The organism is Acidobacteriota bacterium, assembly GCA_020853395.1.
In the GTDB taxonomy this organism is placed as follows: domain Bacteria; phylum Acidobacteriota; class Vicinamibacteria; order Vicinamibacterales; family SCN-69-37; genus JADYYY01.
Genome location: JADYYY010000010.1, coordinates 1 through 57671 on the forward strand (window position 1 = coordinate 1; position 57671 = coordinate 57671).

General features: G+C 70.9%; 52 protein-coding genes and 1 pseudogene (1 of these 53 running past the window's edge). 27 read left to right on the plus strand and 26 right to left on the minus strand.

The features are described from left to right. Positions 1–1211: transcription termination factor Rho (rho, locus tag IT184_08650; GenBank protein ID MCC7008871.1), on the minus strand; the 1211-nt coding region annotated here is incomplete at its 3' end. A 127-nt stretch (positions 1212–1338) separates the two neighbouring features. Further along, positions 1339–1707, minus strand: a complete 369-nt coding sequence (locus IT184_08655) for a CoA-binding protein (GenBank protein MCC7008872.1) — start codon at positions 1705–1707, stop codon at positions 1339–1341. A gap of 162 nt (positions 1708–1869) precedes the next feature. Here IT184_08655 and IT184_08660 point away from each other — a divergent pair, with 162 nt between their 5' ends. Genes IT184_08660 through IT184_08675 form a run of 4 tightly spaced genes read left to right on the plus strand, consistent with a single transcriptional unit; the run spans position 1870 to position 6509 of the window. Further along, the gene (locus tag IT184_08660; protein ID MCC7008873.1) at positions 1870–2436 is read left to right on the plus strand and encodes a hypothetical protein; all 567 of its coding nucleotides are present in this window, start codon (positions 1870–1872) and stop codon (positions 2434–2436) included. After that, positions 2437–2982, plus strand: a complete 546-nt coding sequence (locus IT184_08665) for a prepilin-type N-terminal cleavage/methylation domain-containing protein (protein MCC7008874.1) — start codon at positions 2437–2439, stop codon at positions 2980–2982. It begins immediately after the preceding gene. Continuing rightward, on the plus strand, positions 2975–3991 hold the full coding sequence (locus IT184_08670) for a hypothetical protein (protein ID MCC7008875.1): 1017 nt from the start codon (positions 2975–2977) through the stop codon (positions 3989–3991). The genes IT184_08665 and IT184_08670 overlap by 8 nt, the downstream gene beginning before the upstream one ends. 25 nt (positions 3992–4016) lie before the next feature. Further along, on the plus strand, positions 4017–6509 hold the full coding sequence (locus IT184_08675; protein MCC7008876.1) for a pilus assembly PilX N-terminal domain-containing protein: 2493 nt from the start codon (positions 4017–4019) through the stop codon (positions 6507–6509). Here the strand turns inward: IT184_08675 and IT184_08680 are convergent. The 6 genes from IT184_08680 to IT184_08705 are packed head-to-tail and all read right to left on the minus strand — an operon-like array spanning position 6496 to position 12729. Further along, positions 6496–7902 carry an FAD-binding protein gene (locus tag IT184_08680; protein ID MCC7008877.1) on the minus strand — a complete coding sequence of 469 codons (1407 nt, stop codon included), beginning with the start codon at positions 7900–7902 and terminating at the stop codon, positions 6496–6498. The two genes, IT184_08675 and IT184_08680, sit on opposite strands and share 14 nt — an antisense overlap. 53 nt (positions 7903–7955) lie before the next feature. After that, positions 7956–8474, minus strand: coding sequence for a pantetheine-phosphate adenylyltransferase (coaD, locus tag IT184_08685; GenBank protein ID MCC7008878.1), 519 nt, complete (start codon positions 8472–8474; stop codon positions 7956–7958). Beyond that, positions 8471–9052: a 16S rRNA (guanine(966)-N(2))-methyltransferase RsmD gene (gene rsmD / locus IT184_08690; protein ID MCC7008879.1), complete on the minus strand. Its 582-nt coding sequence runs from the start codon at positions 9050–9052 to the stop codon at positions 8471–8473. Before rsmD ends, coaD begins: the two co-directional genes overlap by 4 nt. Position 9053: 1 nt before the next feature. Then, positions 9054–11150, minus strand: a complete 2097-nt coding sequence (gene recG / locus IT184_08695) for an ATP-dependent DNA helicase RecG (protein MCC7008880.1) — start codon at positions 11148–11150, stop codon at positions 9054–9056. 24 nt (positions 11151–11174) lie between these two features. Further along, complete coding sequence (locus IT184_08700; protein MCC7008881.1) at positions 11175–11780, minus strand: hypothetical protein; 606 nt, start codon at positions 11778–11780, stop codon at positions 11175–11177. Between the two features lie 40 nt (positions 11781–11820). Continuing rightward, positions 11821–12729 (minus strand): carbohydrate kinase family protein, encoded by a 909-nt coding sequence (locus IT184_08705; protein MCC7008882.1) that lies wholly within the window; start codon positions 12727–12729, stop codon positions 11821–11823. A gap of 150 nt (positions 12730–12879) precedes the next feature. Here IT184_08705 and lexA point away from each other — a divergent pair, with 150 nt between their 5' ends. The 9 genes from lexA to IT184_08750 all read left to right on the plus strand — a co-directional run bounded on the left by lexA (position 12880) and on the right by IT184_08750 (position 22247). After that, entirely contained in the window at positions 12880–13485 is a 606-nt protein-coding gene (gene lexA, locus IT184_08710; protein ID MCC7008883.1) for a transcriptional repressor LexA, read from the plus strand. Positions 13486–13488: 3 nt separating this feature from the next. Continuing rightward, positions 13489–13812 (plus strand): DUF3467 domain-containing protein, encoded by a 324-nt coding sequence (locus IT184_08715; GenBank protein ID MCC7008884.1) that lies wholly within the window; start codon positions 13489–13491, stop codon positions 13810–13812. An 11-nt stretch (positions 13813–13823) separates the two neighbouring features. Continuing rightward, positions 13824–14531 carry an endonuclease III gene (gene nth, locus IT184_08720; GenBank protein MCC7008885.1) on the plus strand — a complete coding sequence of 236 codons (708 nt, stop codon included), beginning with the start codon at positions 13824–13826 and terminating at the stop codon, positions 14529–14531. After that, a complete protein-coding gene (locus IT184_08725) occupies positions 14528–14926 on the plus strand; it encodes a metallopeptidase family protein (protein MCC7008886.1) in 399 nt (132 codons plus the stop codon). Before nth ends, IT184_08725 begins: the two co-directional genes overlap by 4 nt. Continuing rightward, entirely contained in the window at positions 14919–15776 is an 858-nt protein-coding gene (gene rsmA / locus IT184_08730; GenBank protein MCC7008887.1) for a ribosomal RNA small subunit methyltransferase A, read from the plus strand. Before IT184_08725 ends, rsmA begins: the two co-directional genes overlap by 8 nt. Positions 15777–15935: 159 nt before the next feature. After that, complete coding sequence (locus IT184_08735; GenBank protein MCC7008888.1) at positions 15936–17609, plus strand: ribonuclease J; 1674 nt, start codon at positions 15936–15938, stop codon at positions 17607–17609. Positions 17610–18083: 474 nt separating this feature from the next. Further along, a complete protein-coding gene (locus IT184_08740; GenBank protein MCC7008889.1) occupies positions 18084–19937 on the plus strand; it encodes a DNA translocase FtsK in 1854 nt (617 codons plus the stop codon). Positions 19938–19939: 2 nt separating this feature from the next. Then, the gene (locus IT184_08745; protein ID MCC7008890.1) at positions 19940–21865 is read left to right on the plus strand and encodes an N-acetylmuramoyl-L-alanine amidase; all 1926 of its coding nucleotides are present in this window, start codon (positions 19940–19942) and stop codon (positions 21863–21865) included. Positions 21866–22001: 136 nt separating this feature from the next. After that, positions 22002–22247: a hypothetical protein gene (locus IT184_08750; protein MCC7008891.1), complete on the plus strand. Its 246-nt coding sequence runs from the start codon at positions 22002–22004 to the stop codon at positions 22245–22247. On the opposite strand, the gene IT184_08755 is transcribed toward IT184_08750, so the two are convergent. The 12 genes from IT184_08755 to IT184_08810 all read right to left on the minus strand — a co-directional run bounded on the left by IT184_08755 (position 22216) and on the right by IT184_08810 (position 35041). Further along, complete coding sequence (locus tag IT184_08755) at positions 22216–23766, minus strand: leucyl aminopeptidase (GenBank protein MCC7008892.1); 1551 nt, start codon at positions 23764–23766, stop codon at positions 22216–22218. The genes IT184_08750 and IT184_08755 overlap by 32 nt on opposite strands. Positions 23767–23868: 102 nt before the next feature. Continuing rightward, positions 23869–24279 (minus strand): M67 family metallopeptidase, encoded by a 411-nt coding sequence (locus tag IT184_08760; protein MCC7008893.1) that lies wholly within the window; start codon positions 24277–24279, stop codon positions 23869–23871. Then, positions 24276–26213 carry an acetoacetate--CoA ligase gene (locus IT184_08765; protein MCC7008894.1) on the minus strand — a complete coding sequence of 646 codons (1938 nt, stop codon included), beginning with the start codon at positions 26211–26213 and terminating at the stop codon, positions 24276–24278. Before IT184_08765 ends, IT184_08760 begins: the two co-directional genes overlap by 4 nt. Positions 26214–26224: 11 nt before the next feature. Then, positions 26225–27082: a prephenate dehydrogenase/arogenate dehydrogenase family protein gene (locus IT184_08770; protein ID MCC7008895.1), complete on the minus strand. Its 858-nt coding sequence runs from the start codon at positions 27080–27082 to the stop codon at positions 26225–26227. Then, on the minus strand, positions 27075–27866 hold the full coding sequence (locus IT184_08775; GenBank protein ID MCC7008896.1) for a tryptophan synthase subunit alpha: 792 nt from the start codon (positions 27864–27866) through the stop codon (positions 27075–27077). Before IT184_08775 ends, IT184_08770 begins: the two co-directional genes overlap by 8 nt. Continuing rightward, entirely contained in the window at positions 27863–29227 is a 1365-nt protein-coding gene (trpB, locus tag IT184_08780; GenBank protein MCC7008897.1) for a tryptophan synthase subunit beta, read from the minus strand. Before trpB ends, IT184_08775 begins: the two co-directional genes overlap by 4 nt. After that, a complete protein-coding gene (locus IT184_08785) occupies positions 29116–29760 on the minus strand; it encodes a phosphoribosylanthranilate isomerase (GenBank protein MCC7008898.1) in 645 nt (214 codons plus the stop codon). Before IT184_08785 ends, trpB begins: the two co-directional genes overlap by 112 nt. Then, positions 29757–30554 carry an indole-3-glycerol phosphate synthase TrpC gene (gene trpC / locus IT184_08790; GenBank protein ID MCC7008899.1) on the minus strand — a complete coding sequence of 266 codons (798 nt, stop codon included), beginning with the start codon at positions 30552–30554 and terminating at the stop codon, positions 29757–29759. Before trpC ends, IT184_08785 begins: the two co-directional genes overlap by 4 nt. After that, complete coding sequence (gene trpD / locus IT184_08795; GenBank protein MCC7008900.1) at positions 30551–31561, minus strand: anthranilate phosphoribosyltransferase; 1011 nt, start codon at positions 31559–31561, stop codon at positions 30551–30553. Before trpD ends, trpC begins: the two co-directional genes overlap by 4 nt. Further along, positions 31558–32130 carry an aminodeoxychorismate/anthranilate synthase component II gene (locus tag IT184_08800; protein MCC7008901.1) on the minus strand — a complete coding sequence of 191 codons (573 nt, stop codon included), beginning with the start codon at positions 32128–32130 and terminating at the stop codon, positions 31558–31560. The genes trpD and IT184_08800 overlap by 4 nt, the downstream gene beginning before the upstream one ends. Then, on the minus strand, positions 32130–33599 hold the full coding sequence (gene trpE, locus IT184_08805) for an anthranilate synthase component I (GenBank protein MCC7008902.1): 1470 nt from the start codon (positions 33597–33599) through the stop codon (positions 32130–32132). The genes IT184_08800 and trpE overlap by 1 nt, the downstream gene beginning before the upstream one ends. Next, positions 33596–35041 (minus strand): type I 3-dehydroquinate dehydratase, encoded by a 1446-nt coding sequence (locus tag IT184_08810; protein ID MCC7008903.1) that lies wholly within the window; start codon positions 35039–35041, stop codon positions 33596–33598. Before IT184_08810 ends, trpE begins: the two co-directional genes overlap by 4 nt. A gap of 308 nt (positions 35042–35349) precedes the next feature. Between IT184_08810 and IT184_08815 the strand changes: the two genes are divergently transcribed. Together IT184_08815 and IT184_08820 are read left to right on the plus strand one after the other, a co-directional pair. After that, complete coding sequence (locus IT184_08815; protein ID MCC7008904.1) at positions 35350–37167, plus strand: hypothetical protein; 1818 nt, start codon at positions 35350–35352, stop codon at positions 37165–37167. Between the two features lie 34 nt (positions 37168–37201). After that, on the plus strand, positions 37202–39325 hold the full coding sequence (locus IT184_08820; GenBank protein ID MCC7008905.1) for a hypothetical protein: 2124 nt from the start codon (positions 37202–37204) through the stop codon (positions 39323–39325). A 684-nt stretch (positions 39326–40009) separates the two neighbouring features. Here the strand turns inward: IT184_08820 and IT184_08825 are convergent. Both IT184_08825 and IT184_08830 read right to left on the minus strand, forming a co-directional pair. Then, positions 40010–40126, minus strand: a pseudogene (locus IT184_08825) (zf-HC2 domain-containing protein). Beyond that, entirely contained in the window at positions 40123–40740 is a 618-nt protein-coding gene (locus tag IT184_08830; GenBank protein ID MCC7008906.1) for a sigma-70 family RNA polymerase sigma factor, read from the minus strand. The pseudogene IT184_08825 and the gene IT184_08830 overlap by 4 nt, the downstream one beginning before the upstream one ends. A 124-nt stretch (positions 40741–40864) precedes the next feature. Here IT184_08830 and IT184_08835 point away from each other — a divergent pair, with 124 nt between their 5' ends. Further along, positions 40865–42250, plus strand: a complete 1386-nt coding sequence (locus IT184_08835; protein MCC7008907.1) for a tetratricopeptide repeat protein — start codon at positions 40865–40867, stop codon at positions 42248–42250. Here the strand turns inward: IT184_08835 and IT184_08840 are convergent. From IT184_08840 to IT184_08850, 3 genes are read right to left on the minus strand one after another with little or no spacing between them, the layout of a single operon-like run. Then, on the minus strand, positions 42243–43037 hold the full coding sequence (locus IT184_08840) for an ABC transporter permease (protein ID MCC7008908.1): 795 nt from the start codon (positions 43035–43037) through the stop codon (positions 42243–42245). The genes IT184_08835 and IT184_08840 overlap by 8 nt on opposite strands. After that, positions 43034–43954, minus strand: coding sequence for an ABC transporter permease (locus tag IT184_08845; GenBank protein ID MCC7008909.1), 921 nt, complete (start codon positions 43952–43954; stop codon positions 43034–43036). The genes IT184_08840 and IT184_08845 overlap by 4 nt, the downstream gene beginning before the upstream one ends. Before the next feature lie 29 nt (positions 43955–43983). Continuing rightward, positions 43984–46965 (minus strand): sigma 54-interacting transcriptional regulator, encoded by a 2982-nt coding sequence (locus IT184_08850; GenBank protein MCC7008910.1) that lies wholly within the window; start codon positions 46963–46965, stop codon positions 43984–43986. A 29-nt stretch (positions 46966–46994) separates the two neighbouring features. Between IT184_08850 and aroC the strand changes: the two genes are divergently transcribed. Genes aroC through bamD form a run of 9 tightly spaced genes read left to right on the plus strand, consistent with a single transcriptional unit; the run spans position 46995 to position 54710 of the window. Next, positions 46995–48215 (plus strand): chorismate synthase, encoded by a 1221-nt coding sequence (gene aroC, locus IT184_08855; protein MCC7008911.1) that lies wholly within the window; start codon positions 46995–46997, stop codon positions 48213–48215. Continuing rightward, complete coding sequence (gene def, locus IT184_08860; protein MCC7008912.1) at positions 48216–48725, plus strand: peptide deformylase; 510 nt, start codon at positions 48216–48218, stop codon at positions 48723–48725. After that, positions 48722–49678 (plus strand): methionyl-tRNA formyltransferase, encoded by a 957-nt coding sequence (locus IT184_08865; protein MCC7008913.1) that lies wholly within the window; start codon positions 48722–48724, stop codon positions 49676–49678. The genes def and IT184_08865 overlap by 4 nt, the downstream gene beginning before the upstream one ends. Continuing rightward, on the plus strand, positions 49678–51057 hold the full coding sequence (locus IT184_08870) for a hypothetical protein (protein MCC7008914.1): 1380 nt from the start codon (positions 49678–49680) through the stop codon (positions 51055–51057). Before IT184_08865 ends, IT184_08870 begins: the two co-directional genes overlap by 1 nt. A 52-nt stretch (positions 51058–51109) precedes the next feature. Next, positions 51110–51850: a PASTA domain-containing protein gene (locus IT184_08875; protein ID MCC7008915.1), complete on the plus strand. Its 741-nt coding sequence runs from the start codon at positions 51110–51112 to the stop codon at positions 51848–51850. Next, positions 51847–52509: a ribulose-phosphate 3-epimerase gene (locus IT184_08880; GenBank protein MCC7008916.1), complete on the plus strand. Its 663-nt coding sequence runs from the start codon at positions 51847–51849 to the stop codon at positions 52507–52509. Before IT184_08875 ends, IT184_08880 begins: the two co-directional genes overlap by 4 nt. A gap of 55 nt (positions 52510–52564) precedes the next feature. Next, a complete protein-coding gene (locus IT184_08885) occupies positions 52565–52909 on the plus strand; it encodes an acyl-CoA thioesterase (GenBank protein ID MCC7008917.1) in 345 nt (114 codons plus the stop codon). Further along, positions 52906–53853 (plus strand): NAD-dependent epimerase/dehydratase family protein, encoded by a 948-nt coding sequence (locus IT184_08890; GenBank protein MCC7008918.1) that lies wholly within the window; start codon positions 52906–52908, stop codon positions 53851–53853. The genes IT184_08885 and IT184_08890 overlap by 4 nt, the downstream gene beginning before the upstream one ends. 14 nt (positions 53854–53867) lie before the next feature. After that, a complete protein-coding gene (gene bamD, locus IT184_08895; protein ID MCC7008919.1) occupies positions 53868–54710 on the plus strand; it encodes an outer membrane protein assembly factor BamD in 843 nt (280 codons plus the stop codon). On the opposite strand, the gene pgsA is transcribed toward bamD, so the two are convergent. Then, on the minus strand, positions 54637–55251 hold the full coding sequence (gene pgsA / locus IT184_08900; GenBank protein ID MCC7008920.1) for a CDP-diacylglycerol--glycerol-3-phosphate 3-phosphatidyltransferase: 615 nt from the start codon (positions 55249–55251) through the stop codon (positions 54637–54639). The genes bamD and pgsA overlap by 74 nt on opposite strands. 69 nt (positions 55252–55320) lie before the next feature. On the opposite strand from pgsA, the gene IT184_08905 reads away from it, so the two are divergent. Both IT184_08905 and IT184_08910 read left to right on the plus strand, forming a co-directional pair. Further along, positions 55321–56379, plus strand: a complete 1059-nt coding sequence (locus tag IT184_08905) for an NDP-sugar synthase (protein MCC7008921.1) — start codon at positions 55321–55323, stop codon at positions 56377–56379. 46 nt (positions 56380–56425) lie between these two features. After that, on the plus strand, positions 56426–57671 hold the 5' portion of the coding sequence (locus IT184_08910; protein MCC7008922.1) for a phosphomannomutase/phosphoglucomutase. Its footprint extends 110 nt past the window's final position; 1246 of the gene's 1356 nt are visible here — the first part of the coding sequence; its start codon is at positions 56426–56428; its stop codon lies beyond the right edge, outside the window.

The following is a 57671-nucleotide window of genomic DNA, read 5'->3' on the forward strand; positions in this document are numbered from 1 at the left end:
ACCAGCTTGCGATCCAGGTGGATCTCCATGTTGCCGGTGCCCTTGAACTCCTCGAAGATCACGTCGTCCATGCGCGAGCCGGTGTCGATGAGCGCGGTGGACATGATCGTGATCGAGCCACCCTCTTCGATGTTGCGCGCCGCGCCGAAGAACCGCTTCGGCTTCTGGAGCGCGTTCGAGTCGAGACCGCCCGAGAGGACCTTGCCGGACGGCGGGGCGACGGTGTTGTACGCGCGCGCGAGCCGGGTGATCGAGTCGAGCAGGATGACGACGTCCTTCTTGTGCTCGACGAGGCGCTTGGCTTTCTCGATCACCATCTCGGCCACCTGCACGTGGCGCTGCGCGGGCTCGTCGAACGTGGACGAGATCACTTCCCCGCGCACCGACCGCTGCATGTCGGTGACCTCCTCCGGCCGCTCGTCGATGAGCAGCACGATGAGGTAGACCTCCGGGTGATTGGTCGTGATCGACTGCGCGATGTTCTGCAGCAGCATCGTCTTGCCGGTGCGCGGCGGCGCGACGATGAGGCCGCGCTGGCCCTTGCCGATCGGCGTCATCAGGTCCATCACGCGCGCCGACAGGTTCTCGGGCGTCGTCTCGAGACGGAGCCGCTCCTGCGGGTAGAGCGGCGTGAGGTTCTCGAAGAAGAGCTTGTTGCGCGCCTGATCGGGCGACTCGAAGTTGACCGCCTCGACCTTGATGAGCGCGAAGTAGCGCTCGCCGTCCTTGGGCGGCCGCACCTGGCCGGAGACGGTGTCGCCCGTCTGCAGGTCGAACTTGCGAATCTGTGACGGCGAGACGTAGATGTCGTCGGGCCCCGGCAGGTAGTTGTAGTCGGGCGCGCGCAGGAAGCCGAACCCGTCGGGCAGCACCTCGAGCACGCCCTCCGAGAACATGAACCCGCTCAGCTCGGTCTGGGCCTTGAGGATCTGGAAGATCAGATCCTGCTTGCGCATGCCCGTCGCGCCTGCGACGTTCAAGTCCTTGGCGACCTGCGTGAGCTTCTGGATGCTCATGTCTTTCAGGTCGTTGATGTTGAGCGTGGCCTTCTGCGGGCGCCCCCCCTCCTGTTGCGGTTGGGGCTGCGAGGCGGGCGCCGCGCTGGCGGTCTCGCCAGCGTCTGAGGCAGTGCCGGTGTCCTGCGGGATTTCAGCGACGGTCGCGTCGACGACAGGCTGACGCCCTGACGAGCGTTTCTGATGAGTGGCCATAGCGGTTGGAACGGAACAAGTTGAGTTGGTGTCGGGAGACGGAACTGAGATACGCGCATCCGGAGAGGAACGCGCCAGTGGTCGACCCGGAGTATACCACGCGGTCGAGGGGCGTCAACGCCCGCCCTCAGTACGCGTCGGGAACCTGTCCGATGCCCAGAATGGAACAGGCCACGATCGGCTCGAGGCCGAGCTGCCTGGCCCGGGCGACGAGGTCCGGGCTCTCCGCGCCGGGGTTCAACCACACGACGCGGATGCCCTTCGCCGCGAGTTGTTCGAGCACGGCGCCGCCCGCCTGGGGCGGCACGTACATGGTGGCTTCGTCGATCGGGCCGGGGTACTCGAGCACGCTCGCATACGCGCGCTCGCCTTCGATCGACGACGCGTGCGGGTTGATCGGCACGACGGTGTAGCCACGGTCGCGAAACGCCCGCACGGCCTTGTTGCCGAACTTCAACCGGTCGTTCGACGCGCCGATGACGGCAATCGTAGGCATGCGCCAGTGTACCGCGCCCGGCGTCGGGCACGGAGTCGTAACGCGCCGTGCAGAACTGAGATCCCGACCTCGGTGCCGGCGCCAGCACGCGTGTCGAACCATCTCGTTCTGGTGAGTCGCCGGCAACCCGCACGGGCACGTCGCTTGCACGTTGCCGCAGCCATGACACGCGCCTGCCGGGCAGCGAGCGGCGACGACGGATTCAGCGCCACGGAAGTGCTGGTCGTCGCGGCCATGGCGATCACGCTCACGGTGTGGACGACCGCGGTGTTCGGATCGACCGCGGCGACCGTGCAGGGCGATGCCGACATGCAGGTCGTCCACGGACAGGTGAAGTTCGCGAGGGAGACGGCGATCAACCAGCGACGGCTCGTCGAGGTCCGCTTCACGAGCCCGAACCTGATCGAGGTGATCCGCCACAACCTTCCCAACGGGACGACGGTGATCTCGTCGGCGTACCTCGAACATCACGCGCAGTTCACGGTGTTCGACGGCGTGCCCGACAGCCCGGACGGATTCGGGCGCACCACGCCGATCGACTTCGGCGGCTCGGCTGCCGTGATGTTCACGGCCGAAGGCACCTTCGTCGACGAAGACGGCCAGCCCGTCAACGGCACGGTGTTCCTCGGGCAGCCGTCGAGGCCGTTGACCGCCCGCGCCGTGACGGTCTTCGGGCCGACCGCGATGATCCGAACCTACCGCTGGAACGGCGCGGCCTGGAGCCGGTAGATGACGCGACGAGCGCGCCCCGGCGCTGACGCCGGCTTCACGCTGATCGAAGTGCTCGTCGCCATGGTGCTGACGAGCATCGGCGTGCTCGCGCTCATGGCCGCCACCACCTTGATGGCTCGCAAGATCACGGGCTCGCAGGAGCAGTTCATCGCCAGTCAGCGGGCGTCCGAAGCGATCGAGAGCGTGTTCAAAGCCCGGGACAACCGCGTGCTCACGTGGGCGCAGATCCGCAACCGCGTCGGCGAGTCCGGCGCCGATGGCGGCATCTTCTTCGACGGCCCGCGCGACGTGCGCGATCCCGGCGCCGACGGCCTCGTCAACACCACCGATGACGGCGACCTGGCGACCGTGGTGAAGCCCGGCCCCGATGCCCTGCTCGGCACGGCCGACGACATCACGACGCCACTGTTCGGGTTCACCCGCGAGATCGAGATCCGCAACCTCGGGCCGTCGCTCCGGCGCGTCCGCGTCATCGTCCGCTATCGCACGGCCGCAGGCCCGGGCCAGTACGTCCTGACGACCTTCCTGTCTTCCTATGCCTGAGCGCGACGCTGGATTCACCGTCCCGGAAGTGCTGATCGCGTCGCTGCTGAGCATGTTGGTGCTCGGCGCCTCGCTGGCCTCGTTCAACAACGCGATGACCCTGGCCGACACCTCCCGGATCGTGTCGGAGACCAACCAGGGCCTGCAGGCCGCCATCAGCGTGATGACCCGCGACTTCATCCAGACCGGCCAGGGCATCCCCCGCGGCGGGGTGCCGATCCCGAGCGGCGGCACGGCCGTGCCGATCGTGCGGCCGGCGCCAGCCGGGCCGGCGCAGGCGTTTCCCAGCACGTGGGTGACGATGCCGGCGCTGGCGCCGGGAGGCGGGTTGGGCCCCAGCGTCCTCGGCGTCACGACCGATGCCGTGACGCTCTTCTACGCCGACCCGACCCTGGCGTTGAACGAATGGCCGCTCGCAGGGATCGCGGCCGACGGCAGCACCATGACGGTGGACGCGCGCACGCCCATCACGGGCGTGGACGGCATCCAGCCCGGCGACATCATCCTCTTCAGCAACGCGCTCGGCAACGCGATGCAGATGGTCACGGCCACGAACGGGACGCAGACCGTGACGTTCGCGGCCGCCGACGCGCTCGGCCTCAACCAGCGGGCTGCGCCGCAGGGCACGCTGATGCAGCTCCAGAGCGCGCCCGGCACGTTCCCGCCCACGACCGCGACACGTCTGCTGATGATCACGTACTACATCGACGCCACGACGGACCCCGCGCTGCCCAGACTGACGCGGCAGGTGAACGCCGGGCCGCGGCGAGCGATCGCCCTCGGCGCCGAGAACCTGCAGCTCACCTACGACCTGGTGGATGGCACGACCAATCCGAGCAACGTCGAGAGCCCGGCCGCGCCGAACAGCGCCAACCAGATTCGCAAGGTCAACCTGTTCCTCGCCGGCCGCTCGCTGGACATCAGCGTGCCGACGCGCCAGTTCATCCGCAACTCGATGGCGGTCGGCATCGGCCTGCGGAGCCTGTCGTTCGTCGATCGCTATCGCTAGCCCGTGTCGACCCTGACGGAGATGCATGACGATGCCCCGGAACGATGATCGCGGCAGTGCGCTGGTGAGCACGATGATCGTGCTCGTGCTGCTCGCCGGCCTCACCGCCGGCATGACGGCCATCGTCGTCTCGGACACACGCGTGCGCGCGCTGGACAGCACGCGGACGCAGGCGTTCTACGCCTCGCACGCGGGGCTCGAGCAGCTCACGGCCGATCTCGGCGACCTGTTCAGCGGGAACTTCGCGCCGACGGCGGCCCAGATCAACGCGTTGACGCTGAACCCGCCAGATCTCGGCGTCGCCTGGCAGGAGCCCGGCGGGGGCAACGGCTACCGGATCACCTTCCCGGCCGGTGCCGGCGGCAATCCGGCCGCGGCCACGATGACGGTCATGTCCGGCCCGTTCCAGGGATTGATCGGCTTGGCGACGCCGTACCGGCTCAGCTCCACCGCGCGGCTGCCGGACCGGTCGGAAGCGACGCTGACGCGCACGCTGCAGACGGTGGCGATCCCGGTGTTCCAGTTCGGCATCTTCTCGGAGAACGACCTCAGCTTCTTCGCCGGCCCGAACTTCAACTTCGGTGGCCGCGTCCATACGAACGCGAACCTGTTCGTGGCCGAAGGCAACGGCAACACGCTGACGCTCGCCGACCGCGTCACCGCCGTCGGCGAGATCGTCCGGACGCACCTGTCGAACGGCTGGGCCACGAGCGTCAACTACACGGGCAACGTCAGCGTCATCCGGGCGCCCGGCGTCTTCCGGAACCTGGCCGCGAACGAAGGCAGCCTGGTCGGCACGATCGGCACCGCGCGCAACGAGCCGACCTGGACGAACCTGTCGACCGGCACCTACAACCACAACATCGCGACGGGCAACACGGGCGCCAAGCGTCTCGACCTGCCGGTCGTCAACTTCGGCGCGCAGCCGATCGATCTGATCCGGCGGCCGCTGCCGGGCGAGAACGTGGACGCGCCGCTCGTGTTGCAGGAGCGGTTCTTCTCGCTCGCGAGCCTCCGCATTCTCTTGAGCGACGCGGCCGCCGACATCAACGGGCTGCCTGGCGTCAGCGCACAGCCGCCGCTGGCGCTCGGCATCGCGGAGCCCGGCGGTTACGTCGGCGTCCCGTTCGCCGAATCGCCGGGGCCGGGCGGCGGCGGCAACCAGACCGGCGTGCGGACCCCGGCCAACACGCCGGTCCTCGGCGGCTTCCTGAAGATCGAACGGCAGGGCCCGGCTGGCGTCTGGACCGACGTCACGCTCGAGATCCTGAATCTCGGGATCGCGGGACGGCAATGGGTGGACACGGCCGGCGCCCCTGCCGGCTGCGCCGAGATCAGCCCGACCGCCGTGATTCGGCTCCAGCGCATGCGCGATCTCAACGCCTGCGCGACGGCGGCACAGCAGAACAGCGCCTTCAACTACAGCCCCAACATCCTCTACGACGCGCGCGAAGCGATGCAGCGCGATGGCCTCACGGCGGCTGATCCGGTGCGGTTCGGCGGCATCATCGCCTACGTCGAGATCGATGCGCGGAACCTGTCGCGCTGGTTCCAGGGCGCCATCGGCACGACCGGCAACCAGGCGCTCAACGTGAACGGCTACACGGTGTACTTCTCGGACCGGCGCGGCAACCGCAATGCCGCGAACGCCGAAACGGGCGAGTACGGCTTCGAGGATCTCGTCAATCCTGCGTCCGGGACCGGCGCGATCAACAACGTGCTCGACACCGGCGAGGACTTCAATGGCAACGGACAGCTCGAGAGCTACGGCGCGACGCCCCGCGCGCCCGCGGCTGTGCCGGGCGGCGCGCCGATGCCGTGGGGCAATCTCTCGTGGCCGCTCGCGGCCGCGGCGCGGCCCTGGACGTCGGTCGATCCCGGCGGCGCCGTCGGGCAGGCCGAGGAGGCGCTCATCGCGCGGCGCAATCCACCGATCTTCTTCAGACGCGCGCTGAAGCTGACCAACGGCCGGCTGGGCAACCTGGTCGCCCCAGGGCTCACGATCGCCTCCGAGAACCCGGTCTACGTACAGGGCGACTGGAACGCCAACGGCGCCTTCGGCAATCCGCACGTGGCCACGGCGGTGATCGCCGATGCCGTCACGCTGCTCTCCAATGCCTGGAACGACCGCACGTCGGTCACCAACGCGCACAGCATGACGAACCGCGACGCGGTGACCACGTGGTATCGGCTGGCGGTGATCGCCGGCAAGGGCATCTCCTTCCCGCAACCGGCCGGCACCGTGCAGGACTTCGGCACCGACGGCGGCGCTCACAACTTCCTGCGGTACCTGGAAGACTGGTCGGATCAGACCTTGAACTTCCGGGGGTCGATCGTGAGCCTGTACACGAGCCGGCAGGGGAACGGTACCTACAAGTGCTGCGTCACCGTGTACTCGCCGCCGACACGCGGCTACAACTTCGACACGGATTTCCTGACGCCGGCGCTCCTGCCGCCGCGGACGCCGATGTTCCGCGACGTCAACACGACGGGGTTCGCTCAGATCATCCGGCCGTGACCCGGCCGTCGGGCGCGGGCGGGCCGTCGTCCGGGAAGATCTTGCCGGGATTGAGGATGCCGCGCGGATCGAACGCCTGCTTGACGCGCTGCATCAGCGCGATCGTCTCCGGCGTCAGCGCGAGCGGAAGGTACGGCGCCTTGGTGAACCCGATCCCATGTTCCCCGCTGATGGCGCCCTCGAGCGCGACGACTCGTCTGAACAGCTCGCCTTCCGCCTCGCGCGCGCGGCCGAGCGCCCCGGGGTCGCCGGCCGGCACCATGATGTTGACGTGGATGTTCCCGTCGCCGACGTGCCCGAAACACGGGATACGCAGGCGGAACCGGCGGGCCAGCGCGTCCACCGCCTCCAGGAGCTCGGGCACGCGCGCCTTGGGCACGACGATGTCGTTGTTCAGCTTGGTCGGCGCGATCGTCTTCAGCGCGGGCGAGATCTCGCGGCGCACGCGCCACAGCTCCTGACGCTCATCGTCGGTCGCGGCGCGCTGCAGGTCCAGGGCGCCTGCCGCGACGCAGGCGTGCGCCACGCGATCCGCTTCGGCCGCAACCTGCTCGGCGAGCCCGTCTACTTCGATCAGCAGCAGCGCGCCGGCGCCGGCCGGCGCCAGCCGCGCGCCCGTCGCCGCCGCCACCGCGTCGAGCGACTCGCGATCGATCAGCTCCAACGTCGCGGGCACGACGCGCGCGGCGATCATCCCCATGACGGCATCGACCGCCGCCCGCACGCTCTCGAACACGACGCGCAGCGTCACCGCCACCGGCGGCTTCGGCACGAGCCGGAGGATCACCTTCGTGACGATGGCCAGCGTGCCCTCGGAACCGACGAGCAGTTGCGTGAGATCGTAGCCGACGACGTTCTTCACCACCTTGCCGCCGGTCTGCACGATCTCGCCCGTGGGCAGGACGGCTTCGAGACCGAGCACGTACTGTCTCGTCACGCCGTACTTGAACGCCCGAGGCCCGCCGGCGCACTCGGCGACGTTGCCGCCGATTGCGGAGCGGCCGAGGCTCGCCGGATCCGGCGGGTAGAACAACCCCACCTGTTCGACGGCCTGCTGCAAATCGCCGGTGATGACGTTCGGCTCGACGACGGCGAGCAGATTCGGCGCGTCGATCTCGAGGATCCGGTTCAACCGTTCCAGGCTGAGGACCACCCCGCCGTGGACCGGCACGGCACCGCCGGTGAACCCGGTGCCGCCGCCGCGCGGGACGAGCGGCGTCCACGTGTCGTGGCACAGACGCGCGATCGCGGCGATCTCGACGGCGGTCCCTGGCGCCACGACGACATCGGGCAGCGCGCCGCGCTGCAACGCATCCGTGCCGTAGAGCTCGCGGGTGCGGAGATCCGTGTGGACGTGAGCCGGGCCGACGATGGCGACGAGACGTTCCACGATGTCCGCGCGGCCGGCGGCGCCGCGCTCGTGAACGGCCCCATCCGACGCGAACGTCACGTCGTCACCGAATACGGCAGTCCTCGGCGCGCCGCGAGCGCGCGGGCCACGGCCGGCGGCACCAGGCCGTCGACGCTGCCACCCATCATGGCGACGTCCTTGATGAGCCGCGAGCTGATGAACGACACGCCAGGCAGCGGCACGAGGAACACCGTTTCACAGTCTGCGTTGAGATGGCGGTTCATCATCGCCATCTGCGATTCGTCGGCGAGCTCCGAGGACGTGCGCAGCCCGCGCACGACCGCCACGGCACCGACGTGCCGCACGTACTGCGCGAGCAGGCCGTCGAACGCCTCGACGCGAACGTTCGAGACGTCGGATCGGGCCGCCAGCACTTCTCGGGTCAGCGCGACACGCGCATCGGCCGTGAACCACGGCGTCTTCGCGGTGTTCGCCAGCACCGCCACGACGATCTCGTCGAAGAGCCTGGCCGCGCGCGCGATCATGTCCACGTGGCCGTTGGTCAGCGGATCGAACGACCCCGGGCAGACGGCGAGACGGTGAACGCGGGTCATCGGGGGACCGAGACCTCCATCGTATCAGCCGAGCCGCCGAGCGCGTACAGCGTGAGCGCGCTGTCGCCGGCCTCGAGCGTCCGTTGCCTGATGAGCGACGCGGCGGCCGCTGGGGCGCCACGGCGACGGCTGTGTTCGAGCACGACGACGCCCTCCGGGGCGAGGAGCCGCCCGGCGTCGGCCAGCCCGCCGTCCAGGTCGGCGAAATCGTAGGGCGGATCGAGGAAGATGACGTCGAACGGTCCGAGGACGGCGGCGCCGCGTGTGGCGGCGCGGTGCAGCGTGTCCTGAATCACGCGCGAGCCCTGCGCCGCCCCGCACGCGTCGATGTTCGCGCAGAGCGCCGCCGCCGCGCGCCGGTCGGCCTCGACGAACGTCACGTGCGACGCGCCGCGGCTGATCGCTTCGAGCCCCACGGCGCCCGTCCCGGCGAAGGCATCGAGCACGCGCGCGCCGTCCATGCGATCGCGCAGCACGTTGAAGAGCGTCTCCCGCAGCCGGTCGCTCGTCGGACGCACGCCGGGGCCAACCGGCGCGCGCAGCCGCCGTCCCTTCAGCCGGCCGGCGATGATGCGCATCTCATCCAATCTCGACGAGCCCGAACCGCACGGCCCAGTTCGCGGAGACGTCGGCGACCACGCCGTCGCTGCCGTGCTCGTCGAGCCAGGCGGCCGCCTCGCGGCGCGCATCCTCCATGACGCGATGGTCGCGGACGAGGTCGCCCACGCGAAGCGTTGGCAGCCCGGACTGCCGCGTCCCGAAGAAGTCGCCAGGGCCGCGCAACGCCAGGTCGCGCTCGGCGATGTCGAAGCCGTCGCCGGTCTCGACGAGCGCGTCGAGACGCGCACGGCTCGCCGGCCCGAGCGGGTGCTGATAGAGCAGGACGCAGGTGGACGCGTGGGCCCCGCGTCCGACGCGGCCCCGAAGCTGGTGGAGCTGCGACAGCCCGAAGCGCTCCGCGTGCTCGATCACCATCATGGTCGCGTTCGGCACGTCCACGCCGACCTCGACGACGGTGGTGGCGACGAGCACGTGCACGTCGCCGCGGGCGAACGCGCTCATCACGCGATCCTTCTCGTCCTGCTTCAGGCGGCCGTGCAACAACGCGACGGTTGCGTCGGGAAACACCTCGAGCTGCAGATGGTCGGCCATCGCCGTGGCGGCGCGCAGGTCGACTTTCTCCGATTCCTCCACGAGCGGATAGATCACGTAGACCTGGCGACCTGCGGCGATCTCCTGCCGCGCCAGGCCGTAGACCTCGTCGCGGCGCGATTCCGGCCGCGCGATCGTTCTCACGGGCTGCCGGCCGGGCGGCCGGCCGCGGATCACCGAGACGTCGAGATCGCCGTAGGTCGTGAGCGCGAGCGTGCGCGGGATGGGCGTCGCGGTCATGACGAGCACATCGGGACTCGCGCCCTTGTGGCGCAGCGTCGCGCGCTGCATGACGCCGAACCGGTGCTGCTCGTCGATGACGACGAGGCCGAGGTCGTGGAACGCCACCGGCTGCTCGGCCAGCGCGTGGGTTCCGACGACCAGGTGAACCGCGCCGCTCGCCAGCTCCGCGATCACGTCGCGCCGACGCGCCGCGCTGACGCTGCCGGTGAGCAGCGCGACCCGGAAGCGCGAGGCATCGAGCAGCCGGCGAATCGTGAGGTAGTGTTGATCGGCGAGGATCTCGGTCGGCGCCATGAACGCGACCTGGAACCCGTTCTCCATGGCGACGATGGCGGCGAGCAGCGCCACGATCGTCTTGCCGGCGCCGACGTCTCCTTGAAGCAGCCGGTTCATGGGAGTCTCGCGCTGCATGTCCGCGACGATCTCGCGCAGCGCGCGCTTCTGCCCATCGGTCAGCTTGAACGGCAAGGCCCGCCTCGCCGACTCGCGAATGCGATCGTCGACGACGACCGCGCGCGTCTTGCGCTCGGCGGCATGACGCCGCTTCCTGAGCAGCAACCCGGCCTGGAACAGGAAGAACTCCTCGAAGATCAGCCGCCGCTGCGCGTCGGACGCCCATTGGTTCAGCACCGTCACGTCGGCGCCGGCCGGCGGAAAGTGAGCCGCCACGATGGCCGACCGCCGGTCGGGCAGATGAAGCCGCGCGCGAATCGCCGGCGGCAGCGGATCGGGCACGTCCGCCGGCAGATCCGCGAGGACGCGGTGCACGAGCACCCGCTGCATGCGCGGGGTCATCGACCCCGCGCGTTCGTAGACCGGCACGATCCGGCCGGCGTGCACGGCGTCGTCCTCGCCTTCCGGCGCGCCCGACAGGATCTCGTATTCGGGATTCGTGAGCTGCAGCCCGCCGGTTCCGCGAAACTCGAGCGCGCCGAAGAGCACCACGCGATCCCCCGGATGGAACACGTCCTTGAGGAACGACTGATTCGGGAACACCGCGCGGACTGCGCCGCTCGCGTCCTTCACGACCAGCTCGAAGAGCCGGAATCCCGGCCGGCGCGTGGAGCGCGAGCCGGAGCCGAGCACCTCGCCGATCACCGTGGCGGTGCGCCCGGGCTCGAGCGCGGCAATCGGCACGACCACCGCGCGGTCCTCGTAGCGGAGCGGAAAGCGGAGCAGCAGGTCTTCGACGGTGATCAGGCCGACACGCTCGAGGTCGGCGGCGCGCCGGGGCCCGACCCCTTTCAGGAACTGGAGCGGCGTCGAAAGAAACTCGGACACGGGAGCGGCGGGCCGACGCCCGCGCTACGGTTGTACCACGATGGCTTGGCCGGGGGTGATCTCCACGGACTGGATGTTCGCCGGCAGATCGAACGGCTTGTCGATGTCGAATCCGTCCGGCGACTCCGGCGTGCGCGTGTAGTAGCTGATCAACTGCTGGAGCACCGTCTTCGGAATCGTGACGCCGCTGATGGTGGCGGTCTCGAGCTGGAGCACGCCGCGGCCGTTCGAGGCACGCACGGTGCCGGCCGCGGTCACGGGCGCCTTGCCGCTCAGCCACGCGAGCGGATCGAAGAAGCTGCGGTTCTGCGGCTTGAGCGCGGCGTCGAGATCGAGGACGGCTTTCGCGCGCACACGGCCGCCGTCGCCGATCTGCAACTCGGGCTCGAGGACACCGGCGGGCAGAAACGTCCGCCCGTTGAGCTTGAAGTAGGCGTTGACCTCACGGTCGGTGAGGACGGTCCGGAACGTGGGCGTCGTCTGCCTGGGCTTGGCGGCAGCGCGCTGGTTGATCGCCGCGACCTTCTTCTGGAGGCTCGCGGCATCGCGCACGAGGGCGGCATCCTGCGCGGCGACCGACGCGCCGGCGACGAGGACGACGGCGAGCACGCTCAGACGAACCCTGCGCACGATCCAATAGTACGACACCGCGCGAGGTGTCCGACGCCGGCTACTTCGGCTCGCGGCCTCTCGCATGGGCGACGAGACGGTCGACGTCCGGCCGCCGTGGCAGGCCGGTTTGCGCCCCGACGGCCTGGCAGTTGAGAGCCGCCGTCGCGTTCGCCTGCTCGAGGATGGTCTCGAGGTCCGGCGCGTCGGCCAGACGGATCCACGCGCTGACGAACCCGGCCCGGAACGCGTCGCCCGCGCCGGTCGTGTCGACGACGTCCACCTGGAACCCCGGCGTGCGGATCTCGCGGCCGTTGGCCAGTGCCAGCGACCCCTCGGCGCCGAGCGTCACAATCGTCGCGGCCGGCTGGAACTCGCGATCGAGCGCCGCCAGCCCAGCGCCCGGCGACGCCGTGCTGGTCCAGCTCTCCAGGAACGCGCGTGGGACGACGATGACGGCAATCTCGCGCAGGAGCTCGGCGGCGGCGAGGCTCACGCGGTCCACGTCGACGACGGTCGGCACGCCTCGCTCGCGCGCGAGCCGGGCGATCGCCGTCGACGTCGCGAGGTCGGTCGCATCCAGCATGAGGATGCGGCCGGCGAGCACGGCCTCGACCGGCATCGCACCGCGATCGACCGCGAGCGCCGGATCGCGAAATTCGTGCACCGTGCGATCGCCGGTGTCCGAGTCGACGAGCACGACGGCCACGCGGCTGCGGGCGTCGCGCTCGAGCGCCACGAGGTCCACGCCTTCGCGATCGAGCGCCCGCCGCACCGTGGCGCCCCACTCGTCGCGCCCGAAGACGCCGACGTAGCGCGCGCGCAGCCCTTGCCGCGCACAGGCGACCGCCGCGGTCGTCGCCTGCCCGCCCACGAGCAGCTCGAAGCGCGTGAGCGTCGTCTTGTCCACGCCGGCGGGCGGGCGCGACCCCGTGCCGACGAAGTCCAGGCTGTTCTCTCCGAAGGCCACGACGTCGAATCGACGGGCGGCGGAAGGCAGTCGAGGGGGCCAGCGCATGCGTTGGGCGACTATCTTGTCCCATTCCGGACCCGCCTGCTTGATATTCGCCTTTTCTTTGCGTATAGTCCCCGCGACCTTCCTTCGGCGCGGGAGCCCCGAATGCAGCCACTGACCAAACGCCAGCGGGAAATTCTGGACTACCTCGAAGAGTTCATCCACCAGCACGGCTACGCGCCGAGCCTCGAGGAGATCGGCGCGCGATTCAACCTCTCGTCGCTTGCGACCGTCCACAAGCACCTCACGAACCTCCAGGAGAAAGGCTTCATCCGCCGGTCCTGGAATCGCAGCCGATCGGTGGAGCTCTTGTCGGCCCCTGCAGCGCATCGCGCGCTCGAGCTGCCGCTGCTCGGGTACGTCGCGGCCGGCATGCCGGTCGAAGCGGTCGCCACGGCGGAGACGATTGCCGTGCCGGAGGATCTCGTCGGCAAGCGCGAGAGCTACGTGCTGCGCGTGCGCGGCGAGTCGATGATCGACGAGCACATCCGCGACGGGGACTTCGTCATCGTCGAGGATCGCAAGACGGCCGACAACGGCGAGATGGTCATCGCGCTCGTGCGCGGCACCGACGTCACCCTGAAGAAGTTCTACCGCGACAACGGCCGCATCCGGCTGCAGCCGGCGAACCCGGCGATGCAGCCCCTCTACTTCGACGCGGCCGACGTCCAGGTGCAGGGCGTCGTCGTCGGCATCATGCGAAAATACTGAGCGATGTCGAAACCCATCAACTTCACGATCGTGCCGGACGAGCCGGCCGATCCCGTGCAGGGGCGCCGCGAGTACGCCAACTTCTGCGCCGTCGCCCACACGCCGTTCGATCTGACGTTGACCTTCTGCGACGTCCGGCCGCTGTCGGAGCGGGATCTGAAGTCCGCCGAAGCCTCGCAGACCGTCCGCGTTCCGGTGGTCGCGCGTGTCGCGCTGCCGTTCAACGTCGTGCCCGGCCTGATCGCCGCGCTCCAGGAGCAGATGCGCGCGCTCCAGGACGCCCAGGCGCAGGAGCCGTCGAGCTGGCCCAAGGGCCCGCTGCACTGAGCGTCGCCTCGATGCCTCGCGCCACACGGGCGCCCGCCGCGCCGGCCCGCGATCTGGCCGTCCGAGTCTTCGACCGGCTCGACGCCCAGCATCCGAACGCCACGACGGAGCTGCACTACCGAACGCCGTTCGAGCTGCTCGTGGCGACGATCCTCTCCGCCCAGTCGACCGACGCCGGCGTCAATACGGTCACGCCGGCGCTGTTCGAGAAGTACCCGGACGCCACGCGGCTCGCGCAGGCGACGTCGGCCGAGCTCGAGCCCCTGATTCACGCCACCGGCTTCTTCCGGATGAAAGCGAAAGCGCTCATCGGCATGGCCCGAGGGCTCGTCGAGAAACACCACGGCGACGTCCCGGCGTCGATGGATGCGCTGGTCGAGCTGCCCGGCGTGGGCCGCAAGACCGCCAACGTGGTCCTCGGGCACGCGCTGGGCGTGCCCGGCCTGCCGGTGGACCGGCACGTGCTGCGCGTGTCGAACCGCATCGGCCTCGTCGCGAGCGAGGATCCGGTGAAAGTCGAACAGGCCCTGTGCGCGCTGCTGCCGCCCGATCGCTGGACGCGCGCCTCCGATGTGTTGATCCTGCACGGCCGCCGCGTCTGCCGGCCGACACCGCTCTGCGATCGCTGCCTCGTGCGAGACGACTGCCGGTACTATCGGACGCTCGGCGCGAAGCGCGCGCCGCGCGCGGTGGCCGCCGGCCGGCGCCGGACGCGATGACGCGCGCGCGGTTCCAGGCTCTCGTGGACGAGGCGCTCGCCTCGATTCCGAAGCGATTTCGCGACGCCCTTCAGAACATCGCCATCGTCGTCGAGGACGAGCCGACGGCGGTGCAGCTCGCCGAGGTCGGCCTCGAGCCGCCCGACACGCTGCTCGGGTTGTACGAAGGCACGCCGCTCACCGAACGCGCGTGGGCGCACGGCAACACGCTTCCCGACAAGGTGACGCTCTTCCAGCGTTCCATCGAGGACGCCTCCGACGACGAGGACGACGTCGTCGTCGCGATCGGCGAGACGCTGATCCACGAGATCGGCCACTACTTCGGCCTGTCGGAACAGGAGATCGAGGAGATCGAAGAGCAGTACTGGCGAGGCGACGCCGACGACGATGCGTGACGCTCCCCGACGGCCGATCAAGCGGCTCGGGCAGCATTTCCTCTCGCCGGCCTGGGCCGCCAAGGTCGTGGACGCGATCGCGCCGCAGCCGGGCGACGTGTTCCTGGAGATCGGCTCCGGCACCGGCGCGCTGACGCGTCCGCTCGCGGCGCGCGGCGTGCCGATCGTCGCGATCGAGATCGACAAGCGCCTCGCGAGCGACCTCGCCCGCGACGCACCGCCGAACGTCACGGTCTGGTCGGGCGACATCCTCGAGATGAACGTGGTCCCGCTCCTGCTCGGGCTGCGGCCGCAGCGCCCGCCAGGCGCGCCGACGGTCGACGGCCCTGGCCCCCGCTTTCGCATCGCTGGCAACCTGCCGTACTACATCGCGTCGCCCATCCTCTTCAGGCTCGTGGATCTGTACCGGGAGCACCGCCTGTTTCACGATGCGACGGTCATGGTGCAGCGCGAAGTCGCCGATCGGCTGCTCGCGCGGCCCCGCTCGAAAGACTACGGTGTGCTGACGATTCTCCTGTCGCTGCACAGCCGGATCACCAGGCTGCTCGATCTGCCGCCCGGCGCGTTCACTCCCGCACCGAAGGTGCGCTCGTCGGTCGTGCGGCTGGAGTTCGGCCCTCCGTCCGTCCGGATCGTGAACGAGCGGATGTTCGAGCAGGTCGTGAAGGCGATGTTCTCCAAGCGGCGGAAGACGCTGGCCAACGCGCTGAAGGCGTGCTCGCCGACGGCACCGGCCGCGCTGGCGCAGGCGGGCGTGGACCCGCGGCGGCGAGCCGAGACGCTGTCGCTCGACGAAATCGCGAGGATCGTCGAGGCCATCGCTGTGGCCGGGCGCCCGCCCGTGCTATAGTTTCCGCGGTTTTCCCGCCTGTTCCGGGGTCCCTCCCAGCGGCCCTTTGCAGCCGGAACCAGTGGTCCATGGTGTGTCTCACGCCATGGGTGCCGGTGCGTCGTGCGCGCGGTTCGCGGGCACGTGCGCCGTGGTCCGGAAAGAAGGGTGTCGTACTCGATGACGAACGACGCGGCGTCCGCGCCGCCGGTTGATCTCGTGCCGCTTGGCGGGCTCGGCGAGTTCGGCATGAACATGCTGCTCGTCGCGCACGGCGACGTCGCGTTCATCGTCGACGCTGGCGTCATGTTCCCCGGCCCCGAGCTGTTCGGCGTCGACCTCGTCATCCCGGATCTGTCCGTCCTGGCTCCGTACCGCGGGCGCCTTCGCGCGCTCGTGCTGACGCACGGCCACGAAGATCACATCGGCGCGGTCGCGCACGTCCTGCCCTATCTGGACGGGCCGGTCTACGGGTCGAAGTTCACGCTGGCGCTCGTCGAGCCCAAGCTGCAGGAACGGGGCATCGACGCGGCCGACCGGCTGGTGGCGGTCGGCCCGCGCGACCGCATCGCGATCGGCCCCATCACGATCGAGTTCCTCCGCGTCACGCACAGCGTGCCCGACTGCCTGGCGCTCGCAATCCACACGCCGGCGGGCACGATCGTGCACACGGGCGACTTCAAGATCGACCAGACGCCCATCGACGGCGCGGCCTTCGACTTCCATCGCTTCGCCGAGCTCGGCGCGAGCGGCGTGCTCGCCCTCTTGTCGGACAGCACGAACGCCGACCGCCCGGGCTTCACCGGCTCCGAACGCGAGGTCATCGACGGGTTCGAGGAGGTCTTCAGCAGCGCCCCCGGCAAGATCGTCGTGACGTCGTTCGCGACGAGCGTCTACCGGATGCAGTTGCTCGTCGATCTGGCCGAGCAGTTCGACCGCAAAGTCGCGTTCGTGGGGCGCGGCATGCAGCAGACGTCCCAGATCGCGGAGCGGCTCGGTTATCTGACGATCCCCGGTGGGCTCCAGATTCGGGATGCCGACGTGCGCGACTACCCTGCCGAGGACGTGCTCTGCCTCTGCACCGGGTCGCAGGGCGAGCCGCTGGCCGCCCTGCCGCGGATCGCGATCGACGACCACCGGTACGTCAGCCTGGGCACCGACGACGTCGTGGTGTTTTCGGCGCGCGTGATTCCTGGCAACGAGAAGGCGGTCGGCCGCGTCATGAACCACGTCGCCCGGCGCGGGGCCGACATCGTCTTCGACGGCCAGAAGCACGTCCACGTCTCTGGGCACGGAAGCCAGGAGGAGCTGAAGCTGATGCTGTCCCTGGTGAAGCCGAAATTCTTCGTGCCGATACACGGAGAGTACCGGCAGCTTGCCCGTCACGCGCGCATGGCGACGCTCGTCTCGCCCGCCACGTCCGTCGTCATGGCCGAGGACGGCGAGGTGCTGCGGCTCGACGCCGGGAGCCTGCAGGTCGCCGACCGGGTGGCGGCCGGCCGCGTGCTCATCGACGGCACGCGGACGGGCGAGATCATGGACGACGTGTTGCGCGACCGAAAGCACCTGGCGAGCGACGGTCTCGTGGTGTCGGTGGTGGCGATCAACGGCCAGACCGGCGCGCTCGAGCAGACGCCCGAGATCATCACGCGCGGGCTGGCCATCGATCCGAGACACGAGGCCATGCTGCGCGAGGCGCCGGCTCTCGTCGCGCGCGCGATCGAGAGCGCTCCGCGCGAGGAGCGGACCGATCCGGGGCTCGTGACCGAGCGGCTCCGGCAGGAGCTGCAGCGGCTGTTCCGCAAGCGCGCCGGCCGCCGGCCGCTCGTGCTGCCCGTCGTGATGGAGGTCTGAGACGTCGTGGCGCAGTCTGCCCTCTCACGTCGTGTCAGCGAGTTCACCGGCGTCGTGCTGTTCGCCGCGTCGCTCATCTGGGTGCTCGCGCTCGTGACGCACAGCGACGGCGACCCGGTCTGGTTCTTCAACGACATCCAGTCGACGCGGGTCGACAACTTCGTCGGCCGCTTCGGCGCGTTCCTGTCGCTCGCCTCGCTGCAACTGATTGGCTACCCGGCCATGCTCCTGCCGTGCGTCCTCGGCGTGATCGCGTGGCACTACTTCTGGTGCCGTGAAATGGACGCCGGCTACACGAAGCTCTTCGGGGCGGCGCTGTTCATCAGTTGCCTCGCGGCGCTGCTCTCGCTCGCGGTCGTGGCGGTCGACGCGAGTGGGCCGCACGCGGGTGGCGGCCTGATCGGGTCGGCGCTCGCGTCGGGGCTCTCGCGCTACCTCAACCGGACGGGCGCGACCATCCTGCTGATCACGCTGATGGCGCTCTCGATCATCGTCTCCACGCAGTTCTCGTTCGGCCGCGCCGCGGAAACCCTGGCGCGCCGAGTGCGCAGCGGCCCGACGCTCTTCGATCGCTGGCGCGAATGGCGCGCCGACCGGGAGCGCGCGCAGCAGCGGCGCCAGGTCATCGAAAAGCACGTGAAGAAGGCGGGCAAGGAGCGCGCGCCCGAGATCGCGACGCGGGCACAGGACGCCGCTGAGAAGCTCCGGGCCGCGCGCGCGCGCACGGCCGACGACGAGGTCGCCGACGGGCCGCCCGCCCGCGCCGCGGCGCCGCCAGCCATCCGGCGCCCCGAACGCGCCGGCGCGCCACAGCCCCAGCCGCTTCCCCTCGCCGACGCCGCACCCAGAACGCCCGCCGAACGGCGGCAGGACGGCTACACGACGCCGCCGCTCACGCTGCTCGATGCCCCGAAGGAGCACCAGAAGATCGACGAGCGCGAGCTGATGGAATCGGCGCGCCTGCTCGAAGAGAAGTGCCGCGAGTTCAGCGTCGAAGGCCGGGTGGTGCAGATCCATCCCGGCCCGGTCGTCACGACCTACGAGTTCAAACCCGACGCCGGCGTGAAGTACAGCCGGATCACCGGCCTGGCCGACGACCTCTGCCTCGCGATGCAGGCCGAGTCGGTGCTGATCGAACGGATCCCAGGCAAATCGACCGTCGGCATCCAGATCCCCAACCGCAACCGCGAGCCGATCACGCTCCGCGAGCTGCTCGAGTCGGAGAACTACGTGAAAGCCCCGTCGCGGCTGAGCATGGCGCTCGGCAAGGGCATTCACGGCGAGCCGTTCGTCGGAGACCTCGCGACCATGCCGCATCTGCTCATCGCCGGATCGACGGGCGCCGGCAAGTCCGTGAGCGTCAACGCGATGGTGAGCAGCATGCTGTTCCGGTCGACGCCGGACGAAGTGCGGTTCATCATGATCGACCCGAAGCGGCTCGAGCTCGGCATGTACGAGGACATCCCGCACCTGCTCACGCCGGTCGTCGTCGATCCGAAGCAGGCGGCGAACGCGCTGCGGTGGGCCGTCCGCGAGATGGAGGAGCGCTACAAGTCGCTCGCGGCCGTCGGCGTCCGGAACATCGACCAGTTCAACCGCAACGTGAAGGCCATGCTCGCCGAGCAGAAGGACGCGAAGGCGCCGGACGGCGGCGAGCTCAAACCGCTGCCGTACATCGTCGTCATCATCGACGAGCTGGCGGATCTGATGATGGTGGCCGGCAAGGAGGTCGAGGAGTCGATCGCCCGGCTCGCGCAGATGGCGCGCGCCGTCGGCATCCACCTGATCCTCGCCACCCAGCGGCCGTCGGTGGACGTCATCACGGGCGTCATCAAGGCGAACCTGCCGGCGCGCATCGCGTTCCGCGTGGCGTCGCGGATCGACTCGCGCACGATCCTCGACGGCAACGGCGCGGAGCAGTTGCTCGGCAAGGGCGACATGCTCTTCCTGCCGCCGGCCTCGTCGCGCTACATCCGGATTCACGGTCCCTACATCTCGGAGCAGGAGACCGCGCGGCTGTGCAGCTTCCTCCGCAAACAGGGCAAGCCGGTGTACGACACGAGCATCACCGCCGAGGAGAAGCCCGAGTCGGAGAAGCTCGAATTCGAGAAGGACGACCTGTACGACGAGGCAGCGCGCATCGTGGTCTCGACCGGCCAAGCCTCGATTTCCTATCTTCAGCGCCGGCTGCGCATCGGGTTCAGCCGCGCCGCCCGGCTCATCGACATGATGGAGATGGACGGCGTGGTGTCGACTGCGGCGGGCGGCAAGCGCGAAGTGCTCGTCGATCAGAGCTACTTCGACGAAGTTGACGCACAGGTGAAATAGCCATGCCGACCTTGGTTTCACGTTCGATGCTCCGGCGCACGGTCCTCGCGGCCGCCGGGATCCTCGTGCTGTCGCTGCCAACTGCCGCGGCGGCCCAGACGCCCGCGGTGAAGTACCAGCGGGCTCAGGCGCGCGAGAAGACGGCGCGCAGCGCACAGACCACGACGCCCGACACGCTTCGGGCGATCGGGAATGCCTACGAAGCCATCGTCCGCGCCCACCCTCGGACGGGCTACGCGGACAACGCGCTCTGGCAGGCGGCCGGCATGTACGCGCTGGCGTTCGAGAAGAGCGGCAACGTCCGCGATCGAGAGCAGGCAGTGCGGACGCTGAGCTGGCTCAAACGCGAGTATCCGACGTCGGCGCTCGTCCGGCAGGTCCCCGCCCGGCTGGCATCACTGCGGGCACCAGATCGATCGGCTCCGTCCAAGGCCGCGTCGGACGGCACGACCGCGCGCCCTGCCGTCACGCGCGCCACAGCAGCGCCCACACCGGCGCCCACCCCGCCGTCGACGCCGCCGAGATCCGCCGAAACGCCAGCCGCCTCGGTGCCGCCTGTCAAGCCTGCCGAGAAGACGCCGGCCGACGTAGCCGCGGCGCAGCCGGCGGAGCTCGAAGCTCCCTCGGTGTCCGTGCCGCTGCCCGCGCCTGCCCTCGCCGCGGCGAGCGACACGCCTTCGTCGCCATCGGTGAGGAAGATCACGCACAGCCGCCTGCCGAAAGGCGATCGACTGACGATCGAGCTGTCGTCTGAAGCGGTCTACGCGACACGTCGATCGGCGAATCCCGATCGGCTGACCGTCGATTTGGTGAATGCCGACGTTGCCGCGGGGATCAGCGAGCGGGTGACGACGCTGTCGGGCGTCTTGTTCAAGTCGGTGCAGGTCAGCCGGACCATCAACCAGAACACGCGCTTCGTCCTCGACGTGACCGGCAACCCACGATACAGCACGTTCCCGCTCTACAACCCGTTCCGGCTGGTCATCGACGTCGAATCCGACGAGGCGCTTCCCGACGACGTGCCGCCCGCGCCCATCGTCGCGACCAAGATGGCGCCCAGCCGTCCGGGCCGGATCGTGACGGACGGGCCGGCCGACGCGGCCCCGCCCGCGGCATCGGCGGCCACCGCACCCGGCGCGCGCGCGCCGGCCTCCGCGCCGTCGAGCGCGAACGCGCCGGCACCTCCGTCGGCGACCAGCCGCGGCGAGTTCTCGATCGCGCGCCAACTCGGTCTCGGCGTGGCGCGCATCGTCATCGATCCCGGCCATGGCGGATACGATCCGGGCGCGCAGGCCAACGGCGTCACCGAGTCCACGCTCGTGCTCGACGTCGCGCTTCGTCTCGAGAAGCTGCTCCTCGAGAAGCCCGGCTTCGAGGTCGTGCTGACCCGCCGGACCGATCGCTTCATTCCGCTCGAGGAACGCACCGCGATCGCCCAGCGCGAGGCCGCCGACATGTTCATCTCGATCCACGCGAACTCGAGCCCGCAGTCGAGCACGCGCGGCCTCGAGACCTACTACCTGGACTTCGCGTCGAACCCGCAGGCCGAGGCCGTCGCGGCCCGCGAGAACGCGTCCAGCGCCCAGACGATGCGCCTGCTGCCCGAGCTGGTGAAGGCCATCACGCTGAACAACAAGCTGGACGAATCCAGGGAGCTCGCGCGGCAGGTGCAGGCCGCGCTCGTCAAGCGGCTCGCCGGCCCCAACAAGGCCATCAAGGATTTCGGCGTCAAGCGCGCGCCGTTCGTCGTGTTGATCGGCGCGGAGATGCCGAGCGTGCTGGCGGAGGTCTCCTTCCTCACGAACAGAACGGACGCCAGCCTGCTGAAGCAGGCCGCGCATCGCCAGCGCATCGCGCTGGCGCTCTTCGAGGCCGTCCAGTCGTATCGGAGCTCGCTGAAGAAGATCGGCACGGTCGCCGCCCGCTGACAACGCCGGCCGAACGCACCGCGCGATTGCGCGTCGCTCGTACCGGCGTGCGTCGACGCCGAGAGCGCGGACGCATCCTGGCGGAAGCCACGGAAGGTCGAGCGGGCTTCAGGGATTAAGATGGTCGGAGAGCGCCATGCAGCCCCCTCCGCCCGATGCCGTGATCGTCGAGCTCGTCCAGACGCCCACGCCGGAGATCACGCTCGCGGACGTGATCTTCGGTTCGTTCGGCATCGTCGGCCTGCTGGTGCTGCTGGCGGTGCTGCTCGGAGGGGCGTTGTCGTTGCTGCTGGTGGTCTGGCACCGGCGCCATCCGCCAGAAGACGATCACATGCCGCCGGTCGTCCCGATCATGTCGCAGCCTGGGAGCCACCCGTCATAGCGAGCTGGGTCAGCAGGCGCACGGCCACGCCTGTGGCGCCCTTCGGTTGGTGCGGCTGCTTCGTCTCGGCCCACGCGGGGCCTGCGATGTCCAGATGGGCCCAGGCTCCCTCCCCTGCAAACCGCTCGAGAAACGCCGCCGCCGTGACCGCGCCTCCCGGACGCCCGGCGGCATTGACGATGTCGGCGATCTCGCTCCGGATTTCCTCCGCCGCTTCCTCGTAGATCGGCATCGGCCACACGCGGTCGCCGGCGGCCACGGCCGCTGCCCGCACCGTGTCGACCCACTCGGCCGGCCGTCCGAACAGCCCCGATACGTATCGCCCGAGCGCGACGATGCACGCGCCAGTGAGCGTGGCGACGTCGACGATGTGCGTCGCGCCGAGCTGACGCGCGTACCAGAGCGCGTCCGCCAGGATCAGCCGGCCCTCGGCGTCCGTGTTGATGATCTCGACGGACGTGCCGCTGGCCCCGACGACCACGTCGCCGGGCTTCACCGCCCGTCCGCCCGGCATGTTCTCCGTCGTCGGAACGAGGCCGATGACGCGGTGCCGGCCGCCGAGCAGCGCGATCGCCCGCATCGCGGCCGCAACCGCGGCGCCGCCCGACATGTCGTCCTTCATCCGATCCATGCCGTCCGCCGGCTTGATCGAGATGCCGCCGGAGTCGAACGTCACGCCCTTGCCGACGAACGCGAGCACCGGTGCGCTCGGCGCCCCAGGCGGATCGTGCCGCAGAACGACGAGACGGGGCGGCTCGGCGCTGCCTCGCGCGACCGCCATGAGCAGCCGCATGCCGAGCGCGTGAATCCGCTCTTCGTCGAGCACCTCCACCGCCAGGCCGGCATCACGCGCGACGGTGCTGATGCGGTCGGCGAAGGTGCGGGGCGTCAGCACGTTGCCAGGTTCGTTCGCCAGCTCGCGCGCCACGTTCGCGCACTGGCCGATGATCCGCCCGCGGCGGACCTCAGCCGAGACGCCGGCCGCATCGCCGCCCGGTACGATGATCTCGACGCGCGCAGGGAACGCCGGGCGGTCGGCGCGATCGCTCCTGTACGTGCCGCCGTCGAACTCGGCGGCGGACAACCCGTCGGCGACGATCGCCGGCGCAAGGCCACGGGCGACGAAGCCGACCGACGTCGACGCGCGCTGGCGCGCGGCGTACGACGCGGTGGCCGCGAGGCGCCGCGCCCGTTCCGCATCGATTTCGGCGCGATCCCCGGCGCCGAGGAACACGAACCGCCGCGCTCGCCATCCGCCACCCGTCACCGCGACGACGAGCGTCTCATGGACGGCTGCCTTGAACTCGCCCGCCTCGATCGCGCGCCGCAGCTCGCCGCCCGCGGCAGCCGCCGCACCAGGCACATCCTCGAGCGTGTCCTGGCGGCCGAAGATCGGGATGAAGAGCAGGTCGACCCCGGACTCGGCAGGGGCGCCCGTCACGCCAACGAACTGGGGTGCGTTGGAGGGCTGTTGCGGCATGGAGGATCGGTACTCCTTGAAGAGGCGCGTGAGGCGCAACTGCCGATCATAGCGGAGGAAAGAACGCCCGCGACCGAATCAGCGTCGCACGACGCGACGGCAGGGAACGAAAGACGAAAGCTCGCCAACCGCCTCGCGCGCTCAGCGACACCGCGCGGCAAACGCGTGTCCGCCGGCGATCCGGAACGCTGCCAGCCGCGCGCGTCCGCTCCCGAGACCGACGATGACGTGGATCCATTCGGGATAGTGCGCTTCGGCGACGTCGGTCTCGGACGGCACCGGTGCACCCGCCGGGTGCGAGTGATACACGCCGACGATCGCGAGCGGCGGCCTGAACTCGCGCAAGAGCCGGCGAAGCTCGATGTGCCCGCGATCGTCGAGCCGGTATCGCGTCGTGCCCTCTGCCACGTTCGACATCGGCACCGCATGCGTCACGCGCGAGCCCGATCCGACGAGGAACCCGCAGCACTCGCGCGGCCGCTCCCGCTCGGCGTGCGCGACGATCGCACGCCGCACGGCGCGCGGCAGCACGATCGTCATCGGCGCTCTCACGAGCGGAGCTCCGGCAGATCGCGGAAGAGATCCAGGCTGTCAGGATTCGCGAGCGCGTCGCGGTTCGGCACCGGCTCGCCGTGAATCACCCGCCGCACCGCCAGTTCGACCAGCTTGCCGCTCATCGTCCTCGGCAAATCCGCGACCGCGACGATGCGCTGCGGCACGTGACGCGGTGACGCCTGCTGGCGGATGACGTCGACGATCCTGCGCCGCAGGTCGTCGTCGAGCGACGTGCCGGGGCGCAGGCGGACGAACAGCACGATCCGTTGATCGCCTTGCCACTGCTGGCCGACGGCGAGGCTCTCGAGGACCTCGGGCACGTGCTGCACTTCCCGGTAGATCTCCGCCGTGCCGATCCGCACGCCGCCTGGATTGAGCGTCGCATCGGAACGCCCTTCGATGACGAAGCCGCCGTGTGACGTCCGGCGGATCCAGTCGCCGTGGTGCCAGACGGCCGGGTAGCGTTCGAAGTAGGCGGCGCGGTACCGGGCCCCATCGTCGTCCTGCCAGAACCCCAGCGGCATGGATGGAAACGGCGTCGCGCAGACGAGCTCGCCGGCGCCTTCGGCCAGCTCGCGGCCGTCTTCGTCGAACACGCGAACGTCCATCCCGAGCCCGGCTGCCTGGATCTCGCCGGCCCAGACTTCGCCGTTGGGATTGCCCAGCACGAAGCAGCCGATGATGTCGCTGCCCCCGGAAATCGAGGCGAGATGGACGTCGCGCTTGACGGCCCGATAGACGTACTCGAAGGCCTCGGGTGCAAGCGGCGAGCCCGTCGAAGTGATCGTTCGCACCGACGCGAGGTCGTGCGTCTCGCGCGGCACCACTCCCGACTTGGCGAGCGTGTCGAGCAGCCGCGCCGACGTGCCGAACAGCGTGATGCGCAGGCGGTCCGCCAGGTCGAGCAGCGTCGTGATCTGCGGGTGCGCGGGTGACCCGTCGTAGAGCACGATCGTCGCGCCGGTGGCCAGCCCCGACACGAGCCAGTGCCACATCATCCAGCCGCACGTCGTGAAGTAGAAGAGCCGGTCGCCGTGCCGCAGGTCGCAGTGTAGGCGGTGTTCCTTCACGTGCTGCAGCAGCGTGCCACCAGCGCCGTGCACGATCGCCTTCGGCACGCCGGTCGTGCCCGACGAGTACAGAACGTAGAGCGGGTCGTTGAATCCGAACCGCTCGAACGCGAGCGGCTGATCGCCGGCGGCGTCGAGCCAGTCGCGCCAGGCGACGGCCCCCGCCAGCACGCGCGGCGGGTCGTCCATCGGCACCACCACCGTCGTCGTCACCGACGGCAGCCGCGCCAGCACGTCCCGCAGCTTCGGCAGGACGTCGAACCGGCGGCCGCCGTAATGATGCGCATCGACGGCGATCAGCACGCGCGGCGCGATCTGGCCAAAGCGGTCGACGATGCCGTCGACGCCGAACTCCGGCGAACAGCCGGACCAGACGGCGCCGATCGACGCGGCGCCGAGCGCGGCGATGACGGCTTCGGGCACGTTCGCGATCAGCCCTGCGACACGGTCGCCGCAGCCGACGCCGGCCCGCCGGAGCGCTGCCGCGGCGCGCCCGACGTCACGAAGCAGCTCGGCGTGAGAGATCTCCACCTCGCGTCCGTGTTCCGTGGTGGCCAGAATCGCCGGACCATCGTCGCGGCGTCGCAGCAGGTTCTCCGCGAAGTTGAGCCGTGCGTCGGGGAAGAACCTCGCACCCGGCATCGCGTCGAGCCGATCGACGACCCGCTCGCCGCGTTCGCCGACGATGCCGGCCGCGGACCAGAGCTCGTCCCAGAACGCCGGCACGTCGGTGACGGACCAGCAGTGCAGGCTCGCGTAGTCAGGAAGCGATCGGCCCGCGCGACGCTCCGCGCGGCGCGTGAATGCCGAGAGGTGCGAACGCGCGATCCGCTCAGGGTCCGGTCGCCACAGCGGCGGCATCGTCGGCTCCGCTACTCGGGATCGAACTCCCCGCGCATCAGCCGCGCCCGGCACCGGTGGGCCCGCGCAAAGGCGTCCTGCACCCAGCGGCCATCGGCCAGATCCGTCTGATGCGGGAGCCGGTCGAGCACGTCCCGCAGCGCCGCGCTCACGTTGTCGGCGTTGTCGGCGAGGATCGCCTGCCACATGTCGGCCGGGCTCGAGGCGAGACGGGTCATCTCCTTGAACGCACGGCCCGACGCGGCGAGCCCGCGATCACCCGTGGCGTCGACGGTGGCGTTCATGAGCGCCACGGCGAGCACCTGCGGCGCGTGGCTGACGTAGGCCACGACACGATCGTGCGTCTGCGCATCGGTCCATCGAGGTGCCGCACCGAGCCCTCGCACGAAGCGCTCGACACGCCGGCCGTCGTCTCCCGGCTCGCCGGCGGCGGCGACCAGCATCCACGGCCGGCCGTCGAACAGATCGGGCCGCGCGTGCGCGAGGCCGCCCTGCTCGCTGCCGGCCATCGGATGGCCGCCGACGAAGTGCGGGAGCGCCGCGGCGGCCGCCGCGGCCATCACGCGACGCTTCGTCGATCCAACGTCCGTGACGATCGTCTCGACGTCCAGATCGCGGATCGCCGCCATCAGCCCGGCCATCGCCGCCACGGGCGTGGCGAGCACGATGAGATCGGCCGCCGCGAGATCGCGTACGTCGTCGGTGTAGCGGTCGGCGATCGTCCGCTGTCGCGCCTCGTCCAGCGACTCGCCCCGATCGCAGCCGATCAGCTCCACGTCAGCCCAGCGCGCCCGCGCCGCGAGCGCGACCGACCCGCCGATCAATCCTAGCCCGGCGACGCCGATGCGGCGAAATGGCGGCTCACTCACCGGACGTCCCCTTGAGCCAGCGGATGAACGCCTCGACGCGGGCGGGCACGTCGCCGCCCGTCCGCGTCGCGTCGGCGATCACCTGGACGAGCGCGCTGCCGACCACGGCGGCGTCGGCGAACCGCGTCACCTCGCGAACGTGCTCGGGCCGGGAGATGCCGAAGCCGAGCGCCACCGGCAGCGACGTCACCTCGCGCACGCGCTCGACGAGCGGTGCGGCCGACTCGGCCACCGCGTCGCGCGCGCCCGTCACGCCCAGACGCGAAATGGCGTACAGAAAGCCTCGTCCAAGACGCGCAGCTTCGCGCAGGCGCGCCGGCGTCGTGGTCGGGCTGACGAGAAAGATCTGATCGATTCCTCGGCGCGCCAGCGCATCTCTCGTCGCTGCCGACTCCTCGATCGGCAGATCGAGCAGGAGCACGCCGTCCACGCCGGCGTCGGCTGCGCGCGAGACGAACTCCTCCGTGCCCATCCGCAGGACCGGGTTGACGTACGTGAAGAGCACGACCGGCACGTCGAGGTCCGGGCGAACCGAGCGCACGAGATCGAGCGCCCGGCGCATCGTCGTCCCGCCGGCGAGCGCCCGCTCGATGGCCCGCTGGATGACCGGCCCATCGGCGATCGGATCCGAGAACGGCACGCCGACCTCGAGGACGTCGGCGCCGCCGCGGGCCATCGCGCGCAACACGTCGGCAGACCGCGCGACGTCCGGATCGCCGGCGGTGGCGAACGCGACGAGCTTCGGCTGGCCGGGACGCGCGAACGCCTGCGCCAGCCGGCTCATCGCCCCGCCTCCCCCACCGGCGTCTCGACATCGTCGCCCATGAGCTGGCGCACCGTCTCGACGTCCTTGTCGCCGCGGCCCGAGATGTTGAGCACGACGACGGTGCCGGGGGACAGTCGGGGCAGCGCGTCCTCGACCCAGGCGACCGCGTGCGACGACTCGAGCGCCGGCAGGATCCCCTCGTGGCGCGCCAGCCACGCGAACCCGCGGAGCGCGCGCGCATCGTCAATCCACGCGTACTCGGTGCGTCCCTGCGCGGCGAGCCACGCGTGCTCGGGCCCGATGGACGGATAGTCGAGGCCGGCGGACACCGAGTGGGTCGGCAGGATGTTCCCGTCCTCGTCCTGCAGCAGCAGGCTCCGCGTTCCATGGAGTACTCCGGGCCGTCCGCCCGCGAAGCGCGCGGCGTGATCGCCCGGCGTGATGCCGCGGCCGCCCGCTTCGACGCCGACCAGACGCACGGTCGCATCGCCGACGAACGCGTCGAAGATCCCGATCGCGTTGCTGCCGCCGCCGACGCACGCCACGACCAGGTCGGGCAGCCGGCCGGCCTGCGCGCGCACCTGGCGCCGCGCCTCCTCGCCGATCACCGACTGGAACTCGCGGACCATCAGCGGATACGGATGCGGCCCGAGGGCGGACCCGAGCAGGTAGTACGTCGTGCCGACGTTCGCGACCCAGTCGCGCATCGCCTCGTTGATCGCGTCCTTGAGCGTCCGGCTGCCCGCGTCCACGCCGGTCACGGTCGCCCCGAGCATCCGCATGCGGAAGACGTTCAACGCCTGCCGCGCCATGTCGTCCGTCCCCATGTAGACGACGCAGTCGAGGCCGAGGAGCGCGCAGGCGGTGGCGGTCGCGACGCCGTGCTGGCCGGCGCCAGTCTCGGCGACGATCCGCCGCTTGCCCATGCGCGTGGCGAGCAGCGCCTGCCCGAGCGCGTTGTTGATCTTGTGCGCGCCGGTGTGCGCGAGGTCCTCGCGCTTCAGGAACAGCCGCACGCCGGTCGTGCCGGCAGCGCGCCGCGCCTCGGACAGCGGCGTCGGCCGGCCGACGTACTCGCTCAGCAGCGTGCGAAGCGCGCCGGCGAACGCGGGATCGCGGCGCGCCGCCTCGTACGCGGCGGTCAGCTCGTCGAGCGGCGCCATCAGCGTCTCGGGCACGAAGCGCCCGCCGAACTCCCCGAAGTAGCCATGGCGATCCGGATCGCGACGGCCAAAGGCGGGCCCGGGCGTCTCGATCACTCCGTCAGTCACGCGTCCTCCGATCTCACGCCGGCCACGGCGTCGATGAACGCCCGCAGGCGCTCCGGGCTCTTCACACCGGCGGCACGTTCGACACCTGACGAGACGTCGACGGCCCACGGCCGCACGACGCGCACGGCCTCGGCGACGTTGTCGGCTGTCAGCCCGCCCGCGAGCACGAGCGGACGCGCGCGCGCGAGCCGCGCCGCCCGCGTCCAGTCGGCGCGGCGGCCGGTGCCGCCACGCGCTGTCGGATCGACCGCGTCCACGAGCGCCAACACATCCCGCGGCAGCGCCACCGCCTCGGCCAGCGCCTCATCATCGTCGATCGCTGTGCGCTTGAGGAGGCGAGCGCCTACGTCGCGATAGTCGGCGACGCGCTCCTCGCCGTGGAGCTGCACGGCGCCGAGACCGGCCGCGCGCACGACCCCGGCCACCTCGTCGGGCGCCGCATCGACGAAGACACCCACGAGCGTCACGAACGGCGGCACGGCCGCCGCGATCTCGCGGATCGACCGGGGCTCGACGTATCGCGGGCTCTCACGCCAGCAGATGAACCCGAGCGCGTCGGCGCCGAGATCCACGGCCAGCGCGGCGTCCTCCGCGCGCGTCAGCCCGCAGATCTTGACCCGCACACGCTCCACGCGATTCATGGCTCGCGCTCGGCCTGCGACACCAGCGACGCCAAGGCGGCACCAGGATCCGCCTCGGTCATCAATCGCTCGCCGATGAGAAATGCCTGATAGCGCACCCGCGACAGCCGGCGCAGGTCGGCGGCCGTGCGCAAGCCGCTCTCCGCAACGGCGACGACGCCCGGCGGAATGGCGGCGCCCAGCCTGTCGAGCAGCGACGTGTCCACCTGCAACGTCCGGAGATTCCGGCTGTTGACGCCGATGACCGCGGCGCCCGCATCGACCGCACGCGCCAGCTCGTCGTCGTCGTGCACTTCGACGAGCGGCGCCAGGCCGACGGCCAATGCCTGTGCGTGCAGCGAGGTCAGCTCCTGCTGGCTCAGCGCGGCGACAATCAGCAGCACCGCATCGGCACCGGCTGCCGCCGCTTCGATCAACTGGTAGCGCGTGACGACGAAGTCCTTCCGAAGGAGGGGCAGATCGACCGCCGCGCGGATCTGACGCAGATGGTCGAGCGAGCCGTCGAAGAAGCTCGGCTCGGTCAGCACCGAGATCGCCGCGGCACCGGCGCGTGCGTACGTCGTCGCGATGGCGACCGGATCGTACGCGGCACGCAGGATGCCTTTCGACGGCGACCGCCGCTTGCACTCGGCGATCACGCGAATGCCGGGCGCCGAGAGGCTGCGGCGGAACCCTTCGCCGTCGGGTGCGCGCGTGAGGCGCCGCTCGAGCTGTGCGGCCGGCACGAGCCGCTCGCGTTCCTCCGCCGACCGACGCGCGCCGGCCACGATCGCCTGCAGCAGGTCAGCCGTCATCGGGTGTAATGGCGCCGCAGCGCATCCAGTGCGGCGCGCGCCGCGCCGCCGTCGATGCTCCGTGCCGCCTGAGCGATGCCGTCGCGCAGCGATCCGGCCCGCCCGGCCACAAGCAATCCGGCGGCGGCGTTGAAGAGGACGACGTCGCGCTGTGGGCCGGAGGCGCCGGCAAGCACGCGTTCGATGATCGCGGCGTTCTCCTGCGCCGTGCCACCGGCGAGGTCGCCGGCCGCCGCGACCGGCAGATGCACGTCCGCCGGGTGCACGTAGAACGTCCGCACCGATCCGCGGTGCAGCTCCGAGACCTTCGTGTGGCCGAGCGTCGACAGCTCGTCGAGGCCGCCGGCGCCGTGCACCACCCACGCCCGTTCGGCGCCGAGCGCGCCGAGCGCCTGCGCCAGGAGCGCCGTGTGCTCGGGGCGCGACACGCCGATGATCTGGCGTTCGGCACCCGCCGGGTTGGTGAGCGGCCCGATCAGATTGAAGACCGTGCGCACGCCCAGCTCACGGCGGGTTGGGCCAGCGTGCCGCATCGACGGATGCCAGGCGGGCGCGAAGAAGAACGCCAGGCCCGCCTCGAGCGCGCCGGCCACGCGCTCGGCGGGCGCGGCCAGCTCGAGGCCAAGCGCCTCGAACACGTCGGCCGATCCGCTCCGGCTCGACACCGCGCGGTTCCCGTGCTTCGCGACGCGCACGCCGGCGCCGGCCAGGACGATGGCCGCGGCAGTCGAGACGTTGAAGGTGTGCGCGCCGTCGCCCCCCGTGCCGCAGGTGTCGAAGACGCCGCGCACGCGCGCTGGCAGCGGGACCGCGCGCGCTTGCATCGCCCGCGCGAACCCGACCAGCTCCGACGGGCGCTCGCCTTTCAACGCGAGCGCCATCAGCAACGCCGCGATCTGCGACGGCTGCCGCTCGCCGTCCATGATCGCGCCCATCTCCTCGGCCGCCTGCTCGGCCGAGAGATCCTCGTGGCGCCGCAACTGCTCGAGCAGGTCGGCGACGCTCACGCTCTCACCTCGAGGAAGTTCTGCAGCAGCCGGTGCCCCACCGTGGTCATGACCGACTCGGGGTGGAACTGCACGCCGAACACCGGCAGCTCGTCGTGGCCGATGCCCATGATGGTCCGGTCATCCTCCACCCACGCGGTGATCCGGAAGCCGCTCGGCATCCCATCGCGCGGTATCACGAGGGAATGGTAGCGCCCGGCGTCGAACGGCTCGGCCACGCCGTGAAAGAGCGTGGAACCGTCGTGCCGCACCCGCGAGATCTTGCCGTGCATCGGCACGGCGGCGCGCTCGACCCGCCCGCCGAACGCGATCGACAGCGCCTGGTGGCCGAGGCACACGCCGAGCACCGGAATCCGTCCGGTGAAGTAGCGCAGCGCGTCGATCGTGACGCCCGCGCTTTCCGGCCGTCCCGGTCCAGGCGAGATCACGAGACGCTCGGGATGGAGGCCGGCCAACGCCTCGAGCGGCATCGCGTCGTTGCGGACGACCTTGACGTCCGCGCCGAGCTCGCCCAGGCGGTGCGCCAGGTTGAACGTGAAGGAGTCGTAGTTGTCGATGAGCAGAACCATCACAGCCCCTGGTGCGCCATCTCGAGCGCCTGCATGAGCGCACGTGCCTTGTCGCGAGTTTCCTCGTACTCGGCGGCGGGCGTCGAGTCGGCGACGATGCCGGCGCCGGCCTGGATGCGCACGCGCCCCTCGCGCATGGTGATCGTCCGGATCGCGATGCAGAAGTCGAGGTTGCCCGCGAAGTCGAGATACCCGACCGCGCCGCCGTAGAGGCCGCGCCGCGCCGGCTCGAGCGCACCGACGATCTGCATGGCCCGGATCTTCGGCGCGCCCGTGAGCGTGCCGGCGGGAAACGCGGCGATGAGCGCGTCGAGCCGATCGCGATCCGCCGCCAGCCGCCCTTCCACGCGCGACACGAGGTGCATCACGTGCGAGTAGCGCTCGATCGCCATGTACTCGGCCACGCGCACGCTGCCGATCTCGGCCACGCGGCCGATGTCGTTGCGCCCGAGATCCACCAGCATGACGTGCTCGGCACGCTCCTTCTCGTTCTGGCGCAGCTCGTCGGCGAGCTGGCGGTCTTCCTCCTCGGTCGCCCCGCGCCGGCGGGTGCCGGCAATCGGATGGGTCTCGACGTGCCGGCCCTCCACGCGCACGAGCATTTCTGGTGACGCGCCGATGATGGCGTCGGCACCCATGCGGATGAAGAACATGTACGGCGACGGGTTCACGTGGCGAAGCGCGCGGTAGATGTCGAACGGCGATGCGGTCGTGTCGGCGTCGAACCGCTGCGACAGCACGGCCTGGTAGATCTCGCCGGCCGCGATGTCCTCCTGGATCTGGCGGACGGCCGCCTCGAACGCTTCGCGCGTCTGATTGGCGGCGAACGCGAGCGGCCCCGGATCGACGCGCCGCGGCCGCGACAGTGTCCCCTCCAGCTCGCGCTCGAGGAACGCGATCTTCGCGCAGGCGAAATCGTAGAGCGCGCGCAGGTCGGCACCCGGCCGCACGCGGGCGTTCGAGATCGCCAGGATGCGGTGCTTCACGTGATCGAACGCGAGCACCGTGTCGAACACCATGAAGGCCGCGAGGTCGCGGTCGAGCGGCAGCACGGCGAGCGCGACCGCCGGCTCGAACCACTCCGCCGCGTCGTAGTCGACGTAGCCGACGGCGCCGCCCGTGAACCGCGGCAGGCCCGGCACCGTCGGCGACTGGAACTCCGTCATCAGCTCGCGGAGCACGTCGATGAACGGCTCGGTGCGCGTCCGCTCCGTGCCCGACTCCTCGATCACGGTCTCACCGGCGCGGCCGCGAACGACGAGGAACGGGTCCTTGCCGAGAAACGAGTACCGGCCGACCTGTTCGCCCCCCTCGACGCTTTCGAACAGGAACGCATAGTCGGCGTGCTCGGCGATCTTGAGGAAGGCCGAGACCGGCGTCAGCAAGTCCGCCATGATCTCCCGGCACACCGGGACGAACGTCGCCCGGCGGGCCAGCTCCGCGAAGTCTTCGTAAGAGGTCTGTGTCATGGCGCGTCGTTCCTCGTGCGTGCGATGAAAGCGTCCGCGGCCTCGGCCATCACGGCCGCCGGCGCCGGCTGGCCGGTCCACCACTCGAACTGATGGCAGGCCTGGCCGACCAGCATCTCGAGACCGCCGAGCACGTCCGCGCCGGCGTCGCGAGCGAGCCGCAGCAGCCGGGTCTCGCGCGGGTTGTAGACGAGGTCGTAGACGAGCCCTCCGCCGATCGCCGCCGGCTCCAGCGGCGACACCTCGACCGACGGCCACGTGCCGACCGGCGTCGTGTTGACCAGCAGATCCCACCCGGGCACGGGCGGCCACGGCACGGCGGCGGCGCCGAACTCGGCGGCGACGCGTTCGGCCTGATCGGCGCGGCGCGCCGCGACCTCGACGCGCGCGCCTTCGCGCGCCAGCGCCCAGGTCACGGTGCGGGCGGTGCCGCCGGCGCCGAGCACGACGGCGCGACTCCCACGCAGCCGCCGCCCTTCGCGGCGAAGCGGCGCCAGGAACCCGCTCGCGTCGAAGTTGCGCCCTTCCCAGCCGTGGTCGCGCCGGCGCAGCGTATTGACCGCGCCGATCGCCGCCGACAGATCGTCGGTCGACGCGACGCGCGCGTGCATCGCCGGCTTGAGCGGCGCCGTCACGCTCAGGCCGCGCACGCCGAGCGCCTCGGCCGCCGCGAGCAGATCGTCGGCGTCGCGCGACTCGAACGTGACGTAGATCGCATCGAGCCCGAGCGCGTGGAACGCCGCGTTGTGCATGGCCGGCGACGCCGAGTGCACGAGCGGTGCGCCGGTGATCCCGTAGACGGCCGTCGACGCGGAGGCCATCGTGACTCGATAGACGTCGATCATCTCCCCCGCGGTCACCTGGCCCGGCGCGTTCGACCCGCCGTACGTCCAGCACGAGCCGAACAGCCAGGGGCACAGGCGGCTGACCTGTCCGGCCGCGCCCATGGCGATCGCCACGTGCGGACGATCGAGGCGCATCGCCTCGCGCAGCGTCAGGCACTCGCCCAACCGCGACGGCGTCACTGCAACCTTGATGACGTCGGCGTCCTCGGCCGCCATGGCCCGCACCCGATCGGCGAGATCCGCCGGCACGCGCTCGAAGTCGTGATGCGAGACGACGAGCGCCGTCCGGCCGCGCTCCGCGAAACGCCGGCGGTCGGCCCGCCACTCGACGTCCACGTACTCGGCACCGAGCGCGACGGCACGCGCCAGGATGCCGAGCCGTTCCTCCTCGCTGCCGTCGAAGTGCCCGCCTTCCCAGCGCGCCCGGCAGGTGACGATGACGGGCGTGCGGCGGCCGGCGAGGACAGCCGCCACGTCCAGATCGTCCACGCCGTCGATGCGCAACTCGACCAGGCCGGCGACCGCCCGATCCCGCCCCGCGCGCACCTCGGCCGTCGTCCGGCCGGTCACGACCTCGACGACTTCGACTCCTGCCATCTGCTCGTTACCCCGCAGGCACAAAAAAAGCCCCTCCAGTCGTTCGACTGAAGAGGCTGTCCATCCCGCTGCGCGATGTCGTGCTAGCTGCGCCCGCGATCCCCTTCAGCCATCGGCCCACACCACCACCAGTACGACCAGGTCGTCCGGCGGGCGTCGAGATGGACAGGGGCGAACGCGGTCATCGCGTGCCACGGAGAGTACCAGAGGACCGCAGCGCGGTCAAATCCAGTGTTCTTTCCAGTCCTTGCGTGCTATAACGCGTCTAAACTTCCGTAGGGCCTTTCGTAGGGCATTTCCCCACGCTCATGCGACAACCACTCGTTGGCACCGCTCTGCTGGTCGCGATGGTCGGGGCGCTGGTCGCGGCCCCGCAGCAGCCCAGCCCGTTCTTTCCGATCGACGACATCAGGCCCGGCATGGCCGGCACGGGAGAAACGGTGTTCGCCGGCAACGCGCGCGAGCCGTTCACCGCGACCGTCATCGGCGTGCTGCGCAACGCGATCGGTCCCCGGCGAAACCTGGTGCTCGCGCGGTTGGAGGGCGGTCCGCTCGCGACGACCGGCGTGATTCAGGGCATGAGCGGCAGTCCGGTGTACATCGACGGCCGGCTGGTCGGCGCCGTGTCCTACGCCTTGGGATCGTTTCCGAAGGAGCCGATCGCCGGCATCACGCCCATCGCGGAGATGATCGAGGCCGTCGACAGCACGGCACCGCGCCCGTCCGATCCCTCGCTGGCCATGACGTGGCCGGCCACGCCCACGCAGGTCTTCGCCGCGCTCGGCGCCATGATGACGCGGGCTGCTGCGCCGCTCGGCCGACTCTCCGGCGATATGCGGGTCGTCGGCCCGTCGTCGCTCGCCGAGTTGGCGCCCGCGCTGCGCCCGATCGGCGCCGCGATGGTCTTCAACGGCTTCGACGGTCCGATCGACCAGGACGTGCGGCGGGCGTTGTCTGCGGAAGCCGGGACCCGCGCCGGCGGACCGGCGGGCGCGGACCGTCCGCTCAATCCAGGCGATCCCGTCGGCATGAGCCTGATTCACGGCGACCTCGACATGGGGGCCACCGGAACCGTGACGTACGTCGACGGCACGCGCGTCTACGCCTTCGGCCATCCGTTTCTCAATTTGGGCCCGACGGCGTTCCCGATGACGAAGGCACAGGTCCACACCGTGCTGCCCAGCCTCGACAGCTCGATGAAGATCTCGTCGCTCGGTCCGGTGATCGGGACGATCAGCCAGGATCGTGCGACGGCGGTCGGCGGGACGCTCGGCGCCGGGCCGCGTGAAGTGGACGTGCACCTGTCGCTCACGTCGTCGCGCGCGCCTGCGCGCCAGTTCTCGTTCTCGGTCCTGCGCGACCAGTCGCTCACGCCGCTCTTCACGTACGTGGCGATGCTGAGCGCGATGAGCGCCTACGAGCGCGAGGCCGGCGTGATGACGGTCGCGGCGCGCGGCGCGGTGTCGTTCGGCCAGAACGGCCGCGTGACGATCGACGATCTCTTCTCGGGCGATGGCGCGAGCGCCGCGGCGGCGGCCGCCGTCGCCGGGCCGATCGGCGCCGCGATGACGAACGAGTTCGCGACGGTCGTGCCCGAGCGCATCGACATCGAGTTCCACGCGTCCGAAACGCGCGAGTCGACGACGATCGACCGCGCGTGGCTCGATACGGTGCGCCCGCGCTTCGGCGCGACGCACAGCCTGCACATCCAGCTCCAGGACTACCGCGGCGGCAAACGCGTCGTGACGGTGCCGGTGACGATGCCGGCGTTCGCCGACGGTCCGCTCACGCTGCTCGTGACCGACGCGGCCGGCCTCACCAGCCTCGAGCAGAAGGACCTCAAACCGGGCAAGGCGACGACGTGGAGCGAGATGCTCGGGAATCTGAACGACACGCGGCGCAACAACCGGCTGTACGTGCGCCTGATTTCCGCCAGCCAGGGCACGGTCGTCGGCGGCGACACGCTGCCGGCGCTGCCGCCCTCGGTGCGGTCGGTGCTCGACACCGACACCACCACCATTCGCACGCCGGTCAGCCGGACGCTCGTGGGCTCGTGGGAGCGGCGGCTCGACGTCGCCGTCCGAGGCTCCAGGGAGCTGACCCTCACGCTTTCTCCTGCACCGTAGCCCGCAGCTCGTTCGCTTGTCGTCAGGCCCGTCTATGAAGTCATCTCGCCTGGTCTTTGCCGTGTTGCTGGCGGCCGCGCTCGCGCCGGCCTTCGTCGTCCAGGCCGCCGGCCCGACGTTCTGGACCGTCGCCACGGCGAGCGAGTTCCTGAAGGGCCGATCCGACGGCGTCTACGTGAGCATGGCCGGCGTCATCACGGCCGGCCCGCAGCTCGTCAACCGGCTCACGTCGACCCCGTCGCAGATCTGGGCGCTCGCCGAGGGACCAGACGGCTCGCTCTGGGCCGGCACCGGCGGCGACGGCCAGGTGATCCGCCTCAGACCCAACCAGCCGGACACGACGGTGTTCGATTCGAACGAGAACAACGTGTTCGCGCTGGCAGTGGCGGGCTCGCGCGTCTACGCCGCCACGGCGCCCGACGGCAGGGTCTACGCGATCGAGGCCGACGGATCGGCGCGTCCGTTCTTCGATCCCGAGGAGAAGTACATCTGGGCGCTGGCGGTCGATCCGGTGGGACAGCTCTGGGTCGGCGCAGGCAATCCGGCCGTCATCTACCGTGTCGATCCAAACGGCACGGCCCAGGTCGTCTATCGCCCACCCGCCGCGCACGTCGTCACGCTCGCGCGCGACGCGAGCGGTCGAATGCTGGCCGGCACGGATTCACCGGGCCGGCTGTACCGCTTCGACGCGAGCCAGAAGCCGTTCGTCGTGCTCGACGCGGGCCAGGCCGAGATGCGCGCCATCGCGGTCGACGCGGCGAGCGGCGCGCTGTACGCGGCCGCCGTCCTGCGGAGCGACGACGGGAGCAGCAGCGACACGCCCACGATCGCGGCCGCTGCCGCTCCGACCACGCCGGCCAGCACGTCCGCCTCGCCGCGGCGTTCGACGCTGTACTGCATCGACGCGAACGGCACGTGGGAAGCGATCTGGAACGCGCCGGACGTGATCTACGACGTCGCCGTCGATACGGACGGCGTCGTCGCGGCGACGGGCCCGGCCGGGCGGCTCTACCGCGTGACGCCGACTCGCGACGTGGCGTTGCTCACCGGCGTGGACGCCCGGCAGATCACGAAGTTCGTGACCAACCCGAAGACGCGCGCTTTGGCGGCGTTCGCCACCGCCAACCCCGGGCGCATCGTGTCCGTGGGCACAGGGCCACAATCGCCGGCCACCTACGTCTCGCCCGTGCGCGACACGTCGAGCTCGGCGACGTGGGGACTGGTCCGGTGGGAGGCCGTTGGTGCGGTCACGCTGTCGACGCGGTCGGGCAACACGGAGCAGCCGGATGACTCGTGGAGCGACTGGTCGGCCCCGTACGGCACGGCGCAGGGTCAGCCGATCGCCAGCCCTGCGGCGCGGTTCCTCCAGTGGCGAGCGACGTTGACGGCCGCGGCCGGTTCACCCGCCCAGCTCACCGGCGTGACCGTCGCCTATCTCACGCGAAACAACCGGCCGGTCGTGCAGAGCGTGACCGTGTATCCGCCCGGCGTCGTGTTCCAGCGGCCGTTCGTCAACGAGGAAGGCGCGGTGGCGGGCCTCGACGAAGCGGTCGCCAACGCGCGCCGCGCGCCAGGCGATCCTGGCCCGCCCACGCCGGCGCCAGGCCGCCGGATGTTCCAGCGCGGGCTTCAAACGATCACGTGGAAAGCCGAGGACGACGACGAGACCGATCGGCTGGTCTACAGCCTCGAGTACCGCCGCGAGGGTGCGACCGAGTGGCAACCGCTGCGGACGGGCTTGAGCGACGGCATCTACGTGTGGGACACGACCGCCGTCCCCGACGGCCGTTACCTCGTCCGTGTGCGTGCCTCCGACTCGGTGACGAACGCCGTGGATCGAGCGCTCGCGGGAGACAAGGAAAGCGATCCGATCGATGTCGACAACACGCCGCCCGCGATCGTCACGGAGGTGGCCCGGCAGGGGGCGGCGGTACGGTTGCTCGTGCGCGTGACCGACGCGCGCAGCCCGATTCAGAAGGTCGAGTACTCGATCGGCGGCGGGCCGTGGCAGCTCGTCTACCCGCAGGACGGCCTGGCGGACGCACCGGACGAGCGGTACGAGGTTCCGCTCGACGCCGGCGTCGATCCCGCGCGCGTCGTGGTGCGCGCGACCGACCTGCTCCAGAACGTCACGACGCGAGCGAACACGGCGCGGTGAACGGGGCGATCGTGCCGGGAGCCGGAAGACCTACGAGCCAGAGTCGGAGGACTTGGCGCTCACGGTCGTGAACGCCCGGACGTGCAACTGCCGCACGCCGACGGCAACCCCGAGCGGCATGGAGCCGTTCACACGCAGGTGCTTGATCTTCTGCAGCAGCTCCTCGGTCTGACGGCGGCTGCTCCGATCCATCGCTTCGAACGGCACCGGACGCCCCTTGTCGGTCACGACCGCGAGCAGCGCGTCCACGAGATCGGCCTCGGTGCCGCGCGACTCGTGCACGACCCGTTCGGCCATCTCGTCGGAGGCACGGGTCGCGAGCGGCCCGATCTCGTCCACCTGCAGGAGCATCGATTCCTGGCCGACCGGCAAGATGTACGCGAGCTCCTCGGTATTCGAGATCAGCGCGGCGAACGAGTCGCCGCGTTCCGGCGTGGGACCGAACGCGAGGATGACGGAAAGCGCCAGGGTGGACACGAGGGTCGCGGCGACCGAGCCGCCGCCGATCATCAGCCAGTGATTCTCCTGGGCACGGGTCAGCAGCCCAGCCCACGAGACGGCGGCGTCGGCTTTGCGGCGAGCCAACACCGCGCTCGCGAGCGCGCCGAAGCTGAGCGGTTCGTCGGGGGGCGCACCCGCGCGCAGCGCTTCGCCCAGGGTACGCAGCTCGCGAACGTGCGCGGCGCACGCCGCACAGTCGCCGAGATGATCGACCACGCGCAGGACGTCGGCGCCGCCCAGCTCGCCGTCGACGAAGGCCGCCAGATGCAGCCGCACGAAGTCGCACTGAAACGGCGTCATGCTTCCACCAGCCTGTCGCGCAGGGTCGCGCGCGCCCGTGCGAGCCGCGATTTCACGGTCCCGACGGCCACGCTCAACGACTCGCCGATTTCCTCGTAACTCAGCCCGTGGATCTCGCGAAGCACGATGGCCGTCCGCTGATCGAACGGCAGGTCGTCGAGCGCCGCCCACACGCGGCCCGCGGTTTCGCGCTGCTGGAAGACCCGGTCCGGCTGCGCGAAGTTCCGCGACTCCGTCAGCTCGCCGCCGAGCGCCGCCAGCTCCTCGAGCGGCACCTGCTGTGACTTACGGCGCCGCCGCCACCAGCGTTGCCGGTTCGAGGCCTGATTGACGACGATCCGGTAGATCCAGGTCTTCAGGGCAGACTGCCCGCGAAACTGGCCGAGGGTGCGAAAGACGCGGAGGAACACCTCCTGCGACAGGTCGAGCGCCTCCTGCGGATCGCCGAGCAACTGCAGGCTCAATTGATACACCATGCGCTGATGGTCCGTGACCAGCCGCGTGCACGCATCATCGTCGCCAGCCGCACACTGCTGCACCAGCGCCCAATCGCCGCTATAGGTCTCCGACCACGGGAGGACTCGGGCGGGCTTCACGTTCGTGGTACTCGACATCGTAGCACCCTCGCGGCGTCTCAGGCGCATCGCCCAGTCGCCTTTCGCCCTTTTCCCTTCTACCTCTTCCCTTTACCTTTGCCCTTTGCCCTTCTTTAGACTCCGTTCCCGGTAAGATGGCGGCGTGCGCCGGCTGGCGGTGATTCTCGCGTCGACGGCGGCTGTCGTGGCCGTCGTGCTCCTGGTCCAACACCTCGAGCGCGAGCGGGAGTACAGGCGGCTGCTCGCGGAGGGCGAGGCGGCGCTCGCCGACGGGCGGAGTGCCGTCGCCATCGAGCTGTTCAGCGGCGCGCTCGCGCTTCGGCCGAGCTCGATGCCGGCGTACTACCGCCGTGGCGAGGCGTATCGTGCGCAGGGGTTCGACGAGCAGGCCGTCCGGGATTTGCGCGAGGCCGCGCGGCTCGCTCCGACCGCGGCCCAGCCGCTCATCGCGCTCGGCGCCGTGTACGACCAGCGCAGCGAGCCGGCGGCGGCGGCCGAGTGGTACGGCCGAGCGGCGATGCGGCTCAAGGACGAGGATCCGGCGCTGCTCTACGCCTGGGCGCTCGCGCTGTATCGCACGGGCGCACCGGCCGCTGCGCGCGAGCCCTTGCAACGCGCGCTCGCGCGCAACGACGGCATGGCCGAAGCGCACTACCTGCTGGGACTCGTGTATCGCGACGCGGGCGATCTCGCGCAAGCCGCGGCGTCGCTCGAACACGCGATCCGTCTCGCGCCGCCGCTCGTCGCCGCCCGTGAGGAGCTCGCCGACCTGTACCGCGAACGTGGCCAGCCGGCCGACGAGATGGCGCAGCTCCACGCGCTCGCGGCGTTGGATGCGCAAGTGGACCGGCGCCTCGCGCTCGGCCTGGCGCGAGCACGGGCTGGCGAGTTCGACGAGGCGCTCGCCACGCTGGACGCGGCGGCCGCCGAGGCTCCCAACGACTCGCGCGTGTGGCTCGCAATCGGCCGGGTCCGCCTCGGCCAGGCCGAACACGGCCACGATCGGCACGCGGTGACGGCCGCGCTCGCCACGCTGGAACGTGCGCTGGCCGGCTCGGCGCGGCGGAGCGAAGGGCTGGCGTTGTTCGGCCGGGCGCTGTTCCTGTCGGGCGACACCTCCGGGGCGGAGCGTATCCTCGCAGAAGCCGTCGCCACGTCGCCGGTCGATCCCGAAGCCTTCGCATTCCTCGCCGACGCGGCCGAACGCAACGGGCACGCCGGCGTGGCGCGGCGCGCGCTCGTGGATCTGGACGCGCTCGACGGTGACACGGTGCCGGCCGCCGTGCGGGTCGCGCGTGCGCGCCGGATCGGTGCCCTGTCACTCGAGGCCGGCGATCCGCGCCATGCGCTCGCCGCGCTGACCGAAGCCGCCAACGCCTCGCCGTCCGATCCCGACACGCTCGGCCTGCTCGCGCGGGCCCGCTGGCTCACCGGCGACGCCGACGGTGCGCGAGCGGCGCTCCGGGAGGCCCTCGCACTCGACGCAGCCGACCCGGCCCTGCGCACGCTCTCGCGAACGATCAGGTGACGCGCGGATCGAGCCGGTCGCGCAGCGCGTCGCCGAGGATGTTGAAGCCCAGCACGACGAGCGCGATGGCCAGACCGGGGAAGATCGTGAGGTGCGGCGCGTCGAACAGGTGCGACCGGCCGGCGTCGAGCATCGTGCCCCAACTGGGCGTCGGCGGCTGCACGCCGAGCCCGAGAAAGCTGAGCGACGCCTCGGCGATGATGGCGCTCGCCATGCCGAGCGTTCCCTGCACCGTGACCGCGGGAAAGGTCGCGGGCACGACATGCCGGCCGAGCACCCGCGTCGTGGATGCCCCAAGCGCGCGCGCGGCCTGGACGTACTCCAATTCGCGCAGCCTGAGGACCTGGCCGCGAACGAGCCGTGCGTAGCCGACCCAACCAATCGCCACGAGCGCCAGAACGACGTTGGTGATGCTCGGGCCGAGGACGGCGACGAGCGCGATCGCCAGCAGGATGCCGGGGAACGCCAGCAGCACGTCGATCACGCGCCCCGTGAGCTCGTCCACCCAGCCGCCCGCATAGCCCGCAACGGCGCCGACGACCGTGCCGATGGCGGCCGAGAGCGACACGACGGCCAGGCCGACGAGCAGCGACACCCGCGCGCCGGCAGCCAGCCGCACCAGCACGTCGCGCCCGAGCTCGTCCCGCCCGAACGGATGCCGCCAACTCGGCCCCGTCAGCCTCTCGGCCAGATCCTGCGTGACCGGATCATCGGGCAGGACGGCCGGTCCGACAATCGCGGCAATCACGATGACGAGGATGACGAAGGCGCCGAGGCGACGGATCATTGGTACCGGATCCTCGGATCGAGCCAGGCGTACAGCAGGTCGACGACGAAGTTCATCGTGACGTACGTCACGGCAATGAGCAGGATGCAGCCCTGCACCAGCGGATAGTCGCGGAAGTTGATCGCCTGGATGAGCAGCCTGCCCACGCCGGGCCACGCGAAGATCGTCTCGGTGATGATCGTCCCGGTCAGCACCGAGCCCAATTGCAGCCCGAGAATCGTTACGACCGGGATCAGGCTGTTCCGCAAGGCGTGGGCGACGACCGCGCGTGTCCGCGACAGGCCGCGCGCGCGCGCCGCCAGCACGTACAGCTCGCCGAGCTCCTCGACGAGCGCGGCCCGCGTCATGCGCGCGGTAATGGCGGCGAGCGACGCGCCGAGCGTGACGGCCGGCAGGACGAGATGCCGCCACGTGCCGGTGCCCGACACCGGCAGCCAGCCGAGGCCGACCGAGAAGACGATCGCGAGCACCGGTCCGAGCCAGAAGTTCGGCATCGCCACTCCCGCCAGCGCCATCGTCATCGCAGCGTGGTCGAGCGCACGCCCGCGCTGGAGGGCGGCCGCGACGCCGAGCGGCAGCGCGATCGCGATCGCGATGGCCATGGCCACGAGCGCGAGCTGGGCGGTGGCGCCCATCCGCGCGGCGATCTCGCGCGTCACCGGCGTGTTGTAGCGGAACGAAGTGCCGAGATCGCCCGCGACGACGCCCGTCATGTAGGCGCGGTACTGGGCGAAGAGCGGCGCGTCCAGACCGAGCTTCGCGCGCAGGTCCGCCAGGTCGGCGGGCGACGCCGATTCGCCGAGCATCGCCGCGGCCGGATCGCCGGGCACGAGGTGAATGAGCGCGAAGACGAGCGTGGCGACGCCCGCCAGCACCACCATCGTCAGCACGAGGCGGCGCGCGATGAAGCGCAACATCGGCGGCGATAATCCTCCAACCGCCGCGCTCAGGCAACCCCTTCCGCTTCGCCGTCTGCTCCGCCGAGCTTGAGCCGGCGAATCGCCTTGACGAGCCCCTGCCGCGTGAGGCCCAACTCGCGGGCGGCCGCAGCGCGTCGGCCGCCATGCCGCGCGAGCGCGACGCGGATCGCGCGCCGCTCGAATTGCGATCGCAGGAGGTGCAGGGGCGCACTTCCCGGCACCTCGGCCTCGCTCGAGAGCACCTGCTGGACGTGTCTGACGCTGACGCGGCCTCGTTCGGGCGCAACGACCAGAAGCCCGGCCAGCACGTTCTGGAATTCCCGCACGTTGCCCGGCCACGCGTGCCGGCACAATGCGGCCAGCGCATCCGGCCCGAGCACGACGCGTCGCCCTGCCTCGAGCGTGAGCGCGTGCCACAGGGCCCGTGCCAGCACCGGAATGTCTTCCGGCCGCTCGCGCAAGGGCGTGGTGCGGATGCGAACCACGGCGAGCCGGAACAGCAGGTCGGCACGAAAGGCGCCGCGGGCGCAGGCATCGGCCAGCGGCTGGTTCGTCGCCGCGATCACCCGCACGTCGACGGCGCGAGGCACGTTTTCGCCGACCCGGCGCAGCTCGCGTTCCTGGAGGACGCGCAGCAGCTTCGCCTGGGCGCGGGGTGACAGCTCACCGACCTCATCCAGGAAGAGGCTCCCGCCGTTGGCCTCCTCGAAGAGGCCGACGCGCGGATTGACCGCGCCGGTGAAGGCACCCCGCACGTGGCCGAACAGCTCCGCCTCGATCAGGTCGTCGCTCAGCGCGGCGCAGTTGAGCGACGACAGCCTGCGGTCGCGGCGCGGGCTGAGCCGGTGGATCGCCCGCGCGACGAGCTCCTTGCCGGTGCCGCTCTCCCCTTCGATCAGCACTGAGAAGGGCGTGACTGCCGCCCTCGCCACCGACTCGCGAAGCGACATGATCGCAGGGCTGACGCCCAGGATTTCCGGCGTGAGCGCCGGGCCGCGCCGCGCGGCGGCGAGCGCGTCGAGCCGGCCCTGGAGCGATGGCGCACAGACGGCGGCCAGAACACGTCCGAGGTCGCGGAACGTGCTGCCCCGCTCGGCGGCCCCGCGCACGACCAGCCAGCCGATGGGCGTCCCGGCATGCTTCATCGCCACCGAGACCAGGACGGTGTCGCCGTGAAACGACGCGCACCGATCCTCCATGGTGCCGGGCGTCCATCCGGCGGCGACGACGTCGGCGGCCGACCAACCGTCCGACGCCACGAGAGCCAGGTCCTCCGCGGCGAGCACCGCGACGCCGCACGCGTCCGCCGTGCGGCGGAGCCACTGACAGCCGCGAGCGAGCGCGACCGCCTCGTCGTCGGCGTCCTGGACGAGCTGCAGAACCGCCGGCACTTCGTGCGCGAGCTGCATGACTTCTCTCCCCGATCCCCAGCGACGAAGGCCGAGCGCGCCGGTTCGCTCGAGCCCGATCGCGAGATCGGCCCGCTCTCTGGCGTCGCCGGCCGCCCGCAACCAGCGGCTGAGCCACTGCTCGACGACCGACGCGCGGCTCCAGACCTCCACGGATCCAAGCGCCCGTTGGGCATCGTCGGGCCGGCCTGCGGCGATGAGCAGGTCGGCGGCGAGCGCGCGCGCGAGGCGCGCCGCGTGCGCATGCGAGACGCGCGTGGTCGCCGATAGCATCCCCTTCGCCGTGTCCGCTCGGCGCTCATCGTCGTCGTCGACATACGCGGAGGCGAGGGCGGTGAAGGTGTGCGACCACATCGCCGTGACGGGATCGTGTCGCGCGTGCTTCGCGAGCTCGGACGCCGCACGGCGCAGCCGGGTGCAGTCGCGCGCGACCCACCCGGCGAGCCCGGCCAGTTCCGGCGCCGAGCCGGCGAGGTCGTGTGCGAGCGTCGCGAACTCCTCGAACCGGCCCTGCCAGAACCGCAGCCACGCGAGCGCGCGCAGTACCGGTTTGGAGACGGGCGCGCCCGTCAACGCGCCATGACTGCGAGCGGTGGTCAGGAGGGCGTCCGCACGCGCGAGCTCGCCACAGGGCACGAGCACGTCCGCCAGTGCGGCTGCACCCTCGGGCCAATGCGCGCTTCCCTGCAGACGTTCGGTGACGTCGAGCGCAGAGCGCAGCGCGCCGGCGTACTCGTCGCGCGCCAGCAACAGGTCGACCAGCGCGCGGCTCGCCTCGGCCAGCCCGGCGGTGTTCCGGTGACGTCGGGCCGATTCGAGCGCTGCGCGGGCCCAGCGTTCCGCTTCGGCCGCGCGCCGCCGCCTGGCGGCGCGCAGCGCGCGCTGAACACGGCCGGCGCTCGCCGGGAGCGCCTCGCTGCACCAGGCATCGTCGGTCCGATCGCGCGCGAGCCGCGGCCTCGAGGACGTCCGCGGTTCGCGAAGGTCGACGACCAGGTGCGTGCGGGTGCTGAGGCGGCTCAGCGCATGCATCCACGCCAGCGCTGCCGCTACGTCATCGTCATCGCACAGAAGGAGCGCGACGTGCCGGCGCAGGGCCCACTCCGCTGGAGGAGACAGCCGCAGAGCGCAGGGCCGCAGGGGCAACAGACCTTGTAATCGATAGCGCCTGGCGAGGACGACCGCCAGGTCCGACGATGGCGCCAGATCGCGCGCGATGAGGCAGTGCACGCCGGGAGACGTGAGCCCGTCGGCCGCGGAGAGCAACGTGGCGGCATCCCGATCCGCCGCGACCGCATCGACCGCGCGATCGCCGCGCGTTTCGAACCACCCGCAATCCCCCGCGCGGCCCCAGTCGATCAGCCGCGTCGGCGGCCCGTGCCACTCCCGATGACAGGCAGTCTCCGCGCGGGCCATCGCATCCGGTGGACCCGTCTCGACGCGCACCTCGACGACCGCACCCGTCGCCAGATCGATCCATGAGGCGTCGTCACGCCGGTGGAATCGATCGGCAACGAGCACGGCCGTCACGCCTCCATCGACTGCAAACGGCGGGCCCGGCGAGACGACGCCCGATCGGCGCGTGATGGCCGAGGACATTGAAGAAAGTTCGATAGAATGACGGCCCGATGCTTCGTTTTCTGACAGCCGGCGAGTCGCACGGCCAGGCGCTCGTCGCGATCGTCGACGGCGTGCCGGCCGGGCTGCCGCTCACCGCCGACGCGATTGCCCGCGACCTGGCTCGCCGGCAACTCGGCTACGGCCGCGGTCGCCGCATGGCGATCGAAAAGGACCGCGCGGAGATTCTGTCTGGCGTGCGCCGAGGCCAAACGCTCGGCGGTCCGATCGCCCTGCTCATCCCCAACAAGGACTGGGCGAACTGGCAGCACACGATGAGCGTCGACGCCGATCCCGGCGAGGCGCTGCCCGGCGCGCGGCGCGCGGCGACGACGAGGCCGCGGCCGGGGCATGCGGATCTGTCAGGCGGGCTCAAGTACAACCGGGAGGACCTGCGCGACGTCCTCGAGCGCGCGAGCGCCCGCGAAACGGCTGCGCGCGTAGCCGTGGGCGCCGTCGCCCGCGCGTTGCTCCGCCACGCCGGGATCGAGGTCGCGAGCCACGTCTTCTCGATCGGCGGCGCGCGGCTCGCCGACCCGCTCGCCGTCACGTTCGAGCAGGCGCGGGCGCTGGCCGAGACGGATGATCTCCGCTGCGTCGATCCGGACGTGGCCGCCGCGATGCGCGAGCGGATCGATGCGGCGCGCGAGGCTGGCGATACCGTCGGCGGCGCGTTCGAGGTGATCGCGCACGGCGTCCCGCCGGGCCTTGGCAGCCACGTGCAATGGGATCGCAAGCTCGACGGCCGCCTGGCGCAGGCGCTCATGTCGATCCACGCCATCAAGGCGGTCGGCATCGGCCGAAGCGCCGACGTCGGCGACCTGCCCGGCTCGCGCGTCCACGATGAGATCGTGCTCGCTGGCGGAGCGCCGACGGGCCAGGTGCCAGGCATCTCCCGCCCGACGAACAATGCGGGCGGGCTCGAGGGCGGGGTGACGAACGGCGAGGACGTCCGCGCGACGGCCTGGATGAAGCCGATCTCCACGCTCATGAAACCGCTCCGGTCGATCGAGCTGACGACGATGGCGGAGGCGCCAGCGGCGATTGAGCGCAGCGACGTCTGCGCCGTGCCGGCCGCCGCCGTGGTCGGCGAGGCAATGGTCGCCTTCGTGCTCGCCGACGCGCTGCTCGACAAGTTCGGCGGCGACACCGTGCAGGATCTCGCCGCCGCCCGGGCCCAGTACGCCGATCGGCTCGCGGCGCGGCTCCGCGTCCCCGTGGAGCGGAAGTGAATGCTCCGGCCGATCGTCCGCTATGGCGTGCCAGCACTCGTCGCCAAAGCGGGTCGGGTCGACCGGTTCGACGCTGATCTCGGCCGGCTCATCGACGACATGGTCGAGACCATGTACGCGGCGCCCGGCGTCGGGCTCGCGGCGCCACAGATCGGCGTCGCGCTGCGCGTCGCGGTCATCGACCTCAGCGTGGGCAAACGCGGCGGCGAGATCATCACCCTGGTCAACCCGGAGTTCGTCGAGCGCGAGGGCGTGCAGCTCGAGGAGGAGGGGTGCTTGAGCGTGCCCGGCTTCACGGCCACCGTGGCGCGCCCCGGCCGCGTGGTCGTTCGTGCGCAGGATCGCAGCGGTGCCTCGCGCGTGGTCGAAGGCACGGGACTGCTCGCTCGCGCGCTCCAGCACGAGCTGGATCACCTCGACGGCGTGCTCTTCCTGGACCACCTGCGCGGCATCAAGCGCGAGATGATCGTGCGCAAGATCCGCAGGCTCGCGCGGACTGGCCAGTGGTGAGGTCGCTGCGGGTCGCCTTCTTCGGCACGCCGGCATTCGCGCTCACCACGCTCGAACGCATCGCCGCGTCGGCCCATCCGATCGTCCTCGTTGTCACCCAGCCGGATCGGCCGCGAGGCAGGGGCCAACGGGTGCTGCCAAGTCCGGTCAAGACGTTCGCGGCTGCGCGAGGTGTTCCGGTGCTGCAGCCGGAGAGGCTGCGCGACGAGCCGTTCCTGCTCGCGTTCGATGCCGCCACGGCGGACATCGGGGTGGTGGCGGCGTACGGACGGATCCTGCCCCCGGTGCTCCTCGCGCGCCCGCGCCTCGGGATGATCAACGTGCATGCGTCGCTCTTGCCGCGGTGGCGAGGCGCCGCGCCGGTCCACCGCGCGATCCTGGCCGGCGACCGTGAGACCGGCGTCACGATCATGCGCGTCGCCGCAGCGCTCGACGCCGGGCCGATGCTCGCGCAGGAACGGGTGACCATCGGGCAGGATGAGACGAGCGCGGCACTCGAGGGCAGGCTGGCGGACGCGGGGGCGCGCCTGCTCGTGCAGACGCTCGACCGGCTCGCGGAAGGACCGGTCGCGGAGACGCCCCAGCCGGAGGACGGGATCACGTACGCGAGCCGGCTCGAACGGCAGGAGAGCCGGATCGACTGGGGGCAGCCCGCCCGGCAGGTCCATGACCGGATTCGCGGCCTGCAGCCCTGGCCGATGGCGACGGTGATGCTGCACGGCCGGCGTCTGCGGATCGTCGGTTCGTCGATCGGGCACGAGGATCCCTCGGACGCCTCGCCCGGAACGGTCGTGAAGGTGACACCCGATGCGTTCGAGGTGGCGGCGGCGGCCGGAACGGTGCGGGTGACGACCGTCCAGCCGGAGGGGAAGACGCCGATGAGCGTGCGTCAGTTCCTGCTCGGCCACACCCTGAGCGCCGGCGACCGTCTGGATCCGGTGCCGACCGGCTGATGGCGGCCGTTCGTGTCGCGGCGGCGCGTGTGCTCCTCTCGGTGGAGCGAGGCCACGCCACGCTCGCGGCGGCGCTCGATCGCGAACGGGCGGCCGTGGCCGACGCGCGCGACCGCGGCTTGCTGGTGGAGCTCGCCGCCGGCGCGCTGCGCTGGCAGGCCGAGCTCGACGCGCTGACCGAAGCTGCCGCCCGTCGGCCGGCCGCGCACCTCGACGCGCCCGTCCGGGTCGTGCTCCGCCTCGGCGCGTATCAACTGCGGCATCTCGAGCGCGTGCCGCCGCACGCGATCGTCCACGAAGCGGTCGAAGCCGTCAGGACGCTCGGCGCGCCCAGAGCCGCCGGCCTGGTCAACGCCGTGCTGCGGCAGATGGCCCGTGATCCCGATGCCGCGCGGCCACGTGCCGGCGCTGCGCTGCCGCGGCGGCCGGGCCCGACGGCGACCGAAGAGGAGCAGCTCGCGTATCTGGCCGTCGCGCTCTCGCACCCGCGGTGGGTGGTTCAACGGTGGCTCCGACGGTACGGGTTCGACGCCACCGAACGCTGGTGCCGGTTCAACAACGCCTCCCCCGCCGTGACGGTTCGTCCGTTGGGCGGCCGGCCGGTCCTCGACCGGCTCGCCGCCCTCCGGACCGAAGGGATCGAGGCGGAGCGGGCACCGTACGCGGCCGGCGCGATTCGGCTTCCGCCAGGAAGCCTCGGCCGGCTCACGCCGGCGACCGCCGAGACGATGGCGGTGCAGGATGAGGGCGCGCAGCTCGTCGCCGAGTTCGCCGGCGCGCGGCCGGGCGAGACGGTGATCGACCTCTGTGCGGCGCCCGGCGGAAAGACGACCGCGCTCGCCGACGATCTCGAGCTCACACGGCCCGGCTCCAGGTCGCACTTGATCGCGAGCGACTATCGCGTATCGCGGGTGCGGCTGCTCGCGAGAACGATGGCCGAGCGCGGGCTGCCCGTGCCGGTGGTGGCTCTCGACGCCCGGCAGCCCCTGCCGTTCCGTCCGATCTTCGACTGCGTCGTGCTCGATGCGCCCTGCTCAGGGCTCGGCACCCTGCGGCGCGACCCCGATCTCAAGTGGATCCGGCGCGAGGACGACCAGCCGCGCTTCGTCGCCGACGAGCGCCGGATGCTGCGCGCCGCCGCCGCGCTCGTCCGGCCGGGCGGACGGCTGGTGTACGCGACGTGCTCGAGCGAACCCGAAGAGAACATCGAGGTCGTCCGCGCGTTCCTGGCCGAGGTCGACGGCTTCGAGCTGGCGCCACCGCCCGCGCGCCTGCCGGCGGACGTCGTGGACGCCGACGGCTGCCTGCGCACCGAGCCATTCCGCCACGCGCTCGACGCCTACTTCGCGGCCACGTTGGTGCGCCGCGGCGGCGCATAGTACACTTCCGGCCCGACGGCCCGATACCTGCCCGAGCATCGCGCCACACATCTTGCCCTCTCCTCCGCCTTCGTCCCGTTTCGGCACGCGCGTCTGGAGCGCCGGCCGGCTGCTCGTGCTGGCGGTCGCGCTCGCGGTGACCTTCGGCGCGTTCTTCCTGACGGCGTTTCGCGTCACGAACCGTGCGCGCGAGGTGGCCGTGCCGGATCTGAAGGGCATGACGATCGCGGCCGCGACGACGGCGCTCGCCGACGAAGGCCTGGCGCTGAAGGTCGAGTCGCGGCGGGCCGATCCCAAGGTACCGGCCGACCGCATCCTCGCGCAGGAACCCGAGCCGGGCGCGGTGCTCCGGCGCCAGCGGACGGTCCGCGTGCGCGTGAGCGACGGGCAACGCGATCCGATCGTGCCGTCCGTCGTCGGTCAGGCCGAACGCACGGCGGAGATCGTGCTGGCGCAGGCGCAGATCGGCATCGCCAGCCGGTCTGAAATCCACGACGGCGAGTATCCGGCCGGCACCGTGATCGCGCAGGATCCGCCCGAGAAGCAGCGGGCCGGCCAGGTGAACCTGCTGGTCAACCGCGGGCAGGGCGGCGTCAGCTTCGTGATGCCGGATCTCATCGGCACGCCGGCCAGCCGCGTCGTGGACCTGCTGCGCCGCCGGGGGTTCCGCGTATCGGTGAGCGCCGACGTGCCCTATCCCGGCGTGCCGTCCGGCACCGTCGTCCGGCAGCGGCCGCAGCCCGGATTCCAGATCGGCGCCGGCGAGCCGGTGGTGCTGGAGGTGAGCCGGTGACCGTGCAGATCGCGCCGTCGATCCTCTCGGCCGATTTCGCGCGGCTGGGCGACGCGGTCACGCAGGCCGAGGATGGCGGCGCCGACCTCATCCACGTCGACGTCATGGACGGCCGATTCGTGCCGAACATCACCATCGGCGTGCCGGTTGTCGCGGCGCTCAATCGGGTGGCGCGCGTGCCGCTCGACGTGCACCTGATGATCGAGGATCCGGGGCGCTACGTGGAGGCGTTCGTCACGGCGGGCGCGGCCACGCTCACGGTGCACGTGGAGGTGCTGCCGCACCTGCACCGCACGCTCTCGGCCATCCGGGAGCTCGGCGCGCGGGCAGGCGTCGCGCTGAACCCATCCACGCCGGTCGAGACGATCGCCGACGTGATCGACCTCGTCGATCACGTGCTCATCATGTCGGTGAACCCTGGGTTCGGCGGTCAGACGTTCATTCCGCGCAGCCTCGACCGTGTCGCGCGGATGCGCGACCTGCTGACGGTCAACGGCAGCGACGCGAGCATCGGCGTCGACGGCGGTGTCGACGTGCACAACGCCGGCCGGCTGGTCCGCGCCGGGGCGACGGTGCTCGTCGCCGGCTCCGCCATCTACGGGTCGGCCGACGTCGCCGGCGCCATTCAGGCGCTGCGCCGGGCCGCCGCCGAGGCCTGAGCCGGTGCCCACGTCCACGTCGACGCTGCGCGTACGCTACGCCGAAACTGACCAGATGGGCGTCGTCTACCACGCGAACTACTTCGTGTGGTTCGAGATCGGGCGGACGGACCTGCTGCGCACCCTCGGCTGGACCTACCGGGAGATGGAAGCCTCGGGCGTCGCGCTGCCGGTCATCGAGGCGAGCTGCGTCTACCGCCAGCCGGTGCGCTACGATGATGAGGTGCAGATCGCCACGACCGGGACGCTGACGTCGCCCGCGCGCATGGAGTTCACGTACGAGCTGACCGTCAGCGGCCGGTCGGCCGTCGCGGCGACCGGGCGGACGGTGCACGCGGCGGTCGGCGCCGACGGCCGGCCGTGCCGGCTGCCTTCGCGCGTGCGGGAGGCCTTCGCGTGAAGGCGCTCGTCACCGGCGTCGCCGGCTTCATCGGATCGACCCTGGCGGCGCGTCTGCTCGACTCCGGCGCCGACGTCACGGGGCTGGACTGCTTCACCGACTACTACGCGCGCGCGCTGAAGGAGCACAACCTCGAGCCGCTGCGCGCCCGATCGGCGTTCCGGTTCGTCGAGGCGCCGCTGCAGACCGTGCCGCTCGAACCGCTGCTCGACGGCGTCACCCACATCTTCCATCTGGCCGCGCAGGCGGGCGTCCGCGGCAGTTGGGGCGAGCAGTTCCGCACCTACACGTCCCACAACGTCGACGCGACGCAGCGGCTGCTCGAAGCGGCGAAGGGCCGGGCGCTGCACCGTCTCGTGTACGCCTCGAGCTCGTCCGTCTACGGGGACGTCGCCACGATCCCGATGCGCGAGCACTCGGTGCTGCAGCCGGTGTCGCCGTACGGCGTGACCAAGCTGGCCGCCGAGCACCTCTGCTACCTCTACCACGTGAACCACGGCGTCCCGACGGTGTCGCTGCGGTACTTCACGGTGTACGGCCCCAAGCAGCGGCCCGACATGGCGTTCCACCGGTTCATCAAGGCCGCGCTCGTCGGCGAGCCCGTCACGCTCTTCGGCGACGGCGAGCAGACGCGCGACTTCACCTTCGTCGACGACATCGTGACGGCCACGTGCACGGCCGGCGACCGCGGCACGCCGGGCGGCGTCTATAACATCGGCGGCGGCACGCGCGTGACCATCAACCAGGTGCTCGACACGATCGGCCGAGTCACGGGACGCCCGCTGACCATCCGGCGGCTGCCCGCCGAGAAGGGCGACATGCGCGACACGTTCGCCGACACGACCCGCGCCAAGGACGAGCTGGGATTTCGGCCGACCCATACGCTCGACGACGGGCTGGCCGCCGAGCATCGATGGCTGTCCGGCGTGCTGGAGGTCCGTTGAGCGGCATGACGCGCATGACCCGATGGTCTCGATCGCTCGCGTTGCCGCTCGCCGCCGTGCTCGCCGCCTCGCTGGCCGCGTGCGTCGCGCCCGTGCGGATGCCGTCGCCCGGCGAGCGCGAACCGGACAAGTATCTCTTCGACCGAGGCACCGAGGCCCTGCAGAAGAAGCGCTGGCTCGACGCCCGCGAGTACTTCCAGCGCATCATCGACGCCTACCCGCAGAGCTCGTACCGCCAGGAAGCGCGGCTCGGCATCGGCGACGCGCACCTCGGCCAGGGTGGCTACGACCAGTACCTGCTCGGCGCCGAGGTCTTCCGGGAGTTCCTCCGGTTCTACCCGCTCAATCCGCGCGCCGACTACGCGCAGTACCGGCTCGGCTACTCGCAGTTCAAGCAGATGCTGTCGTCCGATCGCGATCAAACGCCGACGCTCGACACGCTGCGTGAAACGGACCAGTTCCTCCGCAGCTACCCGAACAGCGAGTACAAACCGGAGGTGCTGAAACTGCAGCGCGAGGCGCGCGAGCGGCTCTCGACGAGCGACATGCGCGTTGGCCTCCACTACTTCCGCAACCAGTGGTACTCAGGGGCGATCCCGCGCCTCCGATCGGTGATCGACGACGACCCCCAGTACTCGCGGCGCGATGAGGCGTACTACTACCTGGCCGAATCGTTCTACCGGGTGGGCCGGCCGAAGGAGGCCCTGCCGTACTACGAGAAGCTGCTGGCGGAGTACCAGGCGAGCGAGTTCCTGGACCGGGCGAAGGTGCGCGCCGAGGAGCTCAAGCGCTTACCCGATCCTGCGCCGGTTTCGGTGCTGGCCGCTCCGGGCTCGCCGGCGTCGGCCGCGCAGTGACGACCCCGTTGAACCGCCGCCAGTAGTCGACCGCCGAGACGAGCGCCGCGATCGTCGCGACCCACAGGGCCGCCTGGCCCAGCACGAAGAACTGCTGCATGTGCCGCGGCCCCAGGATGAGCAGCAGGATCGCGATCACCTGCGCCGCCATCTTGATCTTGCCGAGCGGCGAGGCCGGCAGGCTCTGCCCGCGCGCGTGGACCACGCTGCGGAGGACCGTGACGGCGAACTCCCGTCCGAGGATCACGGCCACCATCCAGGCGGGCGCGAGGCCCATCTGCACGAGCGAGATCAAGGCGGCCGTCACGAGCAGCTTGTCGGCGAGCGGGTCCATCCACTGGCCGATGCCGGTCACCTGCCCGCGGCGCCTGGCCACGTAGCCGTCGAGCCAGTCGGTGAACGACGCGACGCCGAAGATGGCGGCGCCGAGCATCTCGTTGCTGATGCCCATGACCTGCTCGTCGAATCCGGTGAGCAGCACGACGACGAGCAGGGGGACGAGAAAAATCCGTCCGAGCGTGAGCGCGTTCGGCAGATTCACAGGCGGCTCGGCTCAATATTACGGCATAAGGCGAAGGCGGCATCGCCGTTTGCTATGATTTCGGCCGGCATGAAAGCGATTTTGCTCGCCGGAGGGCAGGGCACGCGCCTGCGGCCGCTGACCCTCCACACGCCGAAGCCGGTCGTCCCGATCTTCGATCGTCCGTTCCTGCAGTACCAGATCGATCTGCTGCGGCAGGTGCCCGAGATCGACGAGGTCGTCCTGAGCCTCAACTACCAGCCGCGGCGGATCGAAGAGGTGTTCGGCGACGGCTCGGCGATGGGCATCGCGCTCCGGTACGTCGTCGAACCGCACCCGCTCGGCACGGGCGGCGCCATCCGGTTCGCGGCGGGCGACACGCGCGGCGAGCCGATCGTCGTCTTCAACGGCGACGTGTTCACGTCCGTCGATTTGCCGGCGCTCATCGCGCGGCACCGCGATCGGAAGGCGCGCGCGACGATCGTGCTCACGCCGGTGGAGAACCCGTCCGCTTACGGCCTGGTGGAGACCGACCACGACGGCAACGTGCTCGGCTTCATCGAGAAGCCGAACCCGGACGAAATCCGCTGCGACACGATCAACGCGGGGATCTACGTGCTCGAGCCCGAGACGCTCGATCGGATCCCGCCGAACATCTCGTACTCGATCGAGCGGGAGTTCTTCCCGTCGCTCATCCGCAACAACGAGACGTTCGTCGCCGAGATCTACCGCGGCTACTGGATCGACATCGGCACGCCGGAGAAGTACCGCCAGGCGCACCGGGACATCATGATCGGCCGGTTCGTGGCGCCGCCGTTCGCCGCCTCGCCCGGCGCGGCCGTCGTCTCGCCCGATGCGATCGTCGAAGACGACGTCACGATTCATGCGCCGTGCTTCATCGACGCCGGCGTGGTGCTGCGGCGAGGCGCGCGGATCGAGCCGCACACGGTCATCGGACCGCACTGTCAGATCGGCGAGGGCACGGTCGTGCGCGGCGCCATCCTCTGGCCGCAGACGGTCGTGGACGCGGGCGCCCGCATCGGTGCGGTGCTCGCCGGACGCGAGTGCCGGTTCGGCCGCCATGTCGACGTTGCCGACGGCGGCGTGTTCGGCGACGGAAGCCACGTCACCGACTTCTCGCGCGCGTGAACCGGGGCGCGGCCGCGGCCGCGCCCGAGACCACGGAGTTGCCCCGATGCCCATCTCTCCCTCGATCTTCAAGGCGTACGACGTCCGCGGCCTCTACCCGGCCGAGGTGAACGAAGGCGCCGCGCGCGCGATCGGCCGCGCCTACGTCGCGTACCTGAGCGCCGACCGGATCGCCGTGTCGCGCGACATGCGCGTGTCGTCGCCGTCGCTGGCCGCGGCCTTCATCGACGGAGCGCGCGAACAGGGCGCCACCGTCGTCGACCTCGGCATGTGCGCGACCGACATGATGTACTTCGGGGTCGCGAGCCTCGGCCTCGACGGCGGCGTGCAGATCACCGCGTCGCACAATCCCGGCGAGTACAACGGGATCAAGATGGTGCGGCGCGACGCCTTCCCGCTCTCGGGCGCCGAAGGCATCGGCGAGATCCGCGACATGGTGACGACCGGGCACGTCCCGGCGTCGAGCCGGCCCCGCGGCGGGATCGAGACGGTGTCGATCCTCGACGACTACGTCGCCCGCGTGCTGGGCTTCATCGACCCGGCCGTCGTCAAGCCGTTCAACGTCGTGCTCGACGCCGGCAGCGGGATGGGCGGGCTCGTCGTGCCACGGCTCTTCGACCGGCTGCCGTGCCGGACGACGAGGCTCTGCTTCGAGATCGACGGCACGTTCCCCAATCACGAGGCCAACCCGCTCATCGACGAGAACCGCGTGGACATCACCGAGCGGGTGATCGCCGAGAAGGCCGACATCGGGATCGCATGGGATGGCGACGCCGACCGCTGCTTCTTCCTCGACGGCGCCGGCGAGTTCATCTCGGGCGACTTCATCACGGCGCTGCTCGCCGAAGCCGCGCTCGCCAAGTCGCCCGGCTCGACGATCGTCTACGACGTGCGCGCGAGCTACGCCGTCAAGGACGTCGTCGCCGCGCACGGCGGCAAGGCCGTGATGAACCGCGTCGGCCACGCGTTCATGAAGCGGCGGATGCGCGAAGAGAACGCGGTCTTCGGCGGCGAGGTCACCGGCCACTACTACTTCAGGGACTTCTACTACGCCGACAACGGCTTCATCCCGGCGCTGCTGATCCTCGAGCTGATGTCACGCCGGAACATGACGCTCCGCGATCTGCTCGCGCCGCTGCGGGCGAAGTACTTCATCTCGGGCGAGATCAACACCCGCGTCGCCGACATGAGCCAGGTGGACGCCAAGCTGACCATGCTGGCCGAGCGCTACCGGCATGGGCACACCTACACGCTCGACGGGTTCTCGGCCGAGTTCCCCGATTGGCACTTCA

Coding starts and splice junctions, on each gene's coding strand:
- IT184_08810 (MCC7008903.1), bottom strand. CDS start 35,041: ATGGCAGGAGTCGAAGTCGTCGAGGTCGTGACCGGCCGGACGACGGCC.
- rsmD (MCC7008879.1), bottom strand. CDS start 9,052: ATGCGCATCATCGCCGGCCGGCTGAAGGGACGGCGGCTGCGCGCGCCG.
- IT184_08735 (MCC7008888.1), top strand. CDS start 15,936: ATGACGAACGACGCGGCGTCCGCGCCGCCGGTTGATCTCGTGCCGCTT.
- def (MCC7008912.1), top strand. CDS start 48,216: ATGCTCCGGCCGATCGTCCGCTATGGCGTGCCAGCACTCGTCGCCAAA.
- IT184_08850 (MCC7008910.1), bottom strand. CDS start 46,965: ATGTCCTCGGCCATCACGCGCCGATCGGGCGTCGTCTCGCCGGGCCCG.
- IT184_08775 (MCC7008896.1), bottom strand. CDS start 27,866: ATGAGCCGGCTGGCGCAGGCGTTCGCGCGTCCCGGCCAGCCGAAGCTC.
- rsmA (MCC7008887.1), top strand. CDS start 14,919: ATGCGTGACGCTCCCCGACGGCCGATCAAGCGGCTCGGGCAGCATTTC.
- IT184_08905 (MCC7008921.1), top strand. CDS start 55,321: ATGAAAGCGATTTTGCTCGCCGGAGGGCAGGGCACGCGCCTGCGGCCG.
- bamD (MCC7008919.1), top strand. CDS start 53,868: ATGACCCGATGGTCTCGATCGCTCGCGTTGCCGCTCGCCGCCGTGCTC.
- IT184_08670 (MCC7008875.1), top strand. CDS start 2,975: ATGCCTGAGCGCGACGCTGGATTCACCGTCCCGGAAGTGCTGATCGCG.
- IT184_08820 (MCC7008905.1), top strand. CDS start 37,202: ATGAAGTCATCTCGCCTGGTCTTTGCCGTGTTGCTGGCGGCCGCGCTC.
- IT184_08750 (MCC7008891.1), top strand. CDS start 22,002: ATGCAGCCCCCTCCGCCCGATGCCGTGATCGTCGAGCTCGTCCAGACG.
- IT184_08885 (MCC7008917.1), top strand. CDS start 52,565: ATGGGCGTCGTCTACCACGCGAACTACTTCGTGTGGTTCGAGATCGGG.
- IT184_08745 (MCC7008890.1), top strand. CDS start 19,940: ATGCCGACCTTGGTTTCACGTTCGATGCTCCGGCGCACGGTCCTCGCG.
- IT184_08785 (MCC7008898.1), bottom strand. CDS start 29,760: ATGAATCGCGTGGAGCGTGTGCGGGTCAAGATCTGCGGGCTGACGCGC.
- IT184_08765 (MCC7008894.1), bottom strand. CDS start 26,213: ATGCCGCCGCTGTGGCGACCGGACCCTGAGCGGATCGCGCGTTCGCAC.
- IT184_08840 (MCC7008908.1), bottom strand. CDS start 43,037: ATGATCCGTCGCCTCGGCGCCTTCGTCATCCTCGTCATCGTGATTGCC.
- IT184_08740 (MCC7008889.1), top strand. CDS start 18,084: ATGGCGCTCTCGATCATCGTCTCCACGCAGTTCTCGTTCGGCCGCGCC.
- IT184_08675 (MCC7008876.1), top strand. CDS start 4,017: ATGACGATGCCCCGGAACGATGATCGCGGCAGTGCGCTGGTGAGCACG.
- IT184_08845 (MCC7008909.1), bottom strand. CDS start 43,954: ATGTTGCGCTTCATCGCGCGCCGCCTCGTGCTGACGATGGTGGTGCTG.
- trpC (MCC7008899.1), bottom strand. CDS start 30,554: ATGACGGCTGACCTGCTGCAGGCGATCGTGGCCGGCGCGCGTCGGTCG.
- IT184_08660 (MCC7008873.1), top strand. CDS start 1,870: ATGACACGCGCCTGCCGGGCAGCGAGCGGCGACGACGGATTCAGCGCC.
- coaD (MCC7008878.1), bottom strand. CDS start 8,474: ATGACCCGCGTTCACCGTCTCGCCGTCTGCCCGGGGTCGTTCGATCCG.
- trpE (MCC7008902.1), bottom strand. CDS start 33,599: ATGACACAGACCTCTTACGAAGACTTCGCGGAGCTGGCCCGCCGGGCG.
- IT184_08655 (MCC7008872.1), bottom strand. CDS start 1,707: ATGCCTACGATTGCCGTCATCGGCGCGTCGAACGACCGGTTGAAGTTC.
- nth (MCC7008885.1), top strand. CDS start 13,824: ATGCCTCGCGCCACACGGGCGCCCGCCGCGCCGGCCCGCGATCTGGCC.
- IT184_08870 (MCC7008914.1), top strand. CDS start 49,678: ATGGCGGCCGTTCGTGTCGCGGCGGCGCGTGTGCTCCTCTCGGTGGAG.
- lexA (MCC7008883.1), top strand. CDS start 12,880: ATGCAGCCACTGACCAAACGCCAGCGGGAAATTCTGGACTACCTCGAA.
- IT184_08715 (MCC7008884.1), top strand. CDS start 13,489: ATGTCGAAACCCATCAACTTCACGATCGTGCCGGACGAGCCGGCCGAT.
- aroC (MCC7008911.1), top strand. CDS start 46,995: ATGCTTCGTTTTCTGACAGCCGGCGAGTCGCACGGCCAGGCGCTCGTC.
- IT184_08815 (MCC7008904.1), top strand. CDS start 35,350: ATGCGACAACCACTCGTTGGCACCGCTCTGCTGGTCGCGATGGTCGGG.
- IT184_08830 (MCC7008906.1), bottom strand. CDS start 40,740: ATGTCGAGTACCACGAACGTGAAGCCCGCCCGAGTCCTCCCGTGGTCG.
- IT184_08665 (MCC7008874.1), top strand. CDS start 2,437: ATGACGCGACGAGCGCGCCCCGGCGCTGACGCCGGCTTCACGCTGATC.
- IT184_08725 (MCC7008886.1), top strand. CDS start 14,528: ATGACGCGCGCGCGGTTCCAGGCTCTCGTGGACGAGGCGCTCGCCTCG.
- IT184_08800 (MCC7008901.1), bottom strand. CDS start 32,130: ATGGTTCTGCTCATCGACAACTACGACTCCTTCACGTTCAACCTGGCG.